51 protein-coding genes, 2 tRNA genes and 1 pseudogene (2 of these 54 cut by a window edge) are annotated in these 57,671 nt (G+C 32.8%); 26 read left to right on the top strand and 28 right to left on the bottom strand.

Going from position 1 to position 57,671, the window contains the following annotated elements:
• From ACFEL2_RS01710 to ACFEL2_RS01690, 5 genes are all read right to left on the bottom strand, one after another.
• Positions 1-792, bottom strand: partial view of an efflux RND transporter permease subunit gene (locus tag ACFEL2_RS01710; RefSeq protein ID WP_375332108.1) — the beginning only. It extends 2,217 nt beyond the left edge of the window; 792 of the gene's 3,009 nt are visible here — the first part of the coding sequence; it begins with the start codon at positions 790-792; the stop codon falls past the left edge of the window.
• 15 nt (positions 793-807) lie between these two features.
• Positions 808-9,210, bottom strand: a complete 8,403-nt coding sequence (locus tag ACFEL2_RS01705) for a hypothetical protein (protein ID WP_375332107.1) — start codon at positions 9,208-9,210, stop codon at positions 808-810.
• A gap of 135 nt (positions 9,211-9,345) precedes the next feature.
• The gene (locus tag ACFEL2_RS01700; RefSeq protein WP_375332106.1) at positions 9,346-10,452 is read right to left on the bottom strand and encodes an efflux RND transporter periplasmic adaptor subunit; all 1,107 of its coding nucleotides are present in this window, start codon (positions 10,450-10,452) and stop codon (positions 9,346-9,348) included.
• Between the two features lie 272 nt (positions 10,453-10,724).
• Positions 10,725-11,762, bottom strand: coding sequence for an IS630 family transposase (locus ACFEL2_RS01695; protein WP_375332016.1), 1,038 nt, complete (start codon positions 11,760-11,762; stop codon positions 10,725-10,727).
• A gap of 43 nt (positions 11,763-11,805) precedes the next feature.
• Positions 11,806-12,294, bottom strand: coding sequence for a hypothetical protein (locus ACFEL2_RS01690; RefSeq protein WP_375332105.1), 489 nt, complete (start codon positions 12,292-12,294; stop codon positions 11,806-11,808).
• A gap of 268 nt (positions 12,295-12,562) precedes the next feature.
• Between ACFEL2_RS01690 and ACFEL2_RS01685 the strand changes: the two genes are divergently transcribed.
• Both ACFEL2_RS01685 and ACFEL2_RS01680 read left to right on the top strand, forming a co-directional pair.
• Positions 12,563-13,162, top strand: a complete 600-nt coding sequence (locus ACFEL2_RS01685) for a bifunctional (p)ppGpp synthetase/guanosine-3',5'-bis(diphosphate) 3'-pyrophosphohydrolase (RefSeq protein ID WP_375332104.1) — start codon at positions 12,563-12,565, stop codon at positions 13,160-13,162.
• Positions 13,163-13,232: 70 nt separating this feature from the next.
• Positions 13,233-13,904 (top strand): HD domain-containing protein, encoded by a 672-nt coding sequence (locus ACFEL2_RS01680; protein ID WP_375332103.1) that lies wholly within the window; start codon positions 13,233-13,235, stop codon positions 13,902-13,904.
• Here ACFEL2_RS01680 and ACFEL2_RS01675 read toward each other — a convergent pair.
• The 5 genes from ACFEL2_RS01675 to ACFEL2_RS01655 form a co-directional block, all read right to left on the bottom strand.
• The gene (locus ACFEL2_RS01675) at positions 13,844-15,208 is read right to left on the bottom strand and encodes an MFS transporter (RefSeq protein WP_375332102.1); all 1,365 of its coding nucleotides are present in this window, start codon (positions 15,206-15,208) and stop codon (positions 13,844-13,846) included. The genes ACFEL2_RS01680 and ACFEL2_RS01675 overlap by 61 nt on opposite strands.
• Before the next feature lie 91 nt (positions 15,209-15,299).
• The gene (locus ACFEL2_RS01670) at positions 15,300-15,824 is read right to left on the bottom strand and encodes a hypothetical protein (protein ID WP_375332101.1); all 525 of its coding nucleotides are present in this window, start codon (positions 15,822-15,824) and stop codon (positions 15,300-15,302) included.
• 50 nt (positions 15,825-15,874) lie between these two features.
• Positions 15,875-16,342, bottom strand: a complete 468-nt coding sequence (locus tag ACFEL2_RS01665; RefSeq protein ID WP_375332068.1) for a lysozyme — start codon at positions 16,340-16,342, stop codon at positions 15,875-15,877.
• The gene (locus ACFEL2_RS01660) at positions 16,326-16,865 is read right to left on the bottom strand and encodes a hypothetical protein (protein WP_375332100.1); all 540 of its coding nucleotides are present in this window, start codon (positions 16,863-16,865) and stop codon (positions 16,326-16,328) included. Before ACFEL2_RS01660 ends, ACFEL2_RS01665 begins: the two co-directional genes overlap by 17 nt.
• A 17-nt stretch (positions 16,866-16,882) precedes the next feature.
• Complete coding sequence (locus tag ACFEL2_RS01655) at positions 16,883-17,683, bottom strand: hypothetical protein (protein ID WP_375332099.1); 801 nt, start codon at positions 17,681-17,683, stop codon at positions 16,883-16,885.
• Between the two features lie 241 nt (positions 17,684-17,924).
• On the opposite strand from ACFEL2_RS01655, the gene ACFEL2_RS01650 reads away from it, so the two are divergent.
• The gene (locus ACFEL2_RS01650; RefSeq protein ID WP_375332098.1) at positions 17,925-18,899 is read left to right on the top strand and encodes an Rpn family recombination-promoting nuclease/putative transposase; all 975 of its coding nucleotides are present in this window, start codon (positions 17,925-17,927) and stop codon (positions 18,897-18,899) included.
• Between the two features lie 121 nt (positions 18,900-19,020).
• On the opposite strand, the gene ACFEL2_RS01645 is transcribed toward ACFEL2_RS01650, so the two are convergent.
• From ACFEL2_RS01645 to ACFEL2_RS01635, 3 genes are read right to left on the bottom strand one after another with little or no spacing between them, the layout of a single operon-like run.
• Entirely contained in the window at positions 19,021-19,572 is a 552-nt protein-coding gene (locus ACFEL2_RS01645; protein WP_375332064.1) for a DNA adenine methylase, read from the bottom strand.
• Complete coding sequence (locus ACFEL2_RS01640) at positions 19,526-19,849, bottom strand: DNA adenine methylase (protein ID WP_375332063.1); 324 nt, start codon at positions 19,847-19,849, stop codon at positions 19,526-19,528. Before ACFEL2_RS01640 ends, ACFEL2_RS01645 begins: the two co-directional genes overlap by 47 nt.
• An 8-nt stretch (positions 19,850-19,857) precedes the next feature.
• Entirely contained in the window at positions 19,858-21,348 is a 1,491-nt protein-coding gene (locus ACFEL2_RS01635) for a hypothetical protein (protein WP_375332097.1), read from the bottom strand.
• A gap of 183 nt (positions 21,349-21,531) precedes the next feature.
• Between ACFEL2_RS01635 and ACFEL2_RS01630 the strand changes: the two genes are divergently transcribed.
• The 4 genes from ACFEL2_RS01630 (at position 21,532) to ACFEL2_RS01615 (ending at position 24,574) form a co-directional block, all read left to right on the top strand.
• Positions 21,532-22,281: an IS3 family transposase gene (locus ACFEL2_RS01630; RefSeq protein WP_375331964.1), complete on the top strand. Its 750-nt coding sequence runs from the start codon at positions 21,532-21,534 to the stop codon at positions 22,279-22,281.
• Positions 22,282-22,779: 498 nt separating this feature from the next.
• Positions 22,780-23,532, top strand: coding sequence for a group II intron reverse transcriptase/maturase (ltrA, locus tag ACFEL2_RS01625; RefSeq protein ID WP_375331963.1), 753 nt, complete (start codon positions 22,780-22,782; stop codon positions 23,530-23,532).
• Positions 23,533-23,673: 141 nt separating this feature from the next.
• A complete protein-coding gene (locus tag ACFEL2_RS01620) occupies positions 23,674-24,042 on the top strand; it encodes a group II intron maturase-specific domain-containing protein (protein WP_375331962.1) in 369 nt (122 codons plus the stop codon).
• Positions 24,043-24,085: 43 nt separating this feature from the next.
• Positions 24,086-24,574 carry an IS3 family transposase gene (locus ACFEL2_RS01615; protein WP_375332096.1) on the top strand — a complete coding sequence of 163 codons (489 nt, stop codon included), beginning with the start codon at positions 24,086-24,088 and terminating at the stop codon, positions 24,572-24,574.
• Positions 24,575-24,946: 372 nt separating this feature from the next.
• Here the strand turns inward: ACFEL2_RS01615 and ACFEL2_RS01610 are convergent, their stop codons facing one another.
• On the bottom strand, positions 24,947-27,256 hold the full coding sequence (locus ACFEL2_RS01610; protein WP_375332095.1) for a hypothetical protein: 2,310 nt from the start codon (positions 27,254-27,256) through the stop codon (positions 24,947-24,949).
• 288 nt (positions 27,257-27,544) lie between these two features.
• On the opposite strand from ACFEL2_RS01610, the gene ACFEL2_RS01605 reads away from it, so the two are divergent.
• From ACFEL2_RS01605 to ACFEL2_RS01585, 5 genes are all read left to right on the top strand, one after another.
• Positions 27,545-28,336, top strand: coding sequence for a hypothetical protein (locus ACFEL2_RS01605; RefSeq protein ID WP_375332094.1), 792 nt, complete (start codon positions 27,545-27,547; stop codon positions 28,334-28,336).
• A gap of 17 nt (positions 28,337-28,353) precedes the next feature.
• On the top strand, positions 28,354-28,869 hold the full coding sequence (locus tag ACFEL2_RS01600) for a hypothetical protein (RefSeq protein WP_375332093.1): 516 nt from the start codon (positions 28,354-28,356) through the stop codon (positions 28,867-28,869).
• Positions 28,853-29,320, top strand: coding sequence for a lysozyme (locus ACFEL2_RS01595; protein WP_375332092.1), 468 nt, complete (start codon positions 28,853-28,855; stop codon positions 29,318-29,320). The genes ACFEL2_RS01600 and ACFEL2_RS01595 overlap by 17 nt, the downstream gene beginning before the upstream one ends.
• 50 nt (positions 29,321-29,370) lie before the next feature.
• On the top strand, positions 29,371-29,895 hold the full coding sequence (locus ACFEL2_RS01590; protein ID WP_375332091.1) for a hypothetical protein: 525 nt from the start codon (positions 29,371-29,373) through the stop codon (positions 29,893-29,895).
• Between the two features lie 100 nt (positions 29,896-29,995).
• Positions 29,996-31,360 carry an MFS transporter gene (locus tag ACFEL2_RS01585; RefSeq protein ID WP_375332090.1) on the top strand — a complete coding sequence of 455 codons (1,365 nt, stop codon included), beginning with the start codon at positions 29,996-29,998 and terminating at the stop codon, positions 31,358-31,360.
• On the opposite strand, the gene ACFEL2_RS01580 is transcribed toward ACFEL2_RS01585, so the two are convergent.
• From ACFEL2_RS01580 to ACFEL2_RS01565, 4 genes are all read right to left on the bottom strand, one after another.
• Positions 31,300-31,971 carry an HD domain-containing protein gene (locus ACFEL2_RS01580; RefSeq protein ID WP_375332089.1) on the bottom strand — a complete coding sequence of 224 codons (672 nt, stop codon included), beginning with the start codon at positions 31,969-31,971 and terminating at the stop codon, positions 31,300-31,302. The two genes, ACFEL2_RS01585 and ACFEL2_RS01580, sit on opposite strands and share 61 nt — an antisense overlap.
• Before the next feature lie 70 nt (positions 31,972-32,041).
• Entirely contained in the window at positions 32,042-32,641 is a 600-nt protein-coding gene (locus ACFEL2_RS01575; protein ID WP_375332088.1) for a bifunctional (p)ppGpp synthetase/guanosine-3',5'-bis(diphosphate) 3'-pyrophosphohydrolase, read from the bottom strand.
• 433 nt (positions 32,642-33,074) lie between these two features.
• The gene (locus tag ACFEL2_RS01570) at positions 33,075-33,233 is read right to left on the bottom strand and encodes a hypothetical protein (protein ID WP_375332073.1); all 159 of its coding nucleotides are present in this window, start codon (positions 33,231-33,233) and stop codon (positions 33,075-33,077) included.
• A gap of 39 nt (positions 33,234-33,272) precedes the next feature.
• Positions 33,273-34,313, bottom strand: a complete 1,041-nt coding sequence (locus ACFEL2_RS01565) for a sensor histidine kinase (protein WP_375332087.1) — start codon at positions 34,311-34,313, stop codon at positions 33,273-33,275.
• A gap of 498 nt (positions 34,314-34,811) precedes the next feature.
• Here ACFEL2_RS01565 and ACFEL2_RS01560 point away from each other — a divergent pair, with 498 nt between their 5' ends.
• Positions 34,812-35,636, top strand: a complete 825-nt coding sequence (locus tag ACFEL2_RS01560) for a DNA adenine methylase (protein ID WP_375332355.1) — start codon at positions 34,812-34,814, stop codon at positions 35,634-35,636.
• Between the two features lie 52 nt (positions 35,637-35,688).
• On the opposite strand, the gene ACFEL2_RS01555 is transcribed toward ACFEL2_RS01560, so the two are convergent.
• The 5 genes from ACFEL2_RS01555 to rpmF all read right to left on the bottom strand — a co-directional run bounded on the left by ACFEL2_RS01555 (position 35,689) and on the right by rpmF (position 40,231).
• Positions 35,689-37,089, bottom strand: a complete 1,401-nt coding sequence (locus ACFEL2_RS01555; RefSeq protein ID WP_375332086.1) for a tyrosine-type recombinase/integrase — start codon at positions 37,087-37,089, stop codon at positions 35,689-35,691.
• 1,057 nt (positions 37,090-38,146) lie between these two features.
• A complete protein-coding gene (locus ACFEL2_RS01550) occupies positions 38,147-38,449 on the bottom strand; it encodes a MerR family transcriptional regulator (protein ID WP_341751314.1) in 303 nt (100 codons plus the stop codon).
• A 328-nt stretch (positions 38,450-38,777) separates the two neighbouring features.
• Positions 38,778-39,077, bottom strand: a complete 300-nt coding sequence (locus ACFEL2_RS01540; RefSeq protein ID WP_341751315.1) for an HU family DNA-binding protein — start codon at positions 39,075-39,077, stop codon at positions 38,778-38,780.
• Positions 39,071-40,024 (bottom strand): beta-ketoacyl-ACP synthase III, encoded by a 954-nt coding sequence (locus ACFEL2_RS01535; RefSeq protein ID WP_341751316.1) that lies wholly within the window; start codon positions 40,022-40,024, stop codon positions 39,071-39,073. Before ACFEL2_RS01535 ends, ACFEL2_RS01540 begins: the two co-directional genes overlap by 7 nt.
• A gap of 6 nt (positions 40,025-40,030) precedes the next feature.
• On the bottom strand, positions 40,031-40,231 hold the full coding sequence (rpmF, locus tag ACFEL2_RS01530) for a 50S ribosomal protein L32 (RefSeq protein ID WP_341751317.1): 201 nt from the start codon (positions 40,229-40,231) through the stop codon (positions 40,031-40,033).
• Between the two features lie 108 nt (positions 40,232-40,339).
• On the opposite strand from rpmF, the gene ACFEL2_RS01525 reads away from it, so the two are divergent.
• The 7 genes from ACFEL2_RS01525 to ACFEL2_RS01495 all read left to right on the top strand — a co-directional run bounded on the left by ACFEL2_RS01525 (position 40,340) and on the right by ACFEL2_RS01495 (position 45,758).
• Positions 40,340-40,801 carry an outer membrane protein assembly factor BamE gene (locus ACFEL2_RS01525; RefSeq protein ID WP_341751318.1) on the top strand — a complete coding sequence of 154 codons (462 nt, stop codon included), beginning with the start codon at positions 40,340-40,342 and terminating at the stop codon, positions 40,799-40,801.
• Between the two features lie 411 nt (positions 40,802-41,212).
• Positions 41,213-41,287, top strand: a tRNA-Glu gene (locus tag ACFEL2_RS01520).
• Positions 41,288-41,616: 329 nt separating this feature from the next.
• On the top strand, positions 41,617-42,894 hold the full coding sequence (locus ACFEL2_RS01515; protein WP_341748489.1) for an APC family permease: 1,278 nt from the start codon (positions 41,617-41,619) through the stop codon (positions 42,892-42,894).
• Positions 42,895-43,737, top strand: a complete 843-nt coding sequence (locus tag ACFEL2_RS01510) for a M23 family metallopeptidase (protein WP_375332084.1) — start codon at positions 42,895-42,897, stop codon at positions 43,735-43,737.
• A gap of 57 nt (positions 43,738-43,794) precedes the next feature.
• A tRNA-Arg gene (locus tag ACFEL2_RS01505) sits at positions 43,795-43,871 on the top strand.
• Positions 43,872-43,982: 111 nt separating this feature from the next.
• On the top strand, positions 43,983-44,129 hold the full coding sequence (locus ACFEL2_RS01500; protein WP_341752353.1) for a hypothetical protein: 147 nt from the start codon (positions 43,983-43,985) through the stop codon (positions 44,127-44,129).
• A gap of 345 nt (positions 44,130-44,474) precedes the next feature.
• Positions 44,475-45,758: an MFS transporter gene (locus ACFEL2_RS01495; RefSeq protein WP_341755250.1), complete on the top strand. Its 1,284-nt coding sequence runs from the start codon at positions 44,475-44,477 to the stop codon at positions 45,756-45,758.
• Positions 45,759-46,232: 474 nt separating this feature from the next.
• Here the strand turns inward: ACFEL2_RS01495 and lpxC are convergent, their stop codons facing one another.
• The 4 genes from lpxC to ACFEL2_RS01475 all read right to left on the bottom strand — a co-directional run bounded on the left by lpxC (position 46,233) and on the right by ACFEL2_RS01475 (position 49,092).
• Positions 46,233-47,093, bottom strand: coding sequence for a UDP-3-O-acyl-N-acetylglucosamine deacetylase (gene lpxC / locus ACFEL2_RS01490; RefSeq protein WP_341751321.1), 861 nt, complete (start codon positions 47,091-47,093; stop codon positions 46,233-46,235).
• Positions 47,094-47,322: 229 nt separating this feature from the next.
• On the bottom strand, positions 47,323-47,865 hold the full coding sequence (locus tag ACFEL2_RS01485; RefSeq protein ID WP_341751322.1) for a septation protein A: 543 nt from the start codon (positions 47,863-47,865) through the stop codon (positions 47,323-47,325).
• 8 nt (positions 47,866-47,873) lie between these two features.
• Positions 47,874-48,701 (bottom strand): FTR1 family protein, encoded by an 828-nt coding sequence (locus ACFEL2_RS01480; protein ID WP_341751323.1) that lies wholly within the window; start codon positions 48,699-48,701, stop codon positions 47,874-47,876.
• Between the two features lie 16 nt (positions 48,702-48,717).
• Complete coding sequence (locus ACFEL2_RS01475) at positions 48,718-49,092, bottom strand: cupredoxin domain-containing protein (protein WP_375332083.1); 375 nt, start codon at positions 49,090-49,092, stop codon at positions 48,718-48,720.
• Between the two features lie 335 nt (positions 49,093-49,427).
• Between ACFEL2_RS01475 and ACFEL2_RS01470 the strand changes: the two genes are divergently transcribed.
• From ACFEL2_RS01470 to ACFEL2_RS01460, 3 genes and pseudogenes are all read left to right on the top strand, one after another.
• Positions 49,428-50,249 (top strand): phosphatase PAP2 family protein, encoded by an 822-nt coding sequence (locus tag ACFEL2_RS01470; protein WP_375332082.1) that lies wholly within the window; start codon positions 49,428-49,430, stop codon positions 50,247-50,249.
• Positions 50,236-51,120, top strand: a complete 885-nt coding sequence (locus tag ACFEL2_RS01465) for a phosphatase PAP2 family protein (RefSeq protein ID WP_375332081.1) — start codon at positions 50,236-50,238, stop codon at positions 51,118-51,120. The genes ACFEL2_RS01470 and ACFEL2_RS01465 overlap by 14 nt, the downstream gene beginning before the upstream one ends.
• Positions 51,121-51,165: 45 nt before the next feature.
• Positions 51,166-51,818 (top strand): annotated as a pseudogene (locus tag ACFEL2_RS01460) (IS5 family transposase); the annotation flags it as partial.
• 66 nt (positions 51,819-51,884) lie between these two features.
• On the opposite strand, the gene ACFEL2_RS01455 reads toward ACFEL2_RS01460, so the two are convergent.
• A complete protein-coding gene (locus ACFEL2_RS01455; protein WP_375332080.1) occupies positions 51,885-52,115 on the bottom strand; it encodes a hypothetical protein in 231 nt (76 codons plus the stop codon).
• Positions 52,116-52,547: 432 nt separating this feature from the next.
• Between ACFEL2_RS01455 and ACFEL2_RS01450 the strand changes: the two genes are divergently transcribed.
• From ACFEL2_RS01450 to ACFEL2_RS01440, 3 genes are all read left to right on the top strand, one after another.
• Positions 52,548-52,793, top strand: coding sequence for an integrase core domain-containing protein (locus ACFEL2_RS01450; RefSeq protein WP_375332079.1), 246 nt, complete (start codon positions 52,548-52,550; stop codon positions 52,791-52,793).
• Between the two features lie 251 nt (positions 52,794-53,044).
• Positions 53,045-55,294, top strand: a complete 2,250-nt coding sequence (locus ACFEL2_RS01445) for a tetratricopeptide repeat protein (RefSeq protein WP_375332078.1) — start codon at positions 53,045-53,047, stop codon at positions 55,292-55,294.
• 301 nt (positions 55,295-55,595) lie between these two features.
• Positions 55,596-57,671, top strand: partial view of a tetratricopeptide repeat protein gene (locus ACFEL2_RS01440; protein WP_375332077.1) — the 5' portion only. The gene runs 186 nt beyond the window's last position; the window shows 2,076 of its 2,262 coding nt (coding positions 1-2,076); it begins with the start codon at positions 55,596-55,598; the stop codon falls past the right edge of the window.

Below are 57,671 nucleotides of genomic sequence, written 5' to 3'. Positions count from 1 at the left end.
AAGTAGCTCTTTATCTGATATTGTAATGCTGGCAACATTTTTTAATTTTACAGCAACATTATTACTTTCTAAATTGATTTCGCCAAAATCACTTAACTTACTAATTGCTGTATCAAAAGAAATATACTCTGTTTTATATTGATTTGATAACTTACCACCAGAGAAATCACTGTTTTGTAGTGTTAACGAAGCAAGAATACTATCTAACGGAATATAATATTTTGCAATCTTTTCAGGATCAATATCGATATTAATCACTTTTTCAGTCACACCAAAACTAGATGTATTGGCCACACCATCGACATATTTAAGCTTTTTTTTGATCAACTCAATATCATCAGCAGTAGCTGATACATTGTTCTTAGAACTCACCGCAATATACATCATTGGTAAAACAGAAAAACTTTCAGTAGATATTATAGGCTCTTTAGCCCCCTCTGGCAGGAGAGCCTTATTTTTTAATATCAAATCTCTAACTTGATTAATTGCTTGTTCTATAGGAACTTTTTTGGCTATACTTAGAGTTATTTTACTCTCTCCTAACTGACTAATAGCAATAATCGACTTAAGACCATCAATATGTGAAAAAACTTCCTCAAAAGGTTTAGTAGTATATTTCTCTATCAGGTCCGGCTTTACATTCGGATTGATGATAGAAATGTAAATATTTGAAACAGGAATATTTGGTAAAAGTTGAATTTTCAGCTGCAAATATGAGTATATACCAAATAGTACAACTACAATATTTATTACAATAAAGAAGCTACTATGTTCCAACAATCTTTTTATCATAAAAGTTTTTTCATATTAATCCCTAATATTCTTAGTAGGACTCTGCACCCCTATTTTCCTCTGTGCTGGGTCTTGCGAAATGTAGACATTGTTTTTTATTCTAGTTACATCTGTTCCAGTTGTAGTTGCTGATTTTCGTAGGGTATTGGGTGACAGCTTGGTATTGTCATTTACAACTGGAGTTACAGCAGTATCTTTTTTTACCATTGCTGGATCAATTACCTTAGGCCGCTTTGAGGGTACAAGTTGAGGACTATTCTGTTCTCTTAAACCATTCTGTCCTTGTTCTCTTAATACATTACTAGCTCCAATTCCTACTGTTTTTACTGGACTAGCTACCTCAGTTGGGGATTCTTTTTGGATTACAACTGGAGTTTTTTTGCTCTGTTGTTCTACTAGTAGGTTAGTTGCAGCAACTTTCTCATTTAATGGATTAGGAGATTGTGTCAAATCACCTACACTACCTATACTACTTACACTAGATCTACTAATTGAACGATTGCTTCTAGAGCTTACACTTACACTGTTATTATTACTATTCAATGGTGTACTGCTCCCTTGTACCTTTTTCATTTCATTTCGCACCTTAGCTAAGTTTTGACTTGCTGTTTTTACTCCTGATGAGTTTCGTTGATTAACGAAACTACTTCGGGATTTCATAGCCTGTGTATGCTTACCCTCAAAGTTTTTTGTCTCCTTAGTTACATCCGCCTCTGTTATTTGTAATGCCGTCACAGCCTTTTTACGCTCCTCCTCCTGTTGTTGCTTTTTCTTAGCTACACCCTTATCTTTTTCTGTGAATGTATTTACAGCTCTTGTACGCTCCTCCTCCTGTTGTTGTACTTTCTTAGCTACATCCTTATCTTTTTCTGTGAATGTATTTACAGCTTTTGTACGCTCCTCCTCCTGTTGTTGCTTTTTCTTAGCTACATCCTTATCTTTTTCTGTGAATGTATTTACAGCTCTTGTACGCTCCTCCTCCTGTTGTTGTACTTTCTTAGCTACATCCTTATCTTTTTCTATGAATGTATTTACAGCTCTTGTACGCTCCTCCTCCTGTTGTTGCTTTTTCTTAGCTACATTCTTATCTTTTTCTGTGAATGTATTTACAGCTTTTGTACGCTCCTCCTCCTGTTGTTGCTTTTTCTTAGCTACATCCTTATCTTTTTCTGTGAATGTATTTACAGCTTTTGTACGCTCCTCCTCCTGTTGTTGCTTTTTCTTAGCTACATCCTTATCTTTTTCTGTGAATGTATTTACAGCTCTTGTACGCTCCTCCTCCTGTTGTTGCTTTTTCTTAGCTACATCCTTATCTTTTTCTGTGAATATATTTACAGCTTTTGTACGTTCCTCCTCTAGTTGTTGTACTTTCTTAGCTATCTCCTCCTTTTTTGATCTGAATGTATTCCAAGCCTTTATACGCTCCTCCTCTAGTTGTTGTACTTTCTTAGCTATCTCCTTATCTTGTTCTACAGATGGATTTTTTGTACGCTCCTGCTCCAGTCGTTCCTTTTTATTAGTTATCTCATTATCTTTTTCTTTGAATGTATTTACAGCTCTTGTACGCTCCTCCTCCTGTTGTTGTACTTTCTTAGCTACATCCTTATCTTTTTCTATGAATGTATTTACAGCTCTTGTACGTTCCTCCTCTTGTTGTTGCTTTTTCTTAGCTACATCCTTATCTTTTTCTGTGAATGTATTTACAGCTTTTGTACGCTCCTCCTCCTGTTGTTGCTTTTTCTTAGCTACATCCTTATCTTTTTCTGTGAATGTATTTACAGCTCTTGTACGCTCCTCCTCCTGTTGTTGCTTTTTCTTAGCTACACCCTTATCTTTTTCTGTGAATGTATTTACAGCTCTTGTACGCTCCTCCTCCTGTTGTTGTACTTTCTTAGCTACATCCTTATCTTTTTCTATGAATGTATTTACAGCTCTTGTACGTTCCTCCTCCTGTTGTTGCTTTTTCTTAGCTACCTCCTTATCTTTTTCTTTGAATGTATTTACAGCTCTTGTACGCTCCTCCTCTTGTTGTTGCTTTTTCTTAGCTACCTCCTTATCTTTTTCTGTGAATATATTTACAGCTTTTGTACGCTCCTCCTCCAGTTGTTGCTTTTTCTTAGCTACATCCTTATCTTTTTCTGTGAATATATTTACAGCTTTTGTACGTTCCTCCTCTAGTTGTTGCTTCCTATTAGCTATATAGTTCTTTTTTCCTTCTAATGTGTCCATAGCCTTCTGACGTTGACTCTCATTTTTTTCTTTCTGCTTACTTACTTGCTCCTTTAATATTTCTTTGGCTTGTCCAGTTGCCAGTGCATACTGATCCTCAAGCTCTTTCATCTGCTTATTTCTTTTCTCCTCTTCTTTGGCTAATGCTTCTAAATCCTTAGTATACTCATCGTCAATATCTTTTATTTGCTTGTTTATTTCCTCTTCTTTCTTTGCTAATACTTTCACATCATTAGCATGCTCATCATCAATATCTTTTATTTGCTTGTTTATTTCCTCTTCTTTTTTTGCTAATACTTTCACATCATTAGCATGCTCATCATCAATATCTTTTATTTGCTTGTTTATTTCCTCTTCTTTCTTTGCTAATACTTTCACATCATTAGCATGCTCATCATCAATATCTTTTATTTGCTTGTTTATTTCCTCTTCTTTCTTTGCTAATACTTTCACATCATTAGCATGCTCATCATCAATATCTTTTATTTGCTTGTTTATTTCCTCTTCTTCTTTTACTAAAACCTCCATATTCTTAGCATACTCATCATCAAGAGCTTTTATATCCTTGTTTAGTATATCATCTTTAGCATCTGCTAACTTTTCTTCCAACTGCTTATTATATCTCTCCAATTCTTCTATACTGTCTTGGGCACTTTGTTTTTCCAATTTGTTAGCTTCAAGCATTTGAGCAAACTCAACTAACTTAGCTTGTGCATCATCATTTTGTTGAGTCAAAGCAAGTACTTGTTGTTGTGATTTTTCATTAACTTCTGCTAACTTCTCCACCGCTACCTTATTCTCTTGCTCTAATCTTTGTTTATCTAATGCGTGATTTCTAAGCACTTCCTCTAACTTAGCCTGTACAACATCTTTTTCGTTACTAGCATCTACTAAGTCCTTTTCCAACAGCTTCTTACCATCTTCTAAGGCTGCCATCTTTTCTTTTAGCTTCTCACTTTCTTCCTCAAATTTCTTCTCCTTTTCTATTAATGCTTGCTGAGCTAATTCTAATGCCTGTTGATTCTTTGCTATCTCAGCCTGTGCCATCCTTTCTGATTCTTGTGCTTTAGCAAATTTATCTTGAATAGCATCTTTTTCATTATTAGCAACTTTTAAACTATTCTCCAACTTATCCTTATCCTGAGCTAACTTTTTACTTGCTTCTTCAAATTTGCTCTTTTCTGCTGCTAATTCGTTCTTAAACAATTCTAATTCTTGCTGCTTATTTGCTATTTCAGCTATCGCATCTTTGTGAGCTTGCTCCGCTGTAGTCAACTTAGCCTGTGCCTCCTTTTGCTGTTGAGTCAAATCTGCTATCTTGACATCTAAGTCCTCATTATCCCTATTAGCATTTGCTAATTTTGTTTTTAGCTCTTGCTCTTTTGCTTTATGATCTTCAACTGCTGCAGCTAACTTAGCCTTCTCTTCTAATGCTTCATTGTTTATTTTAGTCAAAACTGCCATTTGTGCTGCAAATTCCTGCTCTTTTATTTTCTGAGCTTCAAGAGTTTCAGCAAACTTATCCTGTAGTGATTTTAACTCTTCCACTGATTGGTTTTGAGTTTCCTGCAACTTATTGAATGCCTCCTCTTTTACTTTAACTAGAGCAGCTTGCTCTGCATGAGCTGCAGTCAAATTTTCTATTTCTTTGCCTTTTGCTGCTAGCTCTTTAGCTACCTCCTCCTTTGCCTGTTGTTCTTTATTCAACATTTCATTCAAATCAGCAATTTTGCTCTTTTCTGCTGCTAATTCGTTCTTAAACGTTTCTAATGCTTGTTGATTCTTTACTATTTCAGCCTGTGCAGCTTCGTGAGCTTGCTCCGCTGTAGTCAACTTAGCCTGTGCTTCCTTTTGCTGTTGAATCAAATCTGCTATCTTGGCATCTAAGTCCTCATTATCCTTATTAGCATTTGCTAATTTTGTTTCTAGCTCTTGCTCTTTTGCTTTATGATCTTCAACTGCTGCAGCTAACTTATTCTCTGCCTCATTTAATTTTGCTACTGATTGCTTTTGAGCTTCCTGCAACTTATTTAATTCCTCCTCTTTTGCTTTAGCTAGAGCGGCTTGTTCTGCCTGAGCTTGAGTCAAAGCTATAATTTTTTCTTCTTGTTCTTGCTGGTCTTTATTCAAAGCTGCAATTTGCTGATCTTTTTCCTCTTTCTCTTTAGTCAAAGCTTCTGCATTTTTCTCAGCATCTACTAAGTTCTTTTCCAACTGCTTTTTATTTTCTTCAAATTCCTTCTTAGCTAATTCTAATGCCTGCCCGTTTGCTTGATTCAAAGCTGCAATTGCTTCATGCTCCTGCTCTTTTGCTTTATGAGCTTTAACTATCTCATCTTGTTTTGCATTCAAAGCTGCAATTTGTTTTTCATGAGCTTCAACCTCCTCAGTTAACTTATCTTGTGCATTTTGTAATTCCGTATCTTGCTGCTGTTTCTCTTTAGTTAAAGCCGCCATTTTTTCTGCAAATTCCTCCTCTTTTGCTTTAGCTAGAACAACTTGCTCTTCCTGAGCTTTAGTCAAAGCTGCCATTTTTGCTTCATGCTCCTGCTCTTTTGCTTCATAAGCTTTAACTGTTTCATCTAACTTATCCTGTGCTACTTTTAATGCGTCATCTTTTGCCTGTTTCTCTTTAAGCAAATCTGCCATTTGTACTGCATGCTCTTGTTCTCTTACTTGCTGAGCGTCAACCGCTTCAGCTAACTTAGCCTTCTCTTCTAATGCCGCCTGTTTTTCTTTAAGCAAATCTGCAACTTCCTGCTCTCTTGCTTTCTGAGCTTCCGTCAAAGCTGCTATTTCTTGACCTTTTACCTCTAGCTCTTTAACGGCATCATCCTTTACTTTAGTCAAAGCTTCTGCTTTTTTTTCAGCATCTACTAAGTTCTTTTCCAACTGCTTATTACTATCTTCTAAGACTGCCATCTTTTCTTGTAGCTTCTTACTTTCTCCCTCAAATTTCTTCTCCTTTTCTATTAATGCTTGCTGAGCTAATTCTAATGCCTGTTGATTCTTTGCTATCTCAGCCTGTGCCATCCTTTCTGATTCTTCTGCTTTAGCAAATTTAACTTGAATAGCATCTTTTTCATTATTAGCAACTTTTAAACTATTCTCCAACTTATCCTTATCCTGAGCTAACTTTTTACTTGCTTCTTCAAATTTGCTCTTTTCTGCTGCTAATTCGTTCTTAAACAATTCTAATTCTTGCTGCTTATTTGCTATTTCAGCTATCGCATCTTTGTGAGCTTGCTCCGCTGCAGCAAACTTACCCTGTGCATCCTTTGCTTGTTGAGTCAAAGCTGCTATCTCATCATTACTAGCTTTAACCATTATATCCAATGCATCTCTTTCTTTAGTCAAATCCTCTATCTGTTGTTGTGATTTTTCATTAACTTCTGCTAACTTCTCCACCGCTACCTTATTCTCTTGCTCTAATCTTTGTTTGTCTAATGCGTGATTTCCAAGCACTTCCTCTAACTTAGCCTGTACAACATCTTTTGCGTTACTAGCATCTACTAAGTTCTTTTCCAACAGCTTCTTACCATCTTCTAAGGCTACCATCTTTTCTTTTAGCTTCTCACTTTCTTCCTCAAATTTATTCTTATCTTCCACTAATTTTTGTTGAACTTCTTCATACTCACCCTTTACCTTTCTGAATTCTTCATCCTTTAGCTGTTTTTCTTCAGTTAAAGCTGTTATTTTTGCTTCATACTCCTGCTCTTTTACTTGCTGAACCTCAGTCAAAGCTACAATTCTTGCATCTAACTGCTTTTTATTTGCTTCAAATGCTTGCTGAGCTTTTTCATACTCTCCCTTTACCTTTTTGAATTCTTCATCCTTTACCTGCTTTTCTTCAGTCAAAGCTGTCATTTTTGCTTCTAGAGTTTTAACTATCTCTTCTTGTTGTGCATTCAAAACTGCAATTTGTTTTTCATGAGCTTTAACCACTTCATCCAACTTAGCCTGTACCCATTTTAATTCATCATCTTTTTCCTGTTTCTCTTTAGTCAAAGCTTCTGCATTTTTTTCAGCATCTACTAAGTCCTTTTTCAACAGCTTTTTATTTTCTTCAAATTCCTTCTTAGCTAATTCTAATGCCTGCTCGTTTGCTTGATTCAAAGCTGCAATTGCTTCATGCTCCTGCTCTTTTGCTTTCTGAGCTTTAACTATCTCATCTTGTTTTGCATTCAAAGCTGCAATTTGTTTTTCATGAGCTTCAACCGCTTCAGCTAAGTTATCTTGTGCATTTTGTAATTCCGTATCTTGCTGATGTTTCTCTTTAGTTAAAGCCGCCATTTTTTCTACAAATTTCTCCTCTTTTGCTTTAGCTAGAACAACTTGCTCTTCCTGAGCTTTAGTCAAATCTGCCATTTTTGCTTCATGCTCCTGCTCTTTTGCTTCATAAGCTTTAACTGTTTTATCTAACTTATCCTGTGCTACTTTTAATGCGTCATCTTTTGCCTGTTTCTCTTTAAGCAAATCTGCCATTTGTACTGCATGCTCTTGCTCTTTTACTTGCTGAGCGTCAACCGCTGCAGCTAACTTAGCCTGCTCTTGTAATGCCGCCTGTTTTTCTTTATCCAAAATTGTATTCAAATCAGCAATTTTTTTAGTAGAAGCTGCAATTTTTTCTTCTTTTTCTTTCTGGGCTTTATTCAAATCTGCTATTTGCTGATCTCTTGCTACCTGAGCTTGCTTCAAATCTGCAATCTCTTTAGTTACAACTTCAATCTTTTCTTCATGAGCTTTAACCATTTCATCTTGTTTTGCATGCAAACCTGTTATTTTTTGCTCTCTTTCTGCTAAATCTTGATTCAAAGCTGTTACTTTCTGCTGTTGTTCTTTTAGATCTTTAGCTGCCTGCTCTCTTGCCTTTTGAGCTTCAGTCAAAGTGGCATTCAAAGCAATAGTTTCTTTAGTCAAAGCTTCTGCCTTATTTCTAGCATCTACTAAATCCACCCCCAAGCCATCCTTATCTTTACCTAAGGTTGTTATCTGCTCTTGCAAATACTTATTTTCTTCTTTCTTTTTTTCTAATTCTTGCTGAACTCGCTCATGATCTTTTTTAGCTTCATCCAAGTTAGTTTGTAAATCTGCATTCAACTTATTATATCCTAAATCTTTTGCTGCACTAAGTGTTGTCGGCTGATTTTTTGTATTTTTTTCTGTCTTTTTTGACTGACTCTTTACTTTAATCTTGTCTTGAGTCTTTTTATTGGGTTTTTCCTTCTTTAACTCTGCAACTGATTGACTTTCCTGCTTTTTAAGATGATTCGTAATAGGTTGTTTTAATGCTGTTTTCTTTTCTTCAATCTCGTTCTTTAAGGACTTTATCTGTTGTTGTGCATCATCAAGCAATTTCTTTTGAGCCTCCAAATCACCCTGTAAAGCAGCCGCATTTTTTTTAGCCTCTTGATTTTGCAGCTGATTTAATGAATTATCTTTTATCTCCGATTGTTTAGGCAATTGTGATTGCAGTTGCTCTAGTTTTTCAAATGCTAATTTTTTCTCCATATAAGCATTATTCAAATCATCTTCTTTGGTCTGCAACTCTAATAATTTTGCTTCAGCTTTTTCAATATTACTCTGCAATAGTTCAAATTTCGAAGTATTTTCATGTGTTTCCAGTGGTTCACCATCTGAATCCAATTGGTCAATTTGATTATTCAATTGCTTATTATCACCTAACATTGGTTCTTGTTGGTTCGAATCTCCAAGTATAGCACTTTGTGATGGATTAGTTTGTGATTGATTAGTTTGTGATGGATTAGTTTTCTGCACAGAATCAGTAATATTTGGAACTTTTATAACATCAAGATTTTTGTCATCATTTACATATACTTTAGAATTAATTTGAGGACTTGCATTATCTTGAGTATTATGATTATTACTAATATACTGTTCTGGAGAAGCAGAATTGCTTCCTGTAGTTCTTTGTCCAGTATTTGATGAAGAATGTGAGTTATCTGAGGTATTACTACCATTTTGAGATTCCTCCAATTCTTGCTCTTTTTGCTTTAATGCTTCCTGAAGCTCAAGTTCCTTCCTCCTCAGGTCCTGTATAGCACCTGCTTGAATTCTGTTTAATTGCTTAAGTTTAGCTGTGTTATCATCATTATTCTCAAGAGCATTAACAGAACTACAAAATAGCAGTATCATAAGAAAGTATAGTTTTTGGATTTTTTTATTCATTTGTATTCAGTTCTCCAACAATGAAAAAAAGTATTAATATATTGTAAATACAAATTGAAATATTCTTGACTTGTCAAACTATTGTTATAATTTGTCAAGTTTCGATTCCGGTGCGTCAATAAGTTATGACCTATTTCATATTGTTGAGTGAGTTGTCTCATCTTCAATCAAAACCTTGATTCCATCATGCAATCCCTTCTTTCCTGAAATAACCACTTGGTCATTTGGTTTGATGCCAGTAACTACCTCTACACTTTGGCTATCACTATCACCTATTTCAATCCTTACTTTTTTAGCTGTATTATTCTCAATAACATAAACATAGTAATAAGAGTCAAAGAAAACAGCTGAGTTTGGTAATTTTATCCGTTGCTTGTTGCCATTGAAAATAACATTTACGTTAACAAATAAGCCCGGCATGATTGAATTATCATCATTTGGAATCAATGCTTCAATATAGACTGAGTGATTCTTATCTTGGGCAATTTCTGAAGTTTTAAAATCACTTAGTTTAAGGGCTAAGTTTAAAGCGGGAATATAGATGTTGACATAGCTCCCTCCCGCACTTTTAAATTTTTGATAGTCGCTTTCATCAAGACCAAACGCAACCTTGATAATATGAATATCATAAAGAACGACTATTTTATCCTTTTGTGTAACAAGCTCTCCAACAGTAACAAGTTTTCGTTCAACAATTCCACTTAATGGGGCAACAACATAATGATTGGTTTTTTCATCAAGTAATGTATAATATTTTTGTTTAGCATCAAGGTATTCTATGTTATGGTTCACATACTCTGTATATCTAATGAGATTCTTATCCAATAACTGCTTCATCGCATTAGCTTTTTTCTCTTTAAGATGATACTCTTCATTTGCTAGTTCAATCAGATAGTCAATTTGTGTGGTATCTAATACCGCTAAAATATCACCTTTTTTAACATAGCTACCTATAGGCAAGTCAAGTTCTTTAATTCTTCCTGTTGTATTGACTTTAACTGCATGTGTTTCATAGGCTAAGGTTTTGCCTGTTGTAACCAATATATCATTTGTCTCCTCTGAATATTGAGCCTTAACCACTTCAACAGGAATTACAACAGCTTGATTGTCCACTTGCTGTGTTGGGGCTTGTCTACTGACTACTTTTTTGATAGAAACTATCACTACAACAACCGATACTGCAACAAATAATAGTCCATATATATAGGATCTTCGACTTATTAATATCTTCCCTAGGGTCATTTGAATTTTACCATATTTCTGATTAGATTGCTAACCTTCTCTTTAATCTATTCATTTTCAACTTCGATTATACTCAAATCATTTGAGTATAATTTCTGATAACAAAAGAACCGTGACAAACGGTTTTATTGTTTTCTAGTCACATATACAGTAAAATTTTATTTTGTGCAAGTAATTATTTTAAAATTTTTTAATTTTATTTACAGAAAGTAGTAGTGTAGCTAACATGGAAATGTTTCAACCATAACTAGTGTATAGCCTTATATACTCAATTAACCTGAAGAGTTGGCAAAATGATTAAAAGTTATAGTCTGAAATTGGTCAGTTATAAGAGTAATCAAATTACCTTTGTATTTATCAATATTAGCAAAAAATCTATCTATAGCTTCTGAGAATTGAGCAAAATTATGGTAAAATTTATTATTTGTTACAATTCTATGCATAAATTTCCATAATCGTTCAATCGGATTAAGATTAGGGCTATAGGGTGGTAAAAATACTAATTCTATTTTGCTATTTACTAGATACTCCTTTACTTTCTTTGACTTATGATACCCAGCATTATCACAAATCAAATATATCTTCTCTTTATTAGGATTTTCTGCTTCTAATTTTTGTAGAAAATTGATTATATAATCACCGTTTACTTTAGGATTATCTGTGCTAACTAATTGCAAATCAGATAAATTAATTGCTCCTATTAAATGCTTCCTTTTCCAGCCACTAAATGTTGGTAAAGTTTTATTTTGATTCTTTCTGATCCAACCATAACGGGCTTTTGTTTGATACTGAGGATGAACGCTATCCATAAAATATATAGCTTCTTTAGCCTTGAGAGTACCTTTTAACAAACTATATTCTAGCTTAAATAGTTCTTGCTTATCTATATCAAGCTTGCCGGGTACGATCTTTGGCTTCTTATATACAAAGCCTAATCTGATTAATAGTTTTGTTACTCCTGCTATTGTATAGGTAACACCGTATTTTTCTTCTATGTAATTGCTGATATCTTTGGCATAAACATAATTACATATTTCTAAATGCTCTATTAACTCTTTCTCTTCTAGCTCACTTAGCTTACTTGCACTAACACCGGTAGCTGTCTCTAATTTATTAAATTTTTGATAATCTCTTACATGCTTTCTTATAGCTTCTTCACTTAACAGCAATGCTTCTGCTATTTCTCCATAGCTCCAACCTTTATCATACAGCAAAACTGCCTTAATTCGGTCACATACTCTCCTATCTCGTTCATTACCATGACCTGACTTCAGTACCGTTCTTTGTTCAGATGTTAAAATATTTCCCATTATCATATTCTAGCTTCTTTCTTCTCTTCCTTCAACTCTTCATTTACGAGCAGTATACTGTCAGAGTTTTATTATTCATTAGAAATTGTGATATGAATCTACCCCCCTCAAAAGTGATTTTGTTATTACCCAAATATAAGTGCGTCACAGTTTGGTTATGCTCTAAAAATTGTGCCACAAACCAAAGCCCCTCATCGCATACATGGTTGTCCCACAAATTTATTTTCATCACGGTGTTATTGTGCTTTAAGCCTTCTGTTATACACTCAGTACCATCAACATCTATTTGGTTGCGATTCAAATCTATTTCTATTACAGTTTTGTTGTCCTTTAAGAATTGTGCTAGTACCCTAGCCCCCTTAACAGTGATTTTGTTATTGCTCAAACATAAGTGTGTTACAGTGTTGTTCTTCTTTAAAGCTTCTACTAGCGACTCAACTTCCTCATCACCTATAGCACTATCATACAAATCTATTCTCTTAACATCTTCTCCTGCTTGCAGGTCATCGATAATTTCTTTAAGTGTATCCATAATACTTACCTCGTATGAAAAAATAAATTATATCATTTTTTGGAAATAAATATAACAAACTATTGCAAGTATTTTTATCATTAGTATAATATGGTTTTATATTTAAAGTATATCTGTTCTCCAAATTATCTAATGGAATGGCAGAATGATAGTTTTATGAGTCTTTTATGACCATTTTCTATTAATTTATTAACTAATTACTGATAATTGACAGACTAGTTGTTAATTGTTAACATTAAAGTTCTGAGTATAGAGTATAATATTAATTATGCAAGATACCACTACTAACGATTTACGTAACATTATAGCTAATATTAGTGCTAACCTGCGTAGAAATGGTATAAAAGTTGAAATACAGTACAGATTAAAAGACCCTTATTCTGCTTTAAAAAAGATGTTAAGGAAGAATATAGAGGTGAAAGAATTAACTGACCTAATTGGTTTTAGAATTATAGTTGATAAACAATATGACTGTTATGAAGTATTGACTACTCTTTACAATATCTATCCTGTTAATATGGAAAAGACAAAAGACTATATTGCTAATCCTAAGGATAATGGTTACCGTTCTTTGCATCTCGTACTTATAGCTGATATTTATGATCGTAACATAGAAATACAAATACGGACTAGAAGGATGCATGATATAGCCGAATTTGGCATTGCCAACCATGAGGAATATAAAAAAACGCAGGAAGAAAAATTAAGAAAGTTATTTGATGAGGAGAAAGTTAATACAGTTGCTATTAATACTGAAATAAATAAAGCCTATGATATTTTTAACCAGTTTAATTGGACTATATCAGAACTCGTTGCCTATGAGCAGGCAATTGAAAATCTTTGGCGTAAATTCCAAAATAATTCTTAAAAAATATAACAAAATCATTGGCAATATTAGTTTAATTTAATGTACAATCAAAATAATGGGGAGGCGTTTCATGGAAGATATTGACAATTGGCAGATCAAGTTTAAATCTTGTGAATATTCTGCTAAGTTACTTAGTAAATTGATTTCACTAAATGAAAAAGTAACTAACCCAGTAGATATCAGAGAAATTATCAAAGCTATCTATTATGCTAAGAAATATCATGGTAGTCAAATGCGGCAATCGGGTGAACCATATTACTCACACCCGATTGAAGTAGCTTATATGTTTGCTGAATATACAGCTCAAGCAGTTCAGCAATTGTTTAACACTAACATGATCGTTACCAGTTTACTGCACGATACTGTTGAAGACACAACACTTACCGAAGAGATGATTGTTCAAATTTTTGGCAGTCTAGTCGCAAGTCAAGTAGAAGACCTGACAAGGGTCAAGCCTTATGGCAAAATTAGCTCCAAAGAGATTTTAGATTTATTAGTTCAACAGGAAAAATATGATGTAGCATTGATTAAAATTTTTGATCGCATTCACAACTTACAAACTCTAGGAGCTAAATCACCTGAAAAGGCACTGAAGATAGTTAAGGAAACTATAGGATATTTTATAGATATTTGTTTTTACTTAGAAATACCAACAGCCGAACAACAATTGATAAATCTATGTTACAAAAATTTACCTATTACCCCTAACCCATCTGCTTTAGAGTACGCATTTCTTGGGTAGATGATTTTAGCTGGTTTTGCTAGATTTTCAAAATGAGATAGTCCGTAAGCAAAACCGATCATTGTAGGAATCATAATAAACCATATTCCCCAATTGCCAAAACACTCAATCAGGTAGACAAAACCAAAAGCACTGATAACATACATTAAAGCACGAGATACAGCAAATGTTATGCTGGCACAAGTAAAACGTTTAAATATGGGAAAGCTTTTTAAACAAATGGGAGTAGCAGGGTCGAGGCATTTCTTCCATAAGATTATAATGAATTGAATCAAAAATAACTGATCAGGAGAATTAAGATTATTCAATAAATACGGACAAAATATCATGAAAATAGAAAATATTAGCAGTGTAATTTTTATGATTAATAATGGATATACTTTTAAACTTAAATAACATAATATTAATGTGGTTAACAGCTCCATTATACAGACAAGAAAATTATGGTGAATAACTTCAGGCAGTGTGTAACCAAAACTAGTTTGTAAAATATTACCACAATATATATAAATAAAATAAATACATACCGGTAAAGGACATTGTAATAAAAAGAAAGCTAGTACGGTTTTTTTATTCACTTTTTCCCGCCAAGTAGGACGGTCATATAAAATATTTATATCGGTATTAGTTTTGTCAAAAACTTTTTTAATTCGACGTTTGGCATCAGCAAAGTCTGGGGCTTCTCTAAGTTTGCTTCTTGCAACAAAACCAATCAGGGCAACTGCTGCACCTATCCCAAATGCTACACGCCAGTTAAAAATATTACAGGCAACAAGTGAAGCAATTGTTAACGCCCCTAACTTTCCTAAGGTAGCACAAGCCCCTATAAATCCAACACTTGCATATTGTATTGGTGGGTGAAGCGTTTCAGTTAAATAAAGTTCTGTCCCTACTATTTCACCTAGAGAAGATATACCTTGAATACCCCGGCAGATGGTTACTAACCAAGCCGCTAAGATTCCTATTTGTTCGTAAGTAGGCAGATTAGCCATAACAACGCAAGCAAATGCCATCATGAAAGTTGTGATGATAACTGTTGCCTTACGACCTATATTATCACCTATCCATCCAAATATTAAAGCCCCTAATGGTCTAAGTAAGTAAGTTGAGCAAAAAGTAGCTGCATAATACAAAGTCGTAGTGTGTGGATCAGTTTTGGGAAAAAATACTTCATTAATAAATACCGCCATGTGTACATATATCATCAAATCAAAATATTCAAGGAAAGTTCCTATTGACAGTAACCCTATAGTTTCTTTTTGTTCTTTGTTTAAACTTCTTTGTTCTTGAGGATACCCTATCATTTCCCTTACCATCAGCTTGGTCATTAATGATAGCAAGAACAAAATAATATTAAAAGTGAAAATACATTTTGGTTAACAATATCACCGAATTTTAATAAAGCCTAAATAGTCTAGAGGATATCTCTTTGACATATTCACTATATAGTTCAGGGTAATCACCTTTGAACTTTGGTAGGTCAAAGGTTTTGCGAGTAGCTTGCTTCCACGATACAAGAATATGCTCACCTTTTTTTAGGTAAACATGGAATTGCATATAATTCATCACTTCTAACTTTAAGCTATCTTCCTTGCAGAGTAGCTGTTGTTGTATCTCTTCCAACTGATTCAGCTCTTTTACTTTTTCAGCTATTGAGTCATTTGCTTCAATAATATTTTGGCTATCAACATTATTGCTAGAAATAGCGTAGTGTTTTCTTGCCTGCTCAACAGTTTGGGGCATAGTTTGGGACACAGTTTGTGGTATTACCTCAGGGGTAGTGGAAGTCTGTTTTACAGTATCATTTATCACAACTTCTTGAGGTTTATTTTTCTTTTTGCTTAAACTAACAACATTTTGGCTAACAATGTTTTGATACTGATCTTGATTTTTCTCTATTTTTATCCTTGCGGCTTTCATTTTTTTATCCTGTTATATAATGTTGTTTGTTTATAAAATTTTCACATAATCTAATTTTGCAAAAACATTTCTCTCTCTGCCAATCTCCTTCTCACTAAACCTTTAAGCTTGATACCTCTAGCATAAACCCATTTAGGAAATTCATCGGCAGCTGATAAATATTCACTTCGTAGCAGCTTTTGTCGTAAACTGGAAGCTTGAAATGCACCAGCTCCGCAGTTGAAGATGAATGATATCAAAGCTCCCTCTTGTGAGCAGTTTAATGGTACACGGCAATGTCGATAAATGGCACATTTAGCTTGTTCTATATCCTGCTCTAGCAAGTAATCAGCGTGTTCCCGCGATATGCCATCAGACATTTGTTGTTGTTCGTACTCTTTGATCACATGCCCCCAGCCAATAGTTTTTAAACCAGCTGGGCAGTAATATGGTTGTAGCTTCAAGCCTTCAAAGATTTTAATGATATATTCTGCTTTACTATTGCTATCATTTGCAGCAAGTTTAATATTTGTATCCACTAACTTTACCATTACTACTGCCGTTGACATAGGTGTAACCACTACCATTGCTATAGGTGTAACCGTTATTGTTACTATAACCATTCACTCGGTATCTGCCAAAAGCCCGATGACCAAACCAAAAACCAATAACTGCACAAAATATACCTTGATCCTCACTACTCCATATGGTGTCTGATGCACCAAATTTTATGAAGATGGTTAATTTTAATGCTACATAGAGCAGAAAGAATACATAAGTAATCATTGGTCTAACAGTGGTAGATAAAAAATCCACCCAATTATTATTGCTGTTATTGGCTATTTGCATGCCAGCATATTGATACAGATATTTACTCTCATCATTATCAGCCTGAATTTGGATTTCCTCAAGCCTAGCACTATGGATAGTATTTGAAGCTTTTATTTGCAGACCGATTAATTTCAGCTCATGTTCCTTGTCTTTCTTATCCTTAAGAAAATGCAAAATCTCCGGTAAAAAACTACTGAAAAATCCTATAAAGGCACTTAATATTGCTATCATATAATTATTACCTTTATTTAATGAATATCAATAGGACCACAACGACTGCCACCAATGGTCAATTTTTTATTAACAATATCAAGGATAACATTACCTGCAACATTATCAACGCTAACATAAGATTTCAAATTTGTTGCAGTTATAGAATTACCACTAAGTGTAAGAGTACCTCCAACCACACTTAGGGTGTTCGAACCATCGCCACGTCCTATTACATTAATTGGACACTCTAAACTCCAAGTTTGTGCGGTCATACTTAGACGTTGTTCTAAATCAGCTTTATTAAGTAAATCTTCAGTTTCATCTTCTGCCGCAATATCTGATAGGTGTAAACTAGCTAGCGAGGTTAGGCTTTGGCTTAAATCTTTACTATTCTCAAGACTAAGGCTATTTAGGTTGTCAGAACTATTAACACAGATGATATATTTTAGCCCTTTAATATTGCTGGCTTGAAGACGTTCATTTAGGTTCTTCAGATTATCTCTACCAACTCGGTTGCCTAAATTCCAAGGCAGGACGATATAATTACCTTCATCCTCAGAACTCATGGCTACTTTAGTGAAAGGATGCCCAGTACCCAAATAAAAGCTTAGTGATGACTTAGGAAATTCTTGAATTTCAGTGCCGCTCGCAGTTATTATATGCAGCTCTGCTTTTTCTACCTGATTTGGTATAAAAGTCTTATCGCCTAAGCGAAAATTAGCGACATCCGGTAAATGATCACTATTACTTCTGTAAACATTTTGCATGATTCTTTTAAGATTTTTAATCTTTTGTGACGTGTTAAATTCGACAATAATTTTTCGTGTTTTTCCCATATAATCCCCTGTAGTATCTGTATTGTAGGGGAGTTATTATATCATAAAAAATCACAATTTGCATCAAGTTTTGTGATATTTTTACATCGTATTTTCACTAATATAAGTTAAGTTGTTTTTCAACTTAATTTGGCAAATATTTGTTACTCAAAAAATATATAATAAAACGAAAAAACTGTTGCTTGTTAAAAGTTTTTATGTCAAAACACATTAAGGAACTCTCTAAAATTAGGTAGGTAAAATGACTACTAAACGTTTGAAGCATGACCAAATTTTTCGCAAAGCAATGGAAAATCCACTAGTAGCACATGAATTCTTAAACGCTCATTTGCCTAAACATATTAAAGCTCTGATAGATTTTCCTAGTTTAAAATTTGAAAATACCAGTTTTGTAGAGCAGAATCTAAGAGATTCTATCTCTGACGTGTTATTTTCTGCTAAGTTTGATGGTAAGGATGGTTATCTGTTTCTCCTAGTTGAACACCAAAGTTCGGCTGATCATTTTATGGCATTCCGTTTGCTACGATATATGTTAAATATCTGTGATAGATATTTAACTTTAAACCCTAAGGCAAAGTCTTTGCCATTAATATACCCCCTCATATTTTTTAATGGTGCAGGGGACTATAATGCCTCTCGTAATTTGTGGGAACTTTTTGAAGATAACCTACTAGCTAAAGAAATTTGGACAAATGATTATCAAATAGTTAATGTTAATGATATTCCTGATGAACAGTTAAAGCACAGGGTGTGGTCGGGTATATTTGAGTTTTTTGCGAAACATATAAGAGAACGCGATCTACTTAGGAAATGGCAAGAAATAGCCGATATGTTACCTGAACTAGTCAAGGTAAGTATAGGTTATAACTATGTAGAGCTGCTACTATGCTATACGTTGACAAGAATAAATAAAGAGGATAAACTAGAATTAGAAAAGCTATTAACAAGTAAGTTAAATCAGGAAACAGGTACAAGGCTTATGGGCAGTTTGGCACAACATTGGAAAGAAGAAGGCATTCTAGAAGGCTTTGAAATTGGTGAGGCTAAGGGAATCCAAATCGGAGAAGCTAGAGGAGAAGCTAGAGGAGAAGCTAGAGGAGAAGCTAAATTAATAAGAATGTTAATGAGTAAAGGAAGGTCTGTTAATGAAATCGCTACAATGACTGACTTACCTATCAGTAGAATTAACGAGCTATTAAAAATAGATATTCAATAGGAAAGTCCGGAATAATAGAAACAATAAGAAATGCTTCAGAGGAAGAGGAGCTATTTGGCAAGTAATCAATATCCGTTAAATTGAAACTATAAAGCTCGATTAGTACAGATTAAGTAACTAGCTAAATATAATTCCTAATCAAAACCTCTTCTGCATTTTTCCTTGCATTAGCTCTACAGTTAATACTTCTTGGTGCTTCGATAATTTCTATATAAAAATCTTTATACATATGCCTTATAAACTGAATATTGGAATTTGAAAGCAAAAAATATACCCCTTTATCGTTTAACTCTTTACATTTTTGATAAAGTTTTATTTGGTCTGTTTCTGTAAAATCAGATTTTGTATATTTAGTAAACGATTTATTATTTATAGGATAATAGGGAGGGTCAAAATAAACAAAATCACCTTTTTTTGGAGAAATTTTGCTGAAATCTTGATGTTTTATATCAATATTTTGTAGGAATTTACTACAAGCTATTATATTTGTTTCATCAACTATTGCTGGATTTTTATACGTTCCTATAGGTACATTAAATTCCCCTTTGTTATTGACTCTATGCAAACCATTATAACAGGTTTTATTAAGATATATAAAACGTCCAGCAACTTCTATATCATTATCACTAACCATTAATAAATTGTTTTCGGATTTTGTAATAATATTCTTCACAATGGTTTACTTTGTGTTTTGCCAATAGCTTTATCAATTCTTGCGGTTCATGTTTAATCACAGCATATGTAGTGATTAAATCTCGGTTGATGTCTGATATAGTTGCACTAGCTGGAGCAAGAGCAAACAAAAATGCTCCGCCCCCTACAAATGGTTCATAATAGTTTTTATAAGTTTGCGGTATTCTTGTGGATAATTCTTTTATCAAACTTCTTTTTCCACCTGCCCATTTTACAAATGGTTTTACCTTATCGTCATTTTCAATTATTATGTGCATTCTTTCTCCTACCAATTCAAGTTATGACAGTCATGGAAGCCACATAGAGCCGGTTGTAGGTAGAATAAATTCCTACCCGGGATGTGTCTTTGAAGGGATTTTTTAAGCAATTCTTCTGCCTTATCCAACTCGCCATTTTTGATTAAAGTAAGCACTGTGCCAAAATCAATGATGTCACTACCTGTCGTTCCTGCTAAAGCTTTAAGCAGATTATTATAACTGTCATACTCATTAAAGAAAAAATCCCCAAATAATCCAAGACCACCGCCCTGTAATAAAGATGCCATAAATACTCCTTCTTCATTTGGGTCAAGCCATTCTTTTCCATCAAACAACCTTTTAGCATTGATCGATAAGTAACCAAGCCCTATAGAACCCGGTAATAATTGAAACAACATTTTAATACTAGTTGGGTTTCTCATTGATTTAGCGATATCCTTCCATGTTCCTAAATCCAATAAATTGCCACTACCTATTTGTTGATGAAGTGGTATCTGATCGATGGTTACTGATTTTAACGGTCTAGTAATGTAAGTATAGGCAAAAGTTTTGAATTGCATTATACACTGAATCACCGCGGCAGCTGGCGAACCTGCTTTAATACCTAAATTGCCGAGTAACACGGCATTTCTCTCGGCAGTATGGGGAGTGGCAACAGCTGTATCGACCCGGTCAAGTAAATATCTTCGTAAATTATTGGTCAAATCCTGCTTAAGTCTAGCTCTATTGAGATCACTGACTATACTATTGCCATTTTGTTGTAAATACTGGTCTAGCAAATGATCAGGTAGTAATGCCATGTCAGGTATTAAATATGGTTTATTCTCTATTTGCTGTACTAAATGCTGATAAAGATGCCAATTACTTTCATTAATGCCATATCTATTAAGCAAAGTTTGTAAGTTATGATATAGTGAGTTAAAGGGCTTATTAACTTGTAATGCTAAATTATGCGATAACAAATTACCAGCTGTAGATTTCCAAACATTATCCCACCAATTCATACAATTTAGTTTAAAAAATGCATTGGTAAGTTTAAATATGCTACCAGATACTGGATACTCTCCTGCAAAGCGAGAATGACTATGACCAATCAATGAATCTACAGCCACACCAAGTAAACTAGCAAGCTCTTTTTTCTTTTCACCATTAAGTCCTGTAGCCGCCACTTGTAATATATTCGCATAAGATTGCATTATTAGTATGCCATTATTCTGTAGCTCACTGACAAAAGTCATCATATCAGGGATTGAAGAAAGTACCACTTTGCCAAGATTTGCCATACAGTTCCAAGCACGATAAGCCCCAAGGATACGGTCAACTGATGGTATTTGTGGTTTAACTCCTAGCATTAGGTCTAACTGATTGACAAAACTGTTTGGGTTACTAAGTACTGCTAATTGCTTTAAAATAGCTGGGTCTTTAATTGCTAACTCTTGTAGCTCCTTGGTAAAAGTACCTTTAATTGATTGTAGTATTAATTCAGGATTACAACCCATACTCTCCATCACCCCAATACTCCGACCTAGTATATTAAGGTTACTAACTATCGAATCAGCAATGAAGGATCGACTTTTAATTAAAGGGCTAATGAGTATAATGGACTGAAGAAAATGGACAAGAAAATAGAGTAAAAAGTTTCCTAATTAAGATAAAATAATAAGAAAAAATTAGGAGGAAAAATGACAAAAGAAAAAGCAAGAGTTTTTAGTGCTGAAGAAAAAACTAGGATAGTATTAGAAGTGCTGAAAGAAGAGAGTCCATTATCAGTGATAGCATCAAAATATGAGATAAACTCCAAGACAATTAGTAATTGGAAGAAACAATTTATATCAAATGCAGCATTGGCTTTTGAACCAGCAAAACTGGTAAGTAAATATCAGGAACAAATTAATATGCTGAAAGAACAAAATGATGAATTAGCGAAAACGCTTGGAAAAACAATAGTAGAGAGAGATTGGGCTGTGGGAAAGCTACAAAGCTTGGACTTATCAAATAGAAAAGAACTTGTCGATTCCAAGCTAGCAATGTTACCAAAGACAAGGCAATATGAATTATTAAAGATTAATCGTTCTTCAATGTACTATAAAGCAAAACCATTTAGTGGGTATAACTTAAATATTTTAAATAAAATAGATGAAATATATACTGATAATCCTGAATTTGGTTATCGTTATATCCATAGACAATTATTAGAAGATGGCTTGTTTATTGGTAAGGATCGGGTTCTAAAATATATGAACATGATTGGCATAGAGGCTATTTATCCAAAGAGGAAAAAGTTAACATCTGGAAAAGATAAACAGCATAAAATTTATAGTTATTTGCTTGATAAATATTGGACTAATCTAGGTACAACTAGGACTGTACACGTACCTAACGCTAACGAGGTTTGGAGCGGAGATATCAGTGTGCCGTGCCAAGCGGCTTGAGAGATGAAGGTAGGTCCTTCGCAGTCGATTTACAGGAATAGGCTGCAAACCACTGCATGCGGCAATTGTTTAAGGGCATTGTCGTGAGCGATGCAGAAAAGGCATCCTTGAGGTGTCAGGTATAGACTTAAGAAGACGAACAACAGTGAACCACCGTTCAAGTGTCGAAAGTGCTTCAGATGATGTCAAAACCAAGGAGGTGATGTTGCTTTGGGATAAATTTAGCGGGAACCTGTTTACTGGCTAGGTGGCATCCGGCATAGAGGTGGCGTGAGCTTAAGTCAAGGCTTTCAAGCTGAACACGGGAACCTGTGCAACGATGTTAAAGGAAAGGTACAAGCGGAAATAAAACCGTGAGGCTGATAGTACTGATGCGTATACACAGGGGCGGACAGACATGTAGTAATGATGAAGTTGCTGTAATGGCAATGGAGTGAAGGTGTCTGACCATTTTAGCTGTTCATCACAGTGTCAACTAAATTTATTTAGGAGGAGCTTATGAAGACAGTAAAGCCTTTTGAAATTTCTAAGCAATATGTATGGCAAGCATACCAATGTGTTAAGAATAATAAAGGTGCAGCAGGAGTTGAACAACAAACTATGGAAGAATTTGAGCGAAACCTAAAAGATAATTTGTATAAGATATGGAATCGTATGTCCTCAGGCAGCTATTTTCCTCCTGCAGTAAAAGCTGTGCCTATTCCAAAGAAATCAGGTGGAGAACGAATCCTTGGGATTCCAACTATTTCGGATAGAATAGCACAAACTGTAGTGAAGATGGTACTTGAGCCATTAGTTGAGCCCATATTTGACGAAGATTCATATGGTTATCGCCCAAAGAAATCTGCACATGATGCCATAGCAGTTACAAGAGCAAGATGCTGGAAATATGACTTTGTTGTTGAATTTGATATCAAAGGTTTGTTTGATAATATCGATCACAAACTATTAATGAAAGCATTGGAGAAACATTGTAAGTGCAAATGGGTACTACTTTACGTACAAAGGTGGCTTAAAGCACCATTGCAAGATAAAGATGGAAATATTATTATGCGCGATAAGGGAACACCTCAAGGAGGAGTGATAAGTCCAATATTAGCAAATTTATTTTTACATTATGTATTTGATGCATGGGTAAGAAGAGAAATGCCAAGTGTAGCATTTTGTCGTTATGCTGATGATGGTTTACTCCATTGTCAGAGTCAAGAACAGGCAGAATATGTGTTACAAGTTATTAGACAACGATTCTAGGAATGTGGCCTTACGATACATCCTGATAAGTCGGGTATTATATATTGTAAGGACAATAATCGTCGTGATGAATATGAACGAATCAGCTTTGACTTTCTCGGATATAGTTTTAGACCAAGAAGATGTGTAAACAAACAAGGCATGGTTCATCCAAATTTCTTACCTGCGATAAGTAATAACTCTAAGAAAGCAATCATACAAACCATAAGGAGTTGGCACATTCAGCTTAAGAATGACAAGTCCTTATCTGAACTTTCGGAAATGTTTAAAGCTGAGTTAAGAGGTTGGTATAACTATTATGGGCAGTTTTATCCATCGGCAATGCACAACATATGGAAGCACCTGAATTGGTATTTGGAGCGGTGGGTTAGAAGAAAATATAAGAAACTTGCATGGCATAAAAGACGTGCAAGAGAATATCTAAATAGATTAGCAAATCTTAATCCTGAAGCTTTTATACATTGGAAATTAGGAATATATCCAAAGGCTAAAATGGTGGGAGCGGTGTGAGCTGAGAGGTTCACGCACCGTTCTGAGAGGGGCTGAAGCTGCAATGCTTCAGTCTACTCACCCTTATGTTCGAACTAATTCGGGATTTATGTACATGGCGGCAATTATAGATTGGCATAGTAGAGCTGTGTTGAGTTATAAATTGTCAAATAGTATGGATGTAAGTTTGGTAACTGAAGTATTGCGGGATGCACTTAACAAATATCCTGCACCGCAGATATTTAATAGTGATCAGGGCAGTCAATATACTAGTCATGAACACATTGAAATTTTACAAGAGCATAACATTAAAGTTTCGATGAATGGTAAAGGAAGAAGTATTGATAATATAATAATGGAGAGATTTTTCCGAACTTTAAAATATAATTGTATATTTATTAATGATTTTAAAGATGTTAAAGAGCTAAAGCGTGGTATTGATGATTACATCAATCACTATAATTATAGAAGATTTCATTCAAGTATTGGTTACAAAAAGCACATGAATGTCTATCTAAATTCTATGCAAAATTATGAACAAATTGCAGCTTGAAAAATGCAAAAATGGGAAACAAAATTATTATTTTTTTTGTCTTGATTTTTCAGTCCAGTATCCTTTATGGCTAAAAGTTTTGATCATATCCTAAACAATATTGCCTTATGATAACTATAACATATAACGTTACAGTTATCAAGATAATTATCTAATAAAACTAAATTTACTAATGAACTTTATAGTTTCAATTTAACGGATATTGATTTAAAAAACAAGTTTATTATTGATAGCTTACAGTAGGAAGCTCTAATATCCCTGCTGTAAGCCATATTCCCTATGACTTACAGCGTAAAAGAAAATCTGCAGAAATTGAAGCTGATAACTCATTAAAATCCAGAGAACTAATTTGCTGCAAACTAAAGATGGTCTTCAAAGTTCAAATGAAGATTGATTGTCCCCGGTTATGTTAACATCTTGCTCGCTTGGTTGAGGTTCGGATGATTCAGTATCTAATTGATAAGCAGATGTATCATATTCTACTTGCCGTTGCAATGCATAGTAGTGTGTCACAAACTGTTGCAGAGCTTTATTGTCTGCTAATGCATAGATTATAGTATAATATTCCTCAAATTTTGGTATTATACTATTATAATTAGGTAAGTAATCTTTGATCATTTTCATGAATTGTGTGTTGACTTGTGCTAAAATCTTTTGTTGTGCTATGGTAATATCCTGTGGTTTTCTAACATCTATCATAGCTGCTCCCAGTTCTGCAAGGCTTTCTTGCAATTCTGGTTTCTCTTTAACAAACTCTATTAACTTCTTAGCTAATTCATTATTAAAGTCTTGAATATTGCTTTCTGTAATAGACGTCCTTTCTTTTTCTTTTTTAGCCTCTTCTTCTTTCAACTTATTGAACTTATTAAGAAATTCTGGGTTTATTTCAGTTGCACTATTAATAATTTGGCTCCATGTTCCTAGAATGCAAGCAGTCATGTCGCCATAAGTTGTAGCAGCCATGTATACTCCTACTGCTAAAGCAAATTCTTTCTGCTCTCTCAATGTTTCTTCTATATCTAAATTACTAATATCTTTAAATAGCTCTGATATTATCTGAGGAGTCTTTTGTATAATAGGATTGCTTTCTAAGAATTTATGACAATTGCTAGAATTTACTAATACTTTTAACGGAACATCTATTCCCAACTTTTCTTGTATTATTTTTAGTTTATCTTTTACTAATTCCGGGAATTTTACCATTAACGTTACCAGCAATTCCCGTTTATCAGCAACCGGAATTTCCATAGTATCTATTAATGATTTAACAAGTCCCAAAGATTCAGGAATAGTAACTGTATGTTCTTTATTATCATATTGTAGTTCATATGTAGAATACTCCCCTCTTAAATATTTTGCTCCTAGTGCTTCACTAGCTTTAGCCATTATAGTACGAACAAATTCTTGATCATCTAGTACAGCTGAGTCACTCTTTAATGCATTTCCCATTGTGTCCCGCTTAGATGCATCAGTCAAGCTAAGTAATGCTAATTTAACTGGAGTATTAAAGAAATTAGTAGAGTCTTTTAATTTATTATTATATGCCGTTGCTATCTCTTGTAACGATTCTTTTGTACCTTTATAGTCTTCAACTAACTTACCTGTAGTAAAATTCGTTAAATCTACTGCTTCTTTTGTATGAACGGACTGATTGTCCCGCACTAAGCGTAGCAATATTCCGCCTTGTTGTTTTTGCTCTGGTACAATACCATGTTGGAAAAGAAGCTGCTGCATCTCAAGTTTGTGATTATAAAAATGTAATAATGAGTGTCCTGCTGCGTCTCGTGAGTTTATAGCAAATGGGTATTTTTCTGGAGAATTTATTATATGTTTTATCATATCGTCTACACATCTACTGCCTGTCTTAAGCAGTACAAACATCCTATCTCTAACTTCTTCAGGCGTAACTTTTGGGTTGTTTGCATTTTGCATTAACTTAATGATCTTGTTTTGTGTTGAGTTATCAAGTGAGATTTTACAATTAATCAAATTAGAGAGTTTTTCCATCTCTGTAACACTTAATGAGTCAGTTGTAATTTTAAGTTTACTAAGATTAGTGAGTTTAACTATTTTATCTAATACTTCATTATTGGAGATAGTATTTATGCTCAGTGCAGTAAAATTATTGAGTTGGGCTATTGCTGCCCTTATAGCACTTAAGTTATTCCACCCTATGTTTAGATTAGTAAGGTTAGAGAGTTTGGCTATTTCAGTTGCACCTTTACTAGTTAAGGGATTATAGCTTATGTCCAGTTCAATAAGATTAGTGAGTTGGGCTATTTTAGCTGCACCTTCATCACCTATCTCATTAGCATGTACGTTTAGATTAGTAAGGTTAGAGAGTTTGGCTATTTCAGCTGCCCCTATAGCACTTAAGTTATTCCACCCTATGTTTAGATTAGTAAGGTTAGAGAGTTTGGCTATTTCAGCTGCACCTTCATCACCTATCTTATTACTTTTTACGTTAAGGGCAGTAACATTACTATTCTTTAATACCTCAACTAATAATTTAAGATGATCAATATCAATATTCCGTTCTTCTAATTTAAGCTCTGTAACATTAGAGTTATTTCCAATAAACTGGATTAAATTGTTGAATTGGTCAGTATTGTTCAATGGCCATAGTTGGTAGCCAAGACATAAGGAACCATCTTTTAGATGTTTGTTAAAGTCTATCGTCATTGCTGTTACCTAATTAAGATTAATAGTTTTAATGTAATAAACTGCTATATTACAGCTCTGTGCCGTGTTAAACGGATTTTAATTTATGACCTGCATGATATCAAAGATAATTAATATTACAAGTGTTATTTTTAACAAAAATTATTTTATAATCTTAACCTATAATCCTAAAGTATACTAATTTATTTTAATAAGAATATGATGTAAAAATAGCACAAAACTTGATGCAAATTGTGATTTTTTATGATATAATAACTCCCCTACAATACAGATACTACAGGGGATTATATGAGAAAAATTGCAGTCAGATTTTATAAGTCAAAAGATATCGAAAATCTAAAAAGAATCATGAGAAATGTTTACACAAGTAATAGTGATCACCTGCCAGATATTGCTAAATTTCATTTGGGCGATAAGACTTTTATACCAAATCAGGTAGAAAAAGCAGAGCTGCATATAATAACTGCGAGCGGCACTGAAATTCAAGAATTTCCTAAGTCATCACTAAGCTTTTATTTGGGTACTGGGCATCCTTTCACTAAAGTAGCCATGAGTTCTGAGGATGAAGGTAATTATATCGTCCTGCCTTGGAATTTAGGCAACCGAGTTGGTAGAGATAATCTGAAGAACCTAAATGAACGTCTTCAAGCCAGCAATATTAAAGGGCTAAAATATATCATCTGTGTTAATAGTTCTGACAACCTAAATAGCCTTAGTCTTGAGAATAGTAAAGATTTAAGCCAAAGCCTAACCTCGCTAGCTAGTTTACACCTATCAGATATTGCGGCAGAAGATGAAACTGAAGATTTACTTAATAAAGCTGATTTAGAACAACGTCTAAGTATGACCGCACAAACTTGGAGTTTAGAGTGTCCAATTAATGTAATAGGACGTGGCGATGGTTCGAACACCCTAAGTGTGGTTGGAGGTACTCTTACACTTAGTGGTAATTCTATAACTGCAACAAATTTGAAATCTTATGTTAGCGTTGATAATGTTGCAGGTAATGTTATCCTTGATATTGTTAATAAAAAATTGACCATTGGTGGCAGTCGTTGTGGTCCTATTGATATTCATTAAATAAAGGTAATAATTATATGATAGCGATATTAAGTGCCTTTATAGGATTCTTCAGCAGTTTTATACCGGAGATTTTGCATTTTCTTAAGGATAAGAAAGACAAGGAACATGAGCTGAAATTAATCGGCATGCAAATCAAAGCTTCAAATACTGGTCATAGTGCTAGACTTGAGGAAATCCAAATTCAGGCTAATAATGATGAGAGTAAATATCTATATCAATATGCCGGTATGCAAATAGCCAATAACAGCAATAATAATTGGGTGGATTTTTTATCTACCACTGTTAGACCAATGATTACTTATATATTTTTTCTGCTCTATATAGCATTAAAATTAGCTATCTTCATAAAATTTGGTGCATCAGACACCATATGGAGTAGTGAGGATCAAGGTATATTTTGTGCAGTTATTGGTTTTTGGTTTGGTCATCGAGCTTTTGGTAGATACCGAGTTAATGGTTATAGTAACAATAACGGTTACACCTATGTCAATGGTAGTGGTAATGGTAAAGTTAGTGGATACAAATATTAAACTTGCTGCAAATGATAGCAATAGTAAAGCAGAATATATCATTAAAATCTTTGAAGGCTTGAAGCTACAACCATATTACTGCCCAGCTGGTTTAAAAACTATTGGCTGGGGGCATGTGATAAAAGAGTACGAACAACAACAAATGTCTGATGGTATATCGCGAGAACATGCTGATTACTTGCTAGAGCAGGATATAGAACAAGCTAAATATGCCATTTATCGACATTGCCGCGTACCATTAAACTGCTCACAAGAGGGAGCTTTGATATCATTCATCTTCAACTGCGGAGCTGGTGCATTTCAAGCTTCCAGTTTACGACAAAAGCTGCTACGAAGTGAATATTTATCAGCTGCCGATGAATTTCCTAAATGGGTTTATGCTAGAGGTATCAAGCTTAAAGGTTTAGTGAGAAGGAGATTGGCAGAGAGAGGAATGTTTTTGCAAAGTTAGATTATGTGAAAATTTTATAAACAAACAACATCATATAACAGGATAAAAAAATGAAAGCCGCAAGGATAAAAATAGAGAAAAATCAAGAGCAGTATCAAAACATTGTTAGCCAAAATGTTGTTAGTTTAAGCAAAAAGAAAAATAAACCTCAAGAAGTTGTGATAAATGATACTGTAAAACAGACTTCCACTACCCCTGAGGTAATACCACAAACTGTGTCCCAAACTATGCCTCAAACTGTTGAGCAGGCAAGAAAACACTACGCTATTTCTAGCAATAATATTGATAGCCAAAATATTATTGAAGCAAATGACGCAATAGCTGAAAAAGTAAAAGAGCTGAATCAGTTGGAAGAGATACAACAACAGCTACTCTGCAAGGAAGATAGCTTAAAGTTAGAAGTGATGAATTATATGCAATTCCATGTTTACCTAAAAAAAGGTGAGCATATTCTTGTATCGTGGAAACAAGCTACCCGCAAAACCTTCGATCTACCAAAGTTCAAAGGTGATTATCCTGAAATATATAGTGAATATGTCAAAGAGATATCCCCTAGACTATTTAGGCTTTATTAATCTTTATTAAAATTCGGTGATATTGTTAACCAAAATGTATTTTCACTTTTAATATTATTTTTTCTTGCTATCATTAATGCCCAAGCTGATGGTAAGGAAAATGATAGGGTATCCTCAAGAACAAAGAAGTTTAAACAAAGAACAAAAAGAAGCTGTGGGGTTACTGTCAGTAGGAACTTTCCTTGAATATTTTGATTTGATGATTTATGTTCATATGGCGGTATTTATTAATGAAGTATTTTTTCCCAAAACTGATCCACACACTACGGCTTTGTATTATGCAGCTACTTTTTGCTCAACTTACTTACTTAGACCATTAGGGGCTTTAATATTTGGATGGGTAGGTGATAATATAGGTCGTAAGGCAACAGTTATCATCACAACTTTCATGATGGCATTTGCTTGCGTTGTTATGGCTAATCTGCCTACTTACGAACAAATAGGAATCTTAGCGGCTTGGTTAGTAACCATCTGCCGGGGTATTCAAGGTATATCTTCTCTAGGTGAAATAGTAGGGACAGAACTTTATTTAACTGAAACGCTTCACCCACCAATACAATATGCAAGTGTTGGATTTATAGGGGCTTGTGCTACCTTAGGAAAGTTAGGGGCGTTAACAATTGCTTCACTTGTTGCCTGTAATATTTTTAACTGGCGTGTAGCATTTGGGATAGGTGCAGCAGTTGCCCTGATTGGTTTTGTTGCAAGAAGCAAACTTAGAGAAGCCCCAGACTTTGCTGATGCCAAACGTCGAATTAAAAAAGTTTTTGACAAAACTAATACCGATATAAATATTTTATATGACCGTCCTACTTGGCGGGAAAAAGTGAATAAAAAAACCGTACTAGCTTTCTTTTTATTACAATGTCCTTTACCGGTATGTATTTATTTTATTTATATATATTGTGGTAATATTTTACAAACTAGTTTTGGTTACACACTGCCTGAAGTTATTCACCATAATTTTCTTGTCTGTATAATGGAGCTGTTAACCACATTAATATTATGTTATTTAAGTTTAAAAGTATATCCATTATTAATCATAAAAATTACACTGCTAATATTTTCTATTTTCATGATATTTTGTCCGTATTTATTGAATAATCTTAATTCTCCTGATCAGTTATTTTTGATTCAATTCATTATAATCTTATGGAAGAAATGCCTCGACCCTGCTACTCCCATTTGTTTAAAAAGCTTTCCCATATTTAAACGTTTTACTTGTGCCAGCATAACATTTGCTGTATCTCGTGCTTTAATGTATGTTATCAGTGCTTTTGGTTTTGTCTACCTGATTGAGTGTTTTGGCAATTGGGGAATATGGTTTATTATGATTCCTACAATGATCGGTTTTGCTTACGGACTATCTCATTTTGAAAATCTAGCAAAACCAGCTAAAATCATCTACCCAAGAAATGTGTACTCTAAAGCAGATGGGTTAGGGGTAATAGGTAAATTTTTGTAACATAGATTTATCAATTGTTGTTCGGCTGTTGGTATTTCTAAGTAAAAACAAATATCTATAAAATATCCTATAGTTTCCTTAACTATCTTCAGTGCCTTTTCAGGTGATTTAGCTCCTAGAGTTTGTAAGTTGTGAATGCGATCAAAAATTTTAATCAATGCTACATCATATTTTTCCTGTTGAACTAATAAATCTAAAATCTCTTTGGAGCTAATTTTGCCATAAGGCTTGACCCTTGTCAGGTCTTCTACTTGACTTGCGACTAGACTGCCAAAAATTTGAACAATCATCTCTTCGGTAAGTGTTGTGTCTTCAACAGTATCGTGCAGTAAACTGGTAACGATCATGTTAGTGTTAAACAATTGCTGAACTGCTTGAGCTGTATATTCAGCAAACATATAAGCTACTTCAATCGGGTGTGAGTAATATGGTTCACCCGATTGCCGCATTTGACTACCATGATATTTCTTAGCATAATAGATAGCTTTGATAATTTCTCTGATATCTACTGGGTGAGCTACTTTTTCATTGAGTAAAATCAATTTACTAAGTAACTTAGCAGAATATTTACAAGATTCAAACTTTGTCCACCAATTGTCAATATCTTCCATGAAATGCCTCCCCATTATTTTGATTGTACATTAAATTAAACTAATATTGCCAATAATTTTATTATATTTTTTAAGAATCTTTTTGGAATTGATGGCAAAGATTTTCAATCGCCTGCTCATAATCAATGAGTTCTGATATAGTCCAATTAAACTGATTAAAAATATCATAGGCTTTATTTATTTCAGTATTAATAGCAACTGTATTAACTCTCTCCTCATAAAATAACTTTCTTAATTTTTCTTCCTGCGTTTCTTTATATTTCTCATGGTTGGCAATGCCAAATTCGGCTATATTATGCATCCTTCTAGTCCGTATTTGTATTTCTATGTTACGGTCATAGATATCAGCTATAACTACGAGATGCAAAGAACGGTAACCATTATCCTTAGGATTAGCAATATAGTCTTTAGTCTTTCCCATATGAACAGAATAGATATTGTAAAGAGTAGTCAATACTTCATAACAGTCATATTGTTTATCAACTATAATTCTAAAACCAATTAGGTCAGTTAATTCTTTCAGCTCTATATTCTTCCTTAACATCTTTTTTAAAGCAGAATAAGGGTCTTTTAATCTGTACTGTATTTCAACTTTTATACCATTTCTACGCAGGTTAGCACTAATATTAGCTATAATGTTACGTAAATCATTAGTAGTGCTACCTTGCATAATTAATATTGTACTCTATACTCAGAACTTTAATGTTAACAATTAACAACTAGTCTGTCAATTATCAGTAATTAGTTAATAAATTAATAGAAAATGGTCATAAAAGACTCATAAAACTATCATTCTGCCATTCCATTAGATAATTTGGAGAACAGATATACTTTAAATATAAAACCATATTATACTAATGATAAAAATACTTGCAATAGTTTGTTATATTTATTTCCAAAAAATATTTGTGGTTGATTTTTAACATCGTTAGTCATAAAATTAATTCCTGTTTTTTGTTTTGCGAAAAATAGACACTGAGGTTAGATTGTAATTTGATAGATTGTCTTCTAACCTCAGTGCTTGATGCCACCCCACGTGGCATCCTATTTCCATATCCTATCATTGTTCCCAATATTGTAGTTGCTCTTCCCCTAATATAGTGTTAAACCACCGACAAACTACCAGTCAGTTTTTTGTCGTGGATATCTAGAGCCTTAATTAACCATTCTATTGCTACATCAGTAACCATTACTCCTCCCAAATCTATTATTATCTTGCTGACAACTTTATTAGCCTTTAGAATTCTTATTAATTTTAACAAGTTCAGTCATAATATTATCTCCAAATTTATTAGATATTTTTAATGGTTATTGGTCATATTGTTGTCATTATTAAGCTCTTCAGTTGAATGTAATGTTACCGGCACTTGCAAAGTAAAAGTTGTACCTTTACCTTGCTGGCTGCTAAGTTTAATTTTACCATTCAGATCACCAATAAATTGTTTGACTAGACTTAAACCTAGACCTAATTCTAAAGTTGATTCTAAGTTTGAATCCGTCGCCAATTCCTCGCCACTAGCTTTGCTAGTCGAGTTACTAAAGGCAGAACTATCAAGACCATTTAATTGCCGATAGATATATTGTTGCTGTTCTTCAGACATACCAATACCTGTATCATGAACAATGAATTGTAAAGTATCTTTGCTCTCTGTAGCTGCTTCTCCACCTCCACAATCTTTATCAATTTGTGATAGTATAGTGCTTGCTGGAAAAAAATTGGTAGTTACGACAACTCTGCCTTGTTCAGTGAAATTAATGGCATTAGTAATTAATTGGGTTAATATCGCCTCAAGTCGGTAACTATCAGCAATGAGGGTATTTGGGATATCACTGTAGAAATTATTTACAACCCTTATACCTTTACATTTAGAGGTTAGTCCTAATTTAGTAATAACTCTGTCTACTAATTTCCTAGGGTTGGATTTATTAGGAATCATCGGTACTAAGGCTACTTTTGTGGTAGCAATTAAGTGTGAATGGCACTGAGCAAACTTTAGCATAGTTTCGCTGTACTCCATTTGCACTCTAGTACAATTGATAATATCAATTATAGAATGTTCTTTAACGTCATCTTTTTTTGGCTCAAGGAGTGTTATAGCCTTGTCCCAAACGGTAATACCGAAAGTTTTTACATTAAGAAATATATTTATTATGAAGTTGTGGTAGATGAAATTAGTTACTTGTAGATTTTTCTTGGCTTGTTGTAGTTCAACAATAATGTCACTACTGATATTATTTGTTTCATCGTTAGTTCCAAGGATTTTGTCACTGGTAACATTTTTTTTGATATTTTTTTTACAGGTAGATTGGTTTTCTTGTTGATTTTTAATATCCCTCGTCATAAAATGAACTCCTATTTTACTGTTGTGAAGTAGACACTGAGGTTAGAGAAAATTTTGCGATTGTAATCTAACCTTAGTGCTTAACATTTACACTATTGTAACGTCGTCTTAACAAATACTATCATTTTTCCGCAGAGTAAAGGGGAATTTTCACGATTAGTAATTTTTTTCGAAATTTTTTTGAATAGTGTCAATCTAGTAACATTAGCTAAAATTGTCATTATGGTTGCTGGCTAAAGAGCTGATAAGTAAGCCATAATTTAGTTGGTTTCTGATATATACTCTTCTTTTTTCAAGAATTGACTTGGCAAAATTGCAGACTATTTGCTTAGTCTTAACATGTTGTTTTACTTTCCAATTATTCAATTTATTTAATTATACTGACAAATTCTTGTGGTAGTTTTGTGGTATTTATGATACAATGGACGACTTATTTATTAGACGATCTATTTAGTTCAATTGTTAAGATTATTTCATAGCTAAGCAATCCCAATTATAATTATGCCTAATACCACGACTAAGCCCAAACCATTTATCTATTGGGTTGGCGGCAAGAGGAAAATTGTCGAACAGTTAATAGACCGCCTTCCTACTTCTATCTCGTTAAATAATTATTATGAGCCTTTTCTTGGCGGTGGGGCGTTGTTCTTTAAAATCAAAGATAGATTCAAACAATGTTTTCTATCTGACATTAATTTAGAATTAATTACCAGCTATAATATGGTAAAAAAGAATCCAATAGCAGTAAATGATTTATTGTCCAAACACAAAGAACAGCACTCAAAAGAATATTATTACCGTGTACTAAACAATGATAACAGCAATGACCCTACTAACATCACTGCTCGATTTCTTTATTTAAATAAATATTGTTTCAATGGTATTTATTGTATCAACAAAAAGGGCAAGCTTGGCTTGCACTTTTCTACTCACAACTATGGTATCTCTCATTTTAAGAAAAGGCTAAAACAATGCAGTAGCTTTCTAAGTGATACCGTAATTTACGTCACTGATTTCTCATTTATCGAACCTAAGGAAAATGATTTTGTCTATTTCGATCCGCCTTATCATAAGGCTGGAGAGAAATTTTATACGCGATTGCCCTTTAATGAACAGGAACAAGTCAGGCTAAGAGATTTTGCCAAGGAACTCACTAGCAAAGGGGTAAAACTAATGATTTCCAATAGTGACACCAATTTTATTAGAGAAATATACCAAGATTTTACCATAAATACCGTTGACATTAAATACACCATAACCGGACAGAAAGTAAACGTACAGAAAGAAATCGCCAAAGAGCTTATCATTACTAACTATGAATAAGCTGAAGTAGCTATGCTGATTACTCAACATATACTCAACATTACTCTTGTGTTTAAGATACGGTTAGTTTCTTAATCTGTTGCACCAATTCTTCAATTATTCTTTGCTGTGCTTCAATCTGTCTTTGTAGTGCTTCAATAGTATTATTAGGTTTAATATTATTAGTAATTTCTTTTGTTTCCTTTAGCAGAGCTACTTTATTGTCTGTAAAAAATTCTGTATCTTTCAGAATTTTTTCGTATGGAATCGCAGCTTTGTTCTGAAACTCTCTAACTTGATCCTTCGCTATAATATCATATACTTCTGTTGATTTTTGACTCTTATGACCTAAAGCCTTACCTATTATTTCTCTATCTGCTCCAGCTTTACGCATCCAACTACCGTGTGTTCTTCTTAAGTCATGAAACCTTAAATCTTCAATACCAGCCACTTTACAAATTTTCTTCCAAGCATCCTTGGGGGCTGCTATGTGACCACTCTTACTCTTTTTATGCTTACTTGGAAATACCCATATTGATTTATTATTATTCTCTGTTTGTCTTCTTGCCAATATGCTTAGGGCAGAGTTCACTAAATGAACTGTTTGTATTTTTTTATTTTTAGCCGACCTAGCTGGTATAGTCCATGTCATGTTTTCAAAATTAATATCCTGCCATTTCATAGATAAAACATTACTTTTCCTAGCTCCAGTAAGTAATAGCATTAAGATAGCATCTACAGTTATACTAGTACATTCTGCAATAACTGTCTTAATAAACTTTGTCAATTCTTCTATGGTCGCAATATATCGTGTTCTGACATTTTCCGGATTTCTTTCAATACCCTGTGCTGGGTTCTTCTCTAACATTTGCCATTTAATACCCCTATTGAACATAGCACTAAATAACTTAACAAAGTCGTTAGCACTAAACGGACCTTTATTATTGTTAAGATCATTAAATGTTTTCTGAATGTCATCCCTTGTTATAGTAGCTATTTTTATGTCATAATAATCTTTACCATATCGATTCATTCTAACAATATCATTTGCCCAGCCTCTATTTTTACGCTTACAGTGTTCTTCAATATATTTATTAAAAAAAAACTCCTTAACAGTTAATTTGGTTAGTTTATCATCTATTGGATTATTTGTTAGTTCGGTTGGTTGATTATCTATTTGATTATTTGTAATAGCTAATTTTTCAAGAGGGTTAATGCCTCTTGCTATCTGTCTTTTTAGTTCAGCAGCTTTATTTCTTGCCTCTGCTACCGACATATAAGGAAATTTACCTAATCTAATTGCACGACAACGACCTTTCTTCTCTACTGTTTTACGTAAGTAAAAAGTCTTGCTTTTGTTCACAATAAGATACAAGCCCTTTTCTTTGGTATCATTATAAAAATCTTGTTTAGTTTTAGGACGAATCATTTTACTTACAATTTTTTGAGTAAAATCTAAGTCAAAAGTTGTCATATATCTACCATAATTACATTGTTAGTTATAACAGTGTTGTCACTGATAATATTATTGATATTTTTTATTTTAGATTCAGTGGTTTTTTATTGATTTTTAATATAGGAGGGCATAGAGTAAAATCCTGTTTTTTGTTTTGCGAAAAATAGACACTGAGGTTAGAGTAAAATTTGATAGATTGTCTTCTAACCTCGGTGCTGACACTACATCACGTAGTATCGTCTTGCATAAATACAATTATTTTTCCGCAGAGTAAAGGGGATTTTTTAATAAAATTAAAAAATTTTTTAGGTTCTTCAGAATAATGTTAATCTAATAACAGGCAGTAAAATTGTTATTATAGTTCTCTAGGGTTAACATTTTTGCTGTTCTGAGCTTTCAGTTGGATAGCTTTGGTTATTGTATTTTTAGGAAGATGAAATGAACTGGTATCATATATCTAGGCTCTAAACAAAATTTAAATTACTCTATTTTAACTTTTTAGCTGCAAATTATAAGATTTTTTTGAAATAGGATTAACTATTATGGCAAAAATCTTATTAATTTTCGCTTAAAAATACTCAAAATATAGACAATTTAAATTTTGTTCACAGGGGCTAGATAAACTAAATTTGTTGCATAATTTTAATATAATTATATAAAAACATTAAAATTAATTAAGTGCTTAAATTAACCTATTTTTGTTGACTATTATAATAATAGTACAACTAAAAGTATGATTTTAAAAACAATATTTTCATAGTGTTTTTATAGTGATTTTTTGGGGATTTTCCTCAATTTTCACGAAAAATTGACTAATATATTAAGTCGAAATAATTGCTAAAATGTTAATTAAAATTATAGGAGAAAAGCTTATGAGTATTAGGGTTTCAATGCTGCAAAACAATAGCAAAAATAGCACCACTACGATGGTGCAAATTTCACCCCCCGTTCGGGATAAGAATTAGTTAATTCTTATCCCGAATTGGGGTGTATTCAGTCTTTTCAAGGCTTTTCTTTGGCAATTCATACAGAATGTTCCTATTTAAGTGCAATTCTATGTAAGAATTATTAATTTTTATCTAGAAATAATTCGCTGGATAGTCAACGATAAGTCATAAAAATTTTTGATCAGGCAATCAATTTTATTTATTTGATTATGGGATAGCTTTGAGATAATAGGCTGCGATTCTATTGGTATATTCTTGGTTGTCATATAGGTTTTCAAATATTCAATATCTTGTCTTGTATAATATCGTCTGTTACGTATCTTATGTATAGTTAGATTTGGTAGTAGCCGCTCTAGATATCTTAGCTGGTGAGAGTGAATATTTAGAAGTTTTGTTACTTCACTAATGGAGTAATATTTCTTATTCTGCATTTTTAATAGACCTCTTGCATAATTCTACTGTTGCTGGCAATTTAAAAGTCATAGGAAAAATAGCTTGGCGTCATTGCGAGAAGGCACTTTGTGGCGACGAAGCAATCTAATAGACCTCTTTCGAAATTCGCTTGTGCGCAAGGGTGTGAAGGAGACGCTTCACCTCGAACCGCAGCGTACTCTAATTCCGTTACGGATTCCAGTACCGCATCATTGTCCAAATCACCAGCAGAAGTAGAGTTTCGAAAGAAGTCTAATGAATGTGGATTGCCACTACACTCACATGGTCTTCTAATAACGTCTTGTACTTTTATGCAATTTTTAAATGCTATACGTAAGGTGAATTAATTAATAATTTTAACTTTTTAGCTGGTATAAAACGCATTACCTCTTTTTTTGGAATTATCACTATCTCTTTTGTATGAAAATTTATGCCAGGCCTAGGTTTTTTTGTGCTAGTACAAAAGCTTCCAAAACCTGCTAACGTTAATCTTTGATTGCTTGCCATTTGCTGAATATTCTTAAATATTTGCTCGACTATTTCCTCGCATATAATACTTGATAGCCCTAGCTTAGATTTTAATATGTGAGCAATTTTCTCTCTAGTAATAGTCTTAGTTGTTACCATCTGATTAAAACCGATCCCCAAGTTATTCCAGCACCGATAGCTGTAAAAAGGAGTATATCACCTTTTTTGATATTAGCATAAGATTTAAGAGAAGCAAGAGCCAAAGGGATTGAAGCAGCAGAACAATTAGCATGCTGTGCAACCGTTTTTACTACTTTACTTGGATTAATTTTTAGTCGCTCTATAACTGCATCTATAATCCTTATATTTGCCTGATGTGGAATAAAATAATTAACATCATCTATGGTAAAATTATTATTATGTAATATGTCTTCAGCTGATTTGCTCATTTTTTCTACTGCATGCCTAAAAACTTCCCGTCCTTTCATTTTTATTTTACCGCTTTTGCCATCTGTACTTACACCACCATCAGTGTAAAGAATATCAAAATAACGACCATCCGAGTAAATATTACTATCTATTATACCAGAACTATCCTCACTATATTGCAGAATTACAGTACCAGCACCATCACCGAATAAGACGCAAGTAGTTCTATCGCTCCAATCTAGTAGAGACGACATTTTTTCAGCACCAACCAGTAATATTGTTTTATATTTTCTAGATTCAATCAAAGAGTCAGCAACATGTAAACCATATACAAAACCCGAACATACTGCTTGGAGATCAAATGAAGGTACATTATTAAGCCCAAGATAACCTTGTAACTTAGAAGCTATAGAAGGAAAACTATTATCTGGAGTGGTGCTGCAGGTAATTATTAAATCTATAGATGATGCCTTTAATCCAGCATCATCTAGAGCATTCTGACTGGCTTTAAGAGCTAAATGTGACGTATATTCATCGTTCCCGGCAATGTGCCTTTGTAATATACCCGTCCTTGAGCGAATCCATTCATCGTTGGTATCAACCGATAACGATAATTCTGCATTGTTAACAATACGTTCCGGCAAATATGCACCACACCCAAGAATTTTACAAGCCATACTGGTTTATGCTACTTCTTCATCTTTTTCTTCTTTCTTCACAATAACTTGACGACCATTATATGTGCCATCAGCTAAAGATATATGATGAGGAAGTTTATATTCTCCTGTTTGAGAATCTACTACTACATTAATCTTACCAAGTGCAAGATGAGAGCGTCTCATATTACGTCTTGATTTTGATGTTTTCTTCTTTGGAACTGCCATATAGCCTCTTAAAAATTATACTTAATTTGTGAAAAAGTGTTTGTCAAATCGATGAAGCAGTATATTATATTTCCATTGCAAAATCTAGGTATTTCAAACATAAATTTTATGAAATTTTTTATAATTCGGACTTTTCTTGTTTCATCAATATTCTTTACATTATGTAGTTGTCAAACTATAGAATCAAGAGGGCAGTATGTGGATGATAATTTATTACCTACGCTTGAGGAGAGGAGGCTTAGTAAGTCCGAGGTAAAAGATTTAATTGGCACACCAACAATTGTACCTGACTATACACCGAATACTTGGTATTATATTCAACGTTCTTTAGCTAGGAGAGCATGGTTTAAACCAAAAGTGATTGAACAAAGAATAGTAAGAATTACTTTTAATAAAAATGATATAATTGAAGAAGTTTTAGTACTTAATGACTCGCATAAAGAAGATATAATGTTAATTAAAGAATATACTAAAACTTATGGTACAGAATTAAATGGACTACAAAAGTTTGTAAAAAATATTGGTAGGTTTAATAAAACTACCGACGGAAAAAATAAGAAGAAACGATAAAATCATACTTGCAATATTTCATAGATACTGTATAAACTAGAACGCTCTGATTCTGAGAATATTAGATAATCTGAGAATGTTTTAGTTGCATGTTGATATCTTAGTTAAAAATATGTTATCCCTGCGAAGGTAGCGGGATCTGTAATAGACTTGCTGCATAAATCAAAGATAGTTGAGGGATTTTTAGGAGAAACGAAGCCGAGCACCGCAGCGTACACAGACGTACGTGAGGAGCGGAGGCGAGTTTCGACGACAAAATCACCAACTAGATTGACTTATGCAGTAAGTCTAATATCTAATAGTCTTTTAGACTATTTTTTTAGATTCCGCTACCTATGTGGGAATGACATTAAGGCTATCACCATTGCTATGGCTAAAACCTTCTTTGGTTAGCTATACCAAAGAGTTTATGGCCCCTTCGTCTAGTGGTTAGGACGTTACCCTTTCACGGTGAAAACACGGGTTCGAGTCCCGTAGGGGTCACCAGTATCTTTATGTGGTAAAAATGATGTCATCCTTGCGTAGACTTTGTCAACGTGGATCACTAGTATGCCATTCTTAGCAATGGCGGAAATCTATAATATCTAATAGCCTTTGCAGGCTATTTTTTGGATTCCCGCTTTTAGCTAGGAATGACCTACTCATGATCTACGCCGGCAAAGCTATATGCGGTCGTAAGAAACAACAATATAATTGTCGAATGTAATATATTGCTTGCAAAAACTTGAAAATTGATAAATCAGTTTTCAAGTTTTTATTTTTTTATGTAAAGTTTATGATTACTACATCTTAAGGATTATATGTCACAAGATTACATGTCACAAAAGCTTGGTTTTTGGTCAGTTTTGGGTTTAGTTATTGGTAGCCAACTTGGCACTGCTATTTTGATATTACCAGCAGGTTTAGCCCCATTTGGTATTTTTAGTTTAGTTGGATGGATAGTATCTTCCTGTGGTGCCATAATAATAGCACTTTTATTTGGTATACTTTGTGCACGATTTCCACAAACAGGTGGACCTCATGTTTATTTAAAGCAGGCATTTGGCAATGATGTAGCATTCTTCACTGGCTGGACTTATTGGATTATTTCATGGGTTAGTACAGCTGTAGTAGTTATTTCAGCTGTTACATATTTAACACCTTTAATTGGTGTGCATAATAGTTTTATATGCTTAATTCTGCAAATATTATTGTTATTTGCTGTTATGTTACTAAATTTTAAAGGTATAGGAGTAGCGGGGCGTGCTGAATTTATACTAGCAATGCTAAAATTTATTCCATTAATAATAATACCAGTTGTAGCATTATATCAGTTTGATAGTAATAATTTTGTTATGGATAAGAGAATAACTAATTTAACTTTTTCTCAAATTCTTGGTGAAGTAACGTTACTGACATTTTGGGGATTTATTGGTGTAGAGTCAGCAACTGCTCAAGCTGGTTCAGTAATTAACCCATCAAAAACAATACCAAGAGCAATAGTAATGGGTACACTCTGTGTGGCTATTTTATACCTTATTAATAGTATTGGAATAATTGGTTTAATTCCACGAGAAGATTTGATACATTCTAACGCCCCTTATGTAGATGCTACTCAAATAATTTTTAGCGGTCAGTGGCATCTACTTATTTCTTTGCTTGCTTCAATTATTTGCATTGGAACGTTAAATGCTTGGGTATTAATCAGCGGACAAATTGCTTTAGGATTAGCACAAGACGGTTTAATGCCATCTTTTTTTGCTAAGAAAAATAAAAATGGAGCTCCAATTTGGAGTTTGTTTGTAAGTTGCATTGGAATATTATTATTATTGATTAGTACAACAAATGAAGATTTGTCAGAACAAGTTACCGCAATAATTAGTTTTTCAGTTATCTCTTTTTTATTTGTATATCTAGCCTGTAGTGTAGCTTTTTTAAAATTACTGCTAGCAAAGTTAGAAGAATCTTCACTATATAAATGGTTAATTGCTTTCGGATCAATTGCTTTTTGCCTATGGATTATTTGTGAGACACCATTAAAGGTCATAATACCAGCTATCTCATTTATATTAAGCGGAGTACCGGTTTATTTTCTTTGGTATAAAAGGCAATAAATGCTTAAATTTTGTATATTGTTGTTAACTACACTATTATTACAAGGATGTAGCTCCTCATCTACCAACAAGACGCTTTTGACTATTACTACTCAGCAATTACAAAAAGATCATAAACTAAATCACGGCACTTTAATTATACAATATAATTTAGCAGCACTAAGTAAAAATAACTGCATCTATGCAAAAGATTTTGGTCTTATTATTAATAATAGCCAATATAATAAGGTTTTTTTACAAAAATTTAAAGCCAGCTGTGCTGGGAATATTAATAACCAAGCAATGATCAGGTCAACCAAGATTAAGAACCTGCTACTAAAATTAAATTGTAAGTATAAGTTCTTATCCCAAGAAGAATTACGATTTGTTCAAAAAGCTAGTAATAAAAATAGTTCCCATAATATTAATGAGCTAGCACAATTAGACAAGCTAACTGCTACTATTCCTATAATGTTACCACAATATAAAGTGAAGGTTACCAGTCATTATGGCATACGCAAACACCCTAGGAAAAAACAAAAGAAATTCCACTGTGGGACAGACTTAAAAGGCTATAGTAAATCTCCTATTTATGCCTCTGCTGATGGAATAATTACTACCGTAAGGCGAGAACGTGCTTATGGAAATTTGATAGAAATAAAACATTCAAATAAATTTATCACCAAATATGCTCACTTGAGAAAAATACATGTAAAAGAAGGAGATATGGTTATAAAAGGTCAAATGATTGGGCTTCAAGGGAATAGTGGCAATAGTACGGGGGAACATTTACATTTTGAGATTTGGCTTAATAATAAACATGTCAATCCTTTTGATTTTGTGTCACACGCTTGTAACTGTTGAAAATTTTGCTATAATAGACCTCTTGTCTAATGATTAATCTTCAAAAACAGTAAAAAAGAAGCCGTAGCTCAGCAGGATAGAGCGAGCGATTCCTAATCGCTAGGTCGGAGGTTCGAATCCCCTCGGCTTCACCAAATAAATGTAGTAAATTCCCTACATTTCCATATTTTTTTCTAATATTTTAGAACAATTAGATTTAGTTTAACAATTTAATTTAATAACTGTAATTTATTTAGGTAGTATATATGCAAAACAATTCATTTACTTTTACTAAAGAGGCTATAGACAAAATTACTCCTCCTGCATTTACAAGAGATAATAAAGGCAAAGTTATTCGTCCTGAAATTGTACAACATGTTTACATATTTAAAATTATCAAATATTTTCTGTAATACCCTAACTACAGCCTCCTGTTTCCACGCTTCAATTTCTTCATTAAACAAAGGTCTATCTAATAAAGCAAGGCTTACCCCTTGTGCAAAATAAATTAACTTCTGCAATTTTAGTTGAGTTATAGTATCTCCAGCTTCTCTATCTACTAAAACCAAGAAGTAATTAGCTATATCAAAGCAGCTTAATATTCTTTTCTATTACGTGCATAGTTCTATTTTTTTTATCTAATTACTTTTATAACACACATTTGTTATTATTAACATACTATTAGTAAGAAATTCATTTTAACTTAAATATTAATAATGTTAAGATATACTAAAAATTAGTATGTAAAGGGTATAACTATGGATGAAATTATTCAATCAAAGGTAACACTTACTCAAACTCATCTAACAACAGAGCAAAAATATACTACAGGTTTACTTTTAATAGGTACATTTTTAGAGTATTTTGATCTGATGCTGTATATTCATTTAGCAATTCTGTTAAATGATCTATTTTTTCCTAAGACTGACCCCCACGCTGCTTCACTCCTCGCTGCTTTAACTTTTTGTTTGACCTATATATTTAGACCTGTTGGTGCTTTGATTTTTGGTTATATAGGAGATAATGTTGGTTATAAAGCAACAATCATTATAACAACGTTTATAATGGCTATTTCATGTATTACTATAGCTAATTTACCTGTTTATGATCAAATAGGTATTGTCTCTACTTGGATAATTATAATATGTCGGATTCTTCAAGGTATATCTTCCGTAGGAGAGATAATAGGTGTTGAACTATATCTGACTGAAATGACCAAACCACCTATCCAATATCCAATTGTAGCGTTAGTTTCAGTTTGTACTATCATAGGAGGAATATTTGCACTTGGTTTAGCATCTTTTAGTACGTCATTTGGAATTAGTTGGCGTCTAGCTTTTTGGGCAGGTGCAACAATAGCCATTGTTGGGACAATGGCTAGGACGATGCTGAAAGAAACACCAAAATTTCTAAGACAAAAATCAGTAGTGGATAATTCTATTGGACCGACAAAATTTAACATGACAACAATGTTAGCTTACTTCGTGATACAGTGTGGATGGCCTATATGCTTCTATTTTGCTTATATCCATTGTAGTAGCATTTTAAAAAACTCTTGTGGTTATTCGCCGGAGGCAGTAATTCATCATAATTTTCTTCTTGTAATGCTATCTTTAGTTAGCTCTTTAATTTATGCATATTTAAGTTATAAAATATACCCATTAATAATTCTTAAGGTAAGACTAGCGATATTCTGTATTTTTATTGTTAGTTGTCCTTATTTACTAGACCATTATAAAACCCCAATTGTCATATTTCTAATCCAATTAATGACGGGGCTATTTGGTATCTGTACCATGCCAGCGGATACAATTTTTTTCCGGCATATTCCTATTTTTAGACGATGTACTTACGTTAGTTTGTCTTTCGCTTTATCGCGTACTTTAATCTATATTATTGCTTCTTTTGGTCTTGTATATCTAATAGAATATTTTGGTAATTATGGGTTATTATTTCTCATGATCCCAATAACCCTAGGGTTTGCTTTTGGCATCTATCACTTTGAAAAGTTAGAGAAGCAAGCTGGTTTTATTAATCCATAGACCTTACGCATGATTTTTCTAAGATATCGGGTATCTTGTAACGTGTGTTAAGCGTTTCTACTATTTTTCTCATATAAACCTCTTATTATCTGAATACTAGTTTCGAGAGGTAATTTTGTGGTCACAATCCCTCTACCATAGCTAGTTAAAAAAAAGAGACCTATTATAGCACTAAATTATGACCTTATCCCGAATTGACATAATACCGATACTAGAGTTAACGATAGCTGCACATAAGGCGTATAAATATCCCCTCTTTAAATTTATACTCGGTGAACTTCAAGAATTGGCGTTGTCGTGTCTAAAGATCGAAGCTGCTCACGTACTAATGTACGCTCCGCTGCTCGACTTTGACACTCCTAGCTCTTCTTGAAGTTGACCTTCGTCTACCAACTCTTCATTTACGAGCAGTATATACTGCAAAAACTTGAAGAGTTGGTAAACCAATTTTCAAGTTTTTGGGTAAAAAATAACCTAAATTTCTCTAGCACTAACCCATTGATAGGAGCTGCGATCACTAAACACTTGTCGTAAGAATTGGTTATTCAGAGCATGACTAGTTTTATAACCCGTGATGTCAGCTATTAGATGACCTCCTGTAGTATATAAATCTCCGAACAGATCGAGAAGTTTGTGCCGTACAAATTCATCTTTATATCTAAGTCCATCGTGGTTTATTATAATATCTTGATCTATACCTATAGCGTTATCGAGAGATGCACCACGTGCTAAGCCCTTGCTTTTTAAATATTCAAGTTCATGGATAAATCCAAAAGTTCTAGCATCAGCAATGTTATTCTTGAAAGACTCATTCTCTGAGAAGACTAAATTTTGCTTGCCAATAGCTTTGCTAGCAAAATCTATTGTCATATCAACTGTCATGCTATGAGCAGGGTTAGCTACTAACTCGCAATCTCTGTGAATTGCCCTAATTTCTTTTAAGATTTTTAGGTATTTCTTTGGAGCATTTTGTAATTGTCTACCAGCACATTCTATCATAAAGACGAATGGTTTACTGCTACCATCCATTATCGGGATTTCAGGACCATCGATTTCAATTATTAAATTATCGATTCCACATCCCCAAAGAGCTGCCATTAAATGTTCTATAGTTGAAACATAAATATTATGTTCATTTTTTATGGTAGTAGATAAAGAAGTTTCTGAAACATTTAAACAACTAGCTTGAATAAAATTTATCTCTTGCCTTACATCAGTTCTGACAAAAACAATACCGGTATTTTCTACAGCTGGTCTTAAAGTCATCTGAGTAATGTTACCGGAATGAACGCCTACACCATAACAACTTACTGGGTTTAGTATTGATACTTGCATTGGTTAATTTTGCTAACATTTTAGAAATTCAACTTATTTTAATGCCTTAAACAATTACATGCAAGTTACATTATGTTACAAAATATTTCACCAATCTATATACTGCTCGTAAATGAAGAGTTGATAGACGATAGAATTAAAATCATGGTAGTAGTGTGACTAGTTGTACGTGAGCATACGAATCCATGATATTTTCAAAAAACAATTCGTAGGAACAGAAGAGTATACCTTACTCTGTTGAATCTGGAAGTCTGTTCTTCAGTATAAAAGGTAGTTGTAGTAAAAAGAAAATGATCGTTATAGGTATTGCTCCAAATATTTTAAATATAACCCATGTAGATTCTGCAAAATTACGCCATATTATTTCATTTAACACTGCCATAAACAGTAAAAAACCAGCAGATCTATAGCTTAAAATATTCCAGTTCTTATCTTCAAGTTGGACAAAATGATTAAACATATATTTCAAAAAAGCCTTATTTCTTATGGCACTGATAAAAAATGTACTACTAAAAATTACATATAGAATAGTTGGTTTGATTTTGATATACATAGAGTTACCACTAATCAAAACTATACTAGCTGAGACTAACAACACTCCAGAAGATACTAAGGAGGATTTGGAAACTTTGCCTTCTATAAGATAACACAGACTAATACAAATAATTGAAGTAATAAGTATATATAACGTCGCACTTTGTATACTACCGCCATAAAAATAGCCAATAAAAAAAGCTATAAGCGGAGCAACTTCTGATAAAAAATTAATCATAAATAGTTTTATTTCTCTGTTACTACTTTTGTGTGTCTGATTTTTATTTGTATTAAGATATTAATTAAACCTAGAGTGCAAACATAAAAAACAACTTGTAATCCGTTAGGTCTAGCAATATATCCAGTAATCATTTTTAGGAATTTACCATAGATACTTCTGTCAGAAATGAGCCAAGAGCTATCCCAAAGCTGGTCGGATAAAATAGTAATAATCCCTGAAGAACTCAATATACCAGCAGCTTCTGCTGCAAAACCACTAGCAACAAGCATTAATAAAATGGAAGATATACGAAATATATATTGTTGGTTTACTATTTTTATTAAACCTAAATAGATAATGACACCCAAAGTTAGACCACTGACTATACCAATAATTAATCCTAATAGATAGCTATTACTGTCAATAATTTCGACTGAAGAAATACTATAAACTAATATAATAATTTCCATTCCTTCTCGAAGAATAGTTGCCGCAACAATCAGTACTAGCATTATATAACTACTATCACCGCTACTAATTTTTACAGACAAATCATTAAGATTTTGTTTTATCTTAATACCATAACCTTGCATCCATACTATAGTCCAACCAATTAATGCAACTGTTAACAAAATAACTCCAGAGTTAAATATCTCATCACCTAGACCACTAAATGCTACGGTTATACTACGAGTAAAGAAAGCGAATAACGCAGCAGAAACTGTACCAAGCATGACTCCAGCAATTATATAAATTCTAGATTTTTCTAATTGTTTTGTCACAGCAAGTATTACACCAAGCAACAAAGCTATTTCTAGGCATTCCCTGAATACCACTAATGCTATTTTAAACATCTAAACCTAAATAAATTTAATTAACAATGAGAACCCCTTGTGCTGTCTCTTGATGAAAGTCTCCAAAAAAATCATATTTACCCGGGGCTAAAGGGGCAAGGATGATATTTATAGAGTCATTTGGCATAATAATCTTTTCGCGGTGCAGATCATGACTCTCAAACTCTTCTACTGTACTATCTTGGTTGTGGATAGTAAAACGAATCTTCTTACCACTTTCTACTCTAATAATATTTGGCTCAAATCTATGATTCTTTATAACCGTTACAATTTCTACTATATTAGTATCTACATCATTCTTAGATGTGCTTTTATGATTAATTGCAAAAATTATTACACCCACCACTAGAATAATACCTCCAAAAAATTGAAGGATAGTTTTTTTTCCCATAGTTTTAACTTGAAAGTTTTATTAAAGTTACAAAATACACCAATACAATCATAGCTACAAGCACATATAACAGAGTGTAGTTTTTTTGTTTTTTATGGTTCTTTATTTTTTTGGATAAATTCATAAGCACCCTCCCTATATTATACAATATATTAGATTTCCACTAAGTCATCAAGAATCAAATATTTTTTATAACAATACTTTGTTTCTCCTCTAACCAATTAATGATTAAACTGAACAAGATTCTAGAATTAGCTATTGATAAAATGATAAAATCTTGTATACATAGTATCTGTACAATGGGTGAAGATTAATTGACAACCAAGTAAATAATAGTGTCTATAAGTTCAAATCTTCTACAATTTTTTATGTTAGACAATGTTGCTAAGATTTTTTTAAGTTTTAGTCATGATATAGTCATTATCCCATTACTGATACTAGGCTATATTTGGTTAGAGCAAAAAGTGTTTTTTAATGCAATATGTTTAATATTAGTAAGTATGTTATTTAATTTTGCTCTAAAAATTACATTTCAAGTACCACTATCCGCTCATATTGGTAAACAAGGTTTTGCTTTTCCAAGTGGTCATATGCAGTCTTCAGTTGTTTTGTATGGTTGGCTGATGACAAAAACACAAAGCCGCATATGTAAAATTCTGATAACTGGTTTGCTATTTGGAATAGGAGTGAGTTTAGTCTATTTTGGCTATCATAATTATTTTGATATTCTAGGAGCCATATTTTTTGGTTCTTTATTAATAGCCTTTTATACATTTCTTGCAAGCGCAAAAAAGCAAATATTGCCAGCAATTTTATTGACTTTTACTACATTTTTGATGTTGTACATTGCATCTATACATAAGGTAGAAGAGCATCTATATATGGCATATTACGCTCTTATTGGAGTAATATTTTCTGAAAACATTTTTACAAAAAAAATAACAATTATAAATCTACGAAGCAAAATATCAGCAACAATACTGTGTTTTCTCATGCTCTTTATAGTCAAAATGCTTTTTACAATTGGTTATATCTCCTCTTTACCATTAGCTATCAGGCAAATACAATGGGCTATAATCGGATTTTGTATCCCAGCATCAGTTTTTATTGCAAACTATATTAATCATTATAAGCGTTCTTTCCATGATAGATTCTAGTTGGATTGTAGAAATAAGAACAGATTTTCTAACAACCATATTTAAGTTATTTCCATTTTTTGCTAGTGATTACTTTTATATTACCATTACTGCTTTAGGATATTGGTTAAATCCATCGGCATTATTATTTAGATCATTAGGATTTTTAATACCTTTTTGTACTTTACTTAATTGCTTGTTAAAGAATTTATTTAAAATATCGCGTCCTGACATATCTTTACATTTAATATCTGTGTATGATCCTTTTGGCTTTCCTAGTGGTGATGTTCAAGTGGCAACCACTTTTTGGCTAGCAATCTTTTTAAGTCTTAAAAATAGTCCTTTCAAGTATTTATGCTTACTGCCAATAATTGGTATTGGTCTCTCAAGAGTATATCTTGGTGTTCATAGTATATATGATGTAATTGGTGGTTTGATATTTGGATTTTGTGTTTTACATATATGGAAAACATATTTAGAAAGAGCATTGCTTGTAGAAGTGTTTCAACATAGTTGCAAAAAATTTTGGTTTTTACTTGCTATAATAATTTCACTATACACCATAGTGTCTCAATCTTTACCATGGCCACCTATGATACCGATGGCAATAGGAGCTCTCATTGGCTTTGGGCTATCCTTACGATGGATAGCAAATCAGGCAGTTGGTCTACAGCACAAAATTAGTATTCCAACCGCTCTAATATCCCTAGCCATTGTAATTGGCATAGCAAAATTCATACCTACTGTAAAAATAAACATTTTTATTTTCTATTGTAGTATTATATTAAAATATAGTTTTCTTGTTTTTGGAATTTTTGTATTAATTCCTAGTACTATCTCTAAGATCACTAGATCTAATAAAATTGATATATTAGACTTCTTTCGAAACTAGACAATGATGTAGAATGGTGTTATAAATATCTGATTTGAAGTAATAATGAAATTCGAACATATTAAAGAGTTAGAGGATGAAAAATTTCGTCGATTAACAGGAGTAAGGAAGGGAACATTCTCAAAGATGGTGGATATTTTAAGGCAAGCTGATGGTTTTAAGAAATCAAAAGGAGGGCGTAAAAATAAGCTCAATTTGGAGGAACAGTTGCTGATGACCTTAGAATATCTTAGAGAATACCGTACTTATTTCCATATAGGCCAGAACTATGGGATTAGTGAAAGTTCAGCATATAAAGCTGTTAAATGGGTAGAAGACACCCTAGTTAAACACCCAAACTTTGCTCTTCCAGGTCGTAAAGCTCTAATGAAGAGTGATATGAATTATGAAGTAGTCTTGATTGATGCTACTGAGACTCCAATAGAAAGACCTAAAAAAAACAAAAATTCTATTATTCAGGAAAGAAGAAAAGGCATACACTAAAAACTCAAATAGTGGTGGACAAGAAAACACACCAAGTAATATGTACAGATTTTTCTAACGGTAAGAAACATGACTTTAGATTATTTAAGGAATCCAAAGTTCTTATCCATCCTAAGGTTAAAGCGATTACTGATACAGGATATCAAGGTATACAAAAAATTCGCAATAATTCTGAATTACCAAAGAAAAAAAGCAAGAAAAATTCTTTAACTAAAAATAGACCTTGACTAAAATAGTCTCTAAGAGAATAAGTACCCTCTTTAATTACTTATAACACATTCTTAAGATATAAGGTCTATTGTTAAAAATTCTCTTAAATTATGTTCATATCCACCAGTAGGTTCAAAGACAACAATTAACTCAGATAAGGCAGGATAGTATTTATTAATAGTGCTAAGCATAGTAGTAAAGCCATGTTGATCATTGGTAACTTCAAAAGCCTTGTTGGTAGTTGGTAGATAGATATTTAAAGTTTTTTTACTAACGTCTACACCAATATAAGTTGTTGTCATATAGAGCCTCATGATTTATATTAATAATAGGATATGCAAGGTTTAAATCTTATGACATCCGTTCGTAGTCTTTATCCAAAACAGGATGGGTCTTTGCTGAGGTATGAAGTCTTTAAAATTCAAAGCTTCAATTCGACATACAGTTTACCCATCCTACCACTATATATAACTGATCATGTTATATTTATCATGGTTTTTTTATTGTATGAATTAGATATAAGAATTAATAATTCTTATATCTAATTAGCTTGTTATAAGGAAAAATATACTCTTGAAGCGGCTGACGCAAGTACATTTTAACTTTTTTCATCATTCAATATGTGATTTTAATAATTAAAATCACATATTGAATGGAGTATTATATTTTAACAATCAGGTGGCAGCCGCTTCAAACCTGATTGTTTCTATATATAACACTGAATTCGATGTAACTTGTTACATCGAATTCAGGTTCAAATAAGTATGGATGGCAAAGGTAGAGCTTTGGACAACGTATTTATTGAGCGATTTTGGTGTTCGTTGAAACAGGAAAAAATTTGTCGAATAATTTTAACAATTGTAAAGAAGGTAAAAGTAGCTATTAAGGAATATATCGATTTTTATAACCAAGAAAGAATGCACCAAGCATTGGGGTATAAGACTCCTAGCTCGATGTACTATAAACAAAAAGTTGCATAATAGTGACAATAATAATTTCATGGGAATTATATCTCTAAATTGCTAAATTTTTGTCTAAACAATGGCGACCACATCTCAGTATGTATTCCTTTTATTTGTCTTTAAAACTCTAGAATTTGTTCCCATGCATTCGAATCTATGTAATACTTAACTCTAGTAGTCCTTTTGGCTTTGATAACCGAAGACTACCACTTCTCCTTATATAAAGTTAAATTTTTTGTTCACAGAGCATAATATAAAGAAATAAGAAAATGAATAAATATTTTATATTATTAATAATGTTAATCGTGCCTAATAATTCATTTGCTCAACAACAAAGATATATATCTAATTTTATTACACCAGTTACTTATTTTGTTGATCATGTTAAACAACTAAATTTGCTCAAAAATAATTTAATTAAACATAGACAAGCGAGTATTATAGGAATCAGTGGCATGGGGAAAACCCAACTTGTTAGGATGTACTCTTATGAAAATCAAAATGATTATAAACTTATTTGGTTTATTGATTGTAATTTGGATATTAATCAAGAATTACTAAAACTAGCAAAAGTGATTAATAGTACTACTAAATCTAATTTAATATCAGAAGATATTAAATCAATACGAAAAGAAGTAATGAGCTATTTATCGAGTCAAGAAAAATGGTTGCTGATATTTGATAATCTAAAGGTAAGTGAAAATAAAAAAGTTCAAGAATTTGTTGATTGGGAACATAATGGGCATGTTATATTTTGCTCCCAAGATAGTGAAATATTACCAAACATAGTTAAAATGACTGCATTTGAAAAAGGTGACGTCCGTACTCTTGCTAACAATATTTTAGAACATAGTGACCCAAAATCAGCAGAATTCTTGAGCGAAGAATTTGCTGGTTATCCTATCATGATAGTACAAGGTGCACAATTATTAAATAATATACAAGGTTTAGATAGCGAAGGATATAAGAACAAAATCCAACAATCATCAGATAGAATTAAATCGAACATTATATTAGCTATCAATGAATTAAAGCCAAGTGCAAGAAATTTATTAAATAAAATAGCTATGATAAATAATCAAAGTTTTTCAAAAGAACTTTTAAAAATTATCACTGATAATCAAAATACTCTTGACGATGATATTTATCAATTATCTAAATTTACCTTAATATCTAACATTGTTCCTAATAGCACTAATCCTATTTTTGAAATGCACGATGTTATTGCTCAGAAAATAGCTGAGATTAATGGTAGCAGAAATAATAAAGCTTATTTAGAGGATATTGTTAGCAAATTAATGAATTATATACCACAGACTACAGTAAAAGCTCATATTTTTAGAAATGCTAAAACTATGCCAGAAAATCTTGAAATAATTTTAAGAAATTCAGAAAAATATAATGCAAATATATATAAAATTATGGAACTTAATTATCAAATAATGAGCCAATATAACAATTCTCTTAATGCTTCTATTACAGAAAAGAAGATTAACTGGTTTAATAAAGTTGATCAGGAAGGAAAATTTAAGTTATGGTTAATGAATAATAAAGAGAAATATGTATATTTAAAGTATATACAAACAATAGGTAATTACTATAGGAGTTATTCTAATTATAGAATAGCAATGAAGTATTTTATAAGAGCACAAGAAATATTTGAGAATATCAAAGGTTATGAATCTGACAAATGGACTTTATTTTATAGTTTAGCAAGGTGTAATATTGTATTTGGAGAGGTGCAAGAAGCTGAGAAAAACGTTCTAATGATAGAACAAATGCTCAATGATGGTTTAATAGATCAAAGCGACCTAGCACATATACATTTTATTAAAGCACAGTTATTATTTATACAAGAGAAAACTGAATCATTAGATGAAATTAATAAAACTATAGAAACATGTATTAAAAATGGGATAAGTCCTGACGATCTATTGCTTATACCTCCTTATATACTTAAAGTAGAAATATTAAATTATCTTGAAGAATATCAAAAAGCATATGAGCAAGCTAAGAGATTATATAATTTATGTGAACATTGCAAAACGCCTGAAATACTTGGTGAAATCTATCGTATAATGGCAAGAAGTGAGTTAGGATTAGGTATGCTAGACCAAGCTTTAGAGCATATTAACCAGACTATCTCTATATTTTTAGCCTGTGAGCGTATGACTTCTAAAGATGCGGATTTTTTGGAAGTTCCAGAGCTAGCAATAAGCTACGTAGTACAAGGTGATATTCTATTCGCCCAAGATCATATAAAAGCAGCAATAGAATCATATAATAAGGCCTATACCATATATTATTATTTATATAGAGATAATAGTAAGAATGTAGCTCAAGTTAGTTACTTATATACTCAAGGAGCTAAAGCTGCATGTAAAGCAAAAAACTTATTTAGTTATAAATCTTTTGGTAAACCGCAAGTCAAGGAATTTGGGATAAAACACCCTAATACTATATCTATGTTTGAGTATTGTAAACAATATGATATGGATTTATGGGCTAAAGAAAAATAGATTTAGGATTCTGATATACTGCTCGTAAATGAAGAGTTGGTAGACGATAGTATAACTTCAAGAAGAGCTAGGCAGTAGCAAAGTCGAGCGGCGTAGCGTACATGAGTAACTAGGCAGCTTCGATCTTTAGTCGCGGGAACGCCAATTCTTGAAGTTCACCGAGTATACTTGCTATAAAATCAATAGTTGACAATAGTTAAGTAATATAGTTAAATAAATTGAGATAAGAAGGAATATGAATGAACAAACCAAAGATAAGATAATAATATAACTTTTCTGAAACCATTAACTAGCAAAGAAAATGAATAAATATTTTATATTATTAATAACACTATTAATAATGCCTCTTAATTCATTCGCCCAAGATCAAATATCTAATTTTGTTACACCAGTTACTTGCTTTGTTAATCATGTCAAACAACTAAATTTACTCAAGAATAATTTAATTAAATATCGACAAGCAAGTATTATAGGTACTAGTGGTATGGGAAAAACACAACTTGCTAGAATGTATTCTTATGAAAATCAAAATAATTATAAACTTATTTGGTTTATTGACTGTAATTTAGATATTAATCAAGAATTGCTAAAGCTAGCAAAAGCTATTAATGCTACTTCTAAATCTAATTTAATATCAGAAGATATAAAATTAATACGAAAAGAAGTAATGGACTATTTATCGAATCAAGAAAAATGGTTGCTGATATTTGACAATCTAAAGGTAGGTGGAAATAAAAAAGTTCAAGAATTCGTTGATTGGGAACATAACGGGCATATTATATTTTGCTCCCAAGATAGTGAAATATTACCTAATATAATCAAAATGACTGTTTTTAGGAAAACTGATGTTATTACTCTTGCTAATAATATTCTAGAAAATAGTAATCCTCTATTAGCAGAATTTTTGCACGAAGAATTTGCTGGTTACCCAATCATGATAGTACAAGGCACACAATTGTTAAATAATGCACAAGATTTAGATAGAGAGAAATATAAGAAAGAAATCCAAGTATCAACAGATAAAATTAAATTGAATATTGTATTAGCTATCAATGAATTAAAGCCAAGTGCTAAAAATTTACTAAATAAAATAGCCTTAATAAATAATCAAAGTTTCTCGAAAGAACTACTAAGTTATATTACTGACGATAAAAGTACCTTGGATGATGATATTTACCAACTCTCTAAATTTTCCTTAATATCTAACATTGATCCCAATGATACTAACCCTGTCTTTGAAATGCATGATGTCATTGCTGAAAAAATAGCCGAGATTAATTGTGGTGAGGATAATAAAGCTTATTTAGAGGATATTATTACTAAATTAGTTGGATGTGTGCCAAAGAGTTTGATAAAAGCCCAGCTTTTTAGGAAAGCGAAAACTATGCATGAAAATTTTGAGATACTTAGTAGAAATGCTGAGAAATATAATGCTAATATATATAAAATTATGCAACTGAACAGACAACTAATATCAGCATATCTTATCTCTTACGATTACCATAATACGGAAAGACTCATTAATTGGTTTAATAAAAATGATCAACAGGGGGATGGTAAGTTTAAATTATGGTTAATGAATAATGATGAGAAATATACATATGCAAGTTACCTACGAGCAATAGGCGTGTATTATAGAATTTGTTCTAATCATAGAACAGCAATAAATTATTGTATAAGAACGAAAGAAATACTAGATAATGTACAAGGTTATGAATCTTTTAAATGGGTTGTACTGTTTACCTTAGCAACATCGAATATTGCATTAGGGCAGGTTCAAGAAGCAGAAGAAAACATTAAAATTATAGAACAAATTGTTAATAAAGGTTTAATGGATGAAAGTGACATATTTTATATACATGATGCTAAAGCGCTTCTATTCTTCATACAAGGGAAATATACTGAATCATTAGAACAAGTTAATAAAAGCATAGAAATAGCCATTAAAAATGGGACAAGTCCTGATGACCCATGGCTTATAAATTCCTATAATATTAAAGTAGAAGTATTAAATTATCTTAAAAAGCACCAGGAAGCGTATGCCATAGCCAAGCAAGTATATGACATGTGTAAATCCTTTAAGAAAGAAGATGATGAAGTATTTGGTTGCACTTTTGTCGAAATGGCAAGAAGTGAGTTAGGACTGGGGAAGCTAGACCAAGCCTCAGAGCATGTTAATAATGCTATTTCCATATTCTTAACCAATGAACTTAGAAACCCTAAAAATACAGATTATTCAGAAGATACAGATCTAGCAGCGAGCTATGTAGTGCAAGGTGATATTCTATTTGCCCAAGATAATATAGAAGAAGCTATAAAATCCTATAATAAAGCTTATAGCATATATTATTATTTGTATAGAGATAATCGTAAGAAT

The sequence above is a fragment of the Candidatus Tisiphia endosymbiont of Temnostethus pusillus genome (genome assembly GCF_964264675.1).
GTDB lineage: Bacteria > Pseudomonadota > Alphaproteobacteria > Rickettsiales > Rickettsiaceae > Tisiphia.
Note: the sequence above shows the minus strand (reverse complement) of the source record. Positions and strands in the feature narration are given on the sequence as shown.

Coding starts and splice junctions, on each gene's coding strand:
- ACFEL2_RS01585 (WP_375332090.1), top strand. CDS start 29,996: ATGATAGGGTATCCTCAAGAACAAAGAAGTTTAAACAAAGAACAAAAA.
- ACFEL2_RS01680 (WP_375332103.1), top strand. CDS start 13,233: ATGGAAGATATTGACAATTGGCAGATCAAGTTTAAATCTTGTGAATAT.
- ACFEL2_RS01480 (WP_341751323.1), bottom strand. CDS start 48,701: ATGTTTAAAATAGCATTAGTGGTATTCAGGGAATGCCTAGAAATAGCT.
- ACFEL2_RS01455 (WP_375332080.1), bottom strand. CDS start 52,115: ATGACAACAACTTATATTGGTGTAGACGTTAGTAAAAAAACTTTAAAT.
- ACFEL2_RS01465 (WP_375332081.1), top strand. CDS start 50,236: ATGATAGATTCTAGTTGGATTGTAGAAATAAGAACAGATTTTCTAACA.
- ACFEL2_RS01655 (WP_375332099.1), bottom strand. CDS start 17,683: ATGGGAAAAACACGAAAAATTATTGTCGAATTTAACACGTCACAAAAG.
- ACFEL2_RS01485 (WP_341751322.1), bottom strand. CDS start 47,865: ATGATTAATTTTTTATCAGAAGTTGCTCCGCTTATAGCTTTTTTTATT.
- rpmF (WP_341751317.1), bottom strand. CDS start 40,231: ATGGCAGTTCCAAAGAAGAAAACATCAAAATCAAGACGTAATATGAGA.
- ACFEL2_RS01660 (WP_375332100.1), bottom strand. CDS start 16,865: ATGATAGCAATATTAAGTGCCTTTATAGGATTTTTCAGTAGTTTTTTA.
- ACFEL2_RS01555 (WP_375332086.1), bottom strand. CDS start 37,089: ATGACAACTTTTGACTTAGATTTTACTCAAAAAATTGTAAGTAAAATG.
- ACFEL2_RS01690 (WP_375332105.1), bottom strand. CDS start 12,294: ATGGATACACTTAAAGAAATTATCGATGACCTGCAAGCAGGAGAAGAT.
- ACFEL2_RS01675 (WP_375332102.1), bottom strand. CDS start 15,208: ATGATAGGGTATCCTCAAGAACAAAGAAGTTTAAACAAAGAACAAAAA.
- ACFEL2_RS01685 (WP_375332104.1), top strand. CDS start 12,563: ATGCAAGATACCACTACTAACGATTTACGTAACATTATAGCTAATATT.
- ACFEL2_RS01445 (WP_375332078.1), top strand. CDS start 53,045: ATGAATAAATATTTTATATTATTAATAATGTTAATCGTGCCTAATAAT.
- ACFEL2_RS01525 (WP_341751318.1), top strand. CDS start 40,340: ATGAAATTTTTTATAATTCGGACTTTTCTTGTTTCATCAATATTCTTT.
- ACFEL2_RS01590 (WP_375332091.1), top strand. CDS start 29,371: ATGAAAGCCGCAAGGATAAAAATAGAGAAAAATCAAGAGCAGTATCAA.
- ACFEL2_RS01700 (WP_375332106.1), bottom strand. CDS start 10,452: ATGACCCTAGGGAAGATATTAATAAGTCGAAGATCCTATATATATGGA.
- ACFEL2_RS01620 (WP_375331962.1), top strand. CDS start 23,674: ATGGTTCATCCAAATTTCTTACCTGCGATAAGTAATAACTCTAAGAAA.
- ACFEL2_RS01510 (WP_375332084.1), top strand. CDS start 42,895: ATGCTTAAATTTTGTATATTGTTGTTAACTACACTATTATTACAAGGA.
- ACFEL2_RS01575 (WP_375332088.1), bottom strand. CDS start 32,641: ATGCAAGGTAGCACTACTAATGATTTACGTAACATTATAGCTAATATT.
- ACFEL2_RS01640 (WP_375332063.1), bottom strand. CDS start 19,849: ATGCACATAATAATTGAAAATGACGATAAGGTAAAACCATTTGTAAAA.
- ACFEL2_RS01670 (WP_375332101.1), bottom strand. CDS start 15,824: ATGAAAGCCGCAAGGATAAAAATAGAGAAAAATCAAGATCAGTATCAA.
- ACFEL2_RS01500 (WP_341752353.1), top strand. CDS start 43,983: ATGCAAAACAATTCATTTACTTTTACTAAAGAGGCTATAGACAAAATT.
- ACFEL2_RS01650 (WP_375332098.1), top strand. CDS start 17,925: ATGACTACTAAACGTTTGAAGCATGACCAAATTTTTCGCAAAGCAATG.
- ACFEL2_RS01580 (WP_375332089.1), bottom strand. CDS start 31,971: ATGGAAGATATTGACAATTGGTGGACAAAGTTTGAATCTTGTAAATAT.
- ACFEL2_RS01630 (WP_375331964.1), top strand. CDS start 21,532: ATGACAAAAGAAAAAGCAAGAGTTTTTAGTGCTGAAGAAAAAACTAGG.
- ACFEL2_RS01635 (WP_375332097.1), bottom strand. CDS start 21,348: ATGGGTTGTAATCCTGAATTAATACTACAATCAATTAAAGGTACTTTT.
- ACFEL2_RS01535 (WP_341751316.1), bottom strand. CDS start 40,024: ATGGCTTGTAAAATTCTTGGGTGTGGTGCATATTTGCCGGAACGTATT.
- lpxC (WP_341751321.1), bottom strand. CDS start 47,093: ATGCAAGTATCAATACTAAACCCAGTAAGTTGTTATGGTGTAGGCGTT.
- ltrA (WP_375331963.1), top strand. CDS start 22,780: ATGAAGACAGTAAAGCCTTTTGAAATTTCTAAGCAATATGTATGGCAA.
- ACFEL2_RS01475 (WP_375332083.1), bottom strand. CDS start 49,092: ATGGGAAAAAAAACTATCCTTCAATTTTTTGGAGGTATTATTCTAGTG.
- ACFEL2_RS01495 (WP_341755250.1), top strand. CDS start 44,475: ATGGATGAAATTATTCAATCAAAGGTAACACTTACTCAAACTCATCTA.
- ACFEL2_RS01515 (WP_341748489.1), top strand. CDS start 41,617: ATGTCACAAAAGCTTGGTTTTTGGTCAGTTTTGGGTTTAGTTATTGGT.
- ACFEL2_RS01605 (WP_375332094.1), top strand. CDS start 27,545: ATGAGAAAAATTGCAGTCAGATTTTATAAGTCAAAAGATATCGAAAAT.
- ACFEL2_RS01615 (WP_375332096.1), top strand. CDS start 24,086: ATGCTTCAGTCTACTCACCCTTATGTTCGAACTAATTCGGGATTTATG.
- ACFEL2_RS01540 (WP_341751315.1), bottom strand. CDS start 39,077: ATGGTAACAACTAAGACTATTACTAGAGAGAAAATTGCTCACATATTA.
- ACFEL2_RS01705 (WP_375332107.1), bottom strand. CDS start 9,210: ATGAATAAAAAAATCCAAAAACTATACTTTCTTATGATACTGCTATTT.
- ACFEL2_RS01565 (WP_375332087.1), bottom strand. CDS start 34,313: ATGACGAGGGATATTAAAAATCAACAAGAAAACCAATCTACCTGTAAA.
- ACFEL2_RS01600 (WP_375332093.1), top strand. CDS start 28,354: ATGATAGCGATATTAAGTGCCTTTATAGGATTCTTCAGCAGTTTTATA.
- ACFEL2_RS01550 (WP_341751314.1), bottom strand. CDS start 38,449: ATGCAGAATAAGAAATATTACTCCATTAGTGAAGTAACAAAACTTCTA.
- ACFEL2_RS01610 (WP_375332095.1), bottom strand. CDS start 27,256: ATGACGATAGACTTTAACAAACATCTAAAAGATGGTTCCTTATGTCTT.
- ACFEL2_RS01695 (WP_375332016.1), bottom strand. CDS start 11,762: ATGGGAAATATTTTAACATCTGAACAAAGAACGGTACTGAAGTCAGGT.